The 57671-nt window shown below is 65.0% G+C and carries 49 protein-coding genes and 4 pseudogenes (2 of these 53 cut by a window edge); 15 read left to right on the top strand and 38 right to left on the bottom strand.

Going from position 1 to position 57671, the window contains the following annotated elements; genetic code table 11:
- On the top strand, positions 1–52 hold the end of the coding sequence (locus HDG39_RS25875) for a hypothetical protein (RefSeq protein ID WP_184009777.1). It extends 134 nt beyond the left edge of the window; only the last 52 of its 186 coding nucleotides appear in the window; the start codon falls outside the window, past its left edge; it ends in the stop codon at positions 50–52.
- Positions 53–168: 116 nt separating this feature from the next.
- On the opposite strand, the gene HDG39_RS25880 is transcribed toward HDG39_RS25875, so the two are convergent.
- From HDG39_RS25880 to HDG39_RS25890, 3 genes are all read right to left on the bottom strand, one after another.
- Entirely contained in the window at positions 169–1152 is a 984-nt protein-coding gene (locus HDG39_RS25880) for a 2-dehydropantoate 2-reductase (RefSeq protein ID WP_184009779.1), read from the bottom strand.
- A gap of 71 nt (positions 1153–1223) precedes the next feature.
- Positions 1224–2018 carry a class II aldolase/adducin family protein gene (locus HDG39_RS25885; RefSeq protein ID WP_184009781.1) on the bottom strand — a complete coding sequence of 265 codons (795 nt, stop codon included), beginning with the start codon at positions 2016–2018 and terminating at the stop codon, positions 1224–1226.
- A gap of 99 nt (positions 2019–2117) precedes the next feature.
- Complete coding sequence (locus tag HDG39_RS25890) at positions 2118–3317, bottom strand: amino acid aminotransferase (RefSeq protein ID WP_184009782.1); 1200 nt, start codon at positions 3315–3317, stop codon at positions 2118–2120.
- A 192-nt stretch (positions 3318–3509) separates the two neighbouring features.
- Here HDG39_RS25890 and HDG39_RS25895 point away from each other — a divergent pair, with 192 nt between their 5' ends.
- Positions 3510–4451, top strand: coding sequence for a LysR family transcriptional regulator (locus tag HDG39_RS25895; protein WP_184009784.1), 942 nt, complete (start codon positions 3510–3512; stop codon positions 4449–4451).
- Between the two features lie 58 nt (positions 4452–4509).
- On the opposite strand, the gene HDG39_RS25900 is transcribed toward HDG39_RS25895, so the two are convergent.
- From HDG39_RS25900 to HDG39_RS35915, 5 genes and pseudogenes are all read right to left on the bottom strand, one after another.
- Entirely contained in the window at positions 4510–5334 is an 825-nt protein-coding gene (locus HDG39_RS25900) for a helix-turn-helix transcriptional regulator (RefSeq protein WP_184009786.1), read from the bottom strand.
- Between the two features lie 103 nt (positions 5335–5437).
- Positions 5438–6565, bottom strand: a complete 1128-nt coding sequence (locus HDG39_RS25905; RefSeq protein WP_184009788.1) for a hybrid sensor histidine kinase/response regulator — start codon at positions 6563–6565, stop codon at positions 5438–5440.
- Between the two features lie 9 nt (positions 6566–6574).
- Positions 6575–7219: a chemotaxis protein CheB gene (locus HDG39_RS25910; protein ID WP_184009790.1), complete on the bottom strand. Its 645-nt coding sequence runs from the start codon at positions 7217–7219 to the stop codon at positions 6575–6577.
- A 10-nt stretch (positions 7220–7229) separates the two neighbouring features.
- A pseudogene (locus tag HDG39_RS25915) lies at positions 7230–7948 on the bottom strand (CheR family methyltransferase).
- 34 nt (positions 7949–7982) lie between these two features.
- Positions 7983–9200: pseudogene (locus HDG39_RS35915) on the bottom strand (response regulator); the annotation flags it as partial.
- 67 nt (positions 9201–9267) lie between these two features.
- On the opposite strand from HDG39_RS35915, the gene HDG39_RS35920 reads away from it, so the two are divergent.
- Positions 9268–9465: a hypothetical protein gene (locus HDG39_RS35920; protein WP_409259211.1), complete on the top strand. Its 198-nt coding sequence runs from the start codon at positions 9268–9270 to the stop codon at positions 9463–9465.
- 129 nt (positions 9466–9594) lie between these two features.
- Here HDG39_RS35920 and HDG39_RS35925 read toward each other — a convergent pair.
- The 5 genes and pseudogenes from HDG39_RS35925 to HDG39_RS25940 form a co-directional block, all read right to left on the bottom strand.
- Positions 9595–10305 (bottom strand): annotated as a pseudogene (locus tag HDG39_RS35925) (CHASE3 domain-containing protein); the annotation flags it as partial.
- A gap of 90 nt (positions 10306–10395) precedes the next feature.
- Positions 10396–12516, bottom strand: a complete 2121-nt coding sequence (gene katE / locus HDG39_RS25925) for a catalase HPII (RefSeq protein ID WP_184009792.1) — start codon at positions 12514–12516, stop codon at positions 10396–10398.
- A gap of 117 nt (positions 12517–12633) precedes the next feature.
- Entirely contained in the window at positions 12634–13533 is a 900-nt protein-coding gene (locus tag HDG39_RS25930; RefSeq protein WP_184009794.1) for a MipA/OmpV family protein, read from the bottom strand.
- A 358-nt stretch (positions 13534–13891) separates the two neighbouring features.
- Positions 13892–14650 carry a peptide-methionine (S)-S-oxide reductase MsrA gene (msrA, locus tag HDG39_RS25935; RefSeq protein ID WP_184009796.1) on the bottom strand — a complete coding sequence of 253 codons (759 nt, stop codon included), beginning with the start codon at positions 14648–14650 and terminating at the stop codon, positions 13892–13894.
- A gap of 147 nt (positions 14651–14797) precedes the next feature.
- Positions 14798–15313, bottom strand: a complete 516-nt coding sequence (locus tag HDG39_RS25940) for an Lrp/AsnC family transcriptional regulator (protein ID WP_026226668.1) — start codon at positions 15311–15313, stop codon at positions 14798–14800.
- Between the two features lie 140 nt (positions 15314–15453).
- Here HDG39_RS25940 and HDG39_RS25945 point away from each other — a divergent pair, with 140 nt between their 5' ends.
- On the top strand, positions 15454–16470 hold the full coding sequence (locus HDG39_RS25945; RefSeq protein ID WP_184009798.1) for a 1-aminocyclopropane-1-carboxylate deaminase: 1017 nt from the start codon (positions 15454–15456) through the stop codon (positions 16468–16470).
- Positions 16471–16485: 15 nt separating this feature from the next.
- Here HDG39_RS25945 and HDG39_RS25950 read toward each other — a convergent pair whose 3' ends face one another.
- Positions 16486–17397 carry a LysR family transcriptional regulator gene (locus HDG39_RS25950; protein ID WP_184009800.1) on the bottom strand — a complete coding sequence of 304 codons (912 nt, stop codon included), beginning with the start codon at positions 17395–17397 and terminating at the stop codon, positions 16486–16488.
- 137 nt (positions 17398–17534) lie between these two features.
- On the opposite strand from HDG39_RS25950, the gene HDG39_RS25955 reads away from it, so the two are divergent.
- Both HDG39_RS25955 and HDG39_RS25960 read left to right on the top strand, forming a co-directional pair.
- Positions 17535–18260: a pirin family protein gene (locus HDG39_RS25955; RefSeq protein WP_184009802.1), complete on the top strand. Its 726-nt coding sequence runs from the start codon at positions 17535–17537 to the stop codon at positions 18258–18260.
- Between the two features lie 97 nt (positions 18261–18357).
- Positions 18358–18771 carry a DoxX family protein gene (locus tag HDG39_RS25960; RefSeq protein WP_184009804.1) on the top strand — a complete coding sequence of 138 codons (414 nt, stop codon included), beginning with the start codon at positions 18358–18360 and terminating at the stop codon, positions 18769–18771.
- A 111-nt stretch (positions 18772–18882) separates the two neighbouring features.
- Here the strand turns inward: HDG39_RS25960 and ahpF are convergent, their stop codons facing one another.
- From ahpF to prpR, 3 genes are all read right to left on the bottom strand, one after another.
- Positions 18883–20481 carry an alkyl hydroperoxide reductase subunit F gene (gene ahpF, locus HDG39_RS25965; RefSeq protein WP_184009806.1) on the bottom strand — a complete coding sequence of 533 codons (1599 nt, stop codon included), beginning with the start codon at positions 20479–20481 and terminating at the stop codon, positions 18883–18885.
- A 172-nt stretch (positions 20482–20653) separates the two neighbouring features.
- Positions 20654–21217 (bottom strand): alkyl hydroperoxide reductase subunit C, encoded by a 564-nt coding sequence (gene ahpC / locus HDG39_RS25970; protein ID WP_090809789.1) that lies wholly within the window; start codon positions 21215–21217, stop codon positions 20654–20656.
- 147 nt (positions 21218–21364) lie between these two features.
- Entirely contained in the window at positions 21365–23386 is a 2022-nt protein-coding gene (prpR, locus tag HDG39_RS25975; RefSeq protein ID WP_184009807.1) for a propionate catabolism operon regulatory protein PrpR, read from the bottom strand.
- 198 nt (positions 23387–23584) lie between these two features.
- Here prpR and HDG39_RS25980 point away from each other — a divergent pair, with 198 nt between their 5' ends.
- The 3 genes from HDG39_RS25980 (at position 23585) to HDG39_RS25990 (ending at position 26720) form a co-directional block, all read left to right on the top strand.
- A complete protein-coding gene (locus tag HDG39_RS25980; RefSeq protein WP_184009809.1) occupies positions 23585–24469 on the top strand; it encodes an isocitrate lyase/PEP mutase family protein in 885 nt (294 codons plus the stop codon).
- A 334-nt stretch (positions 24470–24803) separates the two neighbouring features.
- Positions 24804–26243: an MFS transporter gene (locus HDG39_RS25985; RefSeq protein WP_184009811.1), complete on the top strand. Its 1440-nt coding sequence runs from the start codon at positions 24804–24806 to the stop codon at positions 26241–26243.
- 39 nt (positions 26244–26282) lie between these two features.
- Complete coding sequence (locus tag HDG39_RS25990; protein ID WP_184009813.1) at positions 26283–26720, top strand: GNAT family N-acetyltransferase; 438 nt, start codon at positions 26283–26285, stop codon at positions 26718–26720.
- 139 nt (positions 26721–26859) lie between these two features.
- On the opposite strand, the gene HDG39_RS25995 is transcribed toward HDG39_RS25990, so the two are convergent.
- Together HDG39_RS25995 and HDG39_RS26000 are read right to left on the bottom strand one after the other, a co-directional pair.
- Entirely contained in the window at positions 26860–27720 is an 861-nt protein-coding gene (locus HDG39_RS25995; RefSeq protein WP_184009815.1) for a 2OG-Fe(II) oxygenase, read from the bottom strand.
- 88 nt (positions 27721–27808) lie between these two features.
- Positions 27809–28288, bottom strand: coding sequence for a nuclear transport factor 2 family protein (locus tag HDG39_RS26000; protein ID WP_184009817.1), 480 nt, complete (start codon positions 28286–28288; stop codon positions 27809–27811).
- 144 nt (positions 28289–28432) lie between these two features.
- Here HDG39_RS26000 and HDG39_RS35235 point away from each other — a divergent pair.
- Positions 28433–28657: pseudogene (locus HDG39_RS35235) on the top strand (LysR family transcriptional regulator); the annotation flags it as partial.
- Between the two features lie 79 nt (positions 28658–28736).
- On the opposite strand, the gene HDG39_RS26005 reads toward HDG39_RS35235, so the two are convergent.
- The 3 genes from HDG39_RS26005 to HDG39_RS26015 form a co-directional block, all read right to left on the bottom strand.
- On the bottom strand, positions 28737–30176 hold the full coding sequence (locus HDG39_RS26005; protein WP_184009819.1) for a nicotinate phosphoribosyltransferase: 1440 nt from the start codon (positions 30174–30176) through the stop codon (positions 28737–28739).
- A 291-nt stretch (positions 30177–30467) separates the two neighbouring features.
- Entirely contained in the window at positions 30468–31670 is a 1203-nt protein-coding gene (locus tag HDG39_RS26010) for a CpaE/TadZ family protein (RefSeq protein ID WP_184009820.1), read from the bottom strand.
- Between the two features lie 181 nt (positions 31671–31851).
- Positions 31852–32121: a hypothetical protein gene (locus tag HDG39_RS26015; protein WP_184009822.1), complete on the bottom strand. Its 270-nt coding sequence runs from the start codon at positions 32119–32121 to the stop codon at positions 31852–31854.
- Positions 32122–33449: 1328 nt separating this feature from the next.
- Between HDG39_RS26015 and HDG39_RS26020 the strand changes: the two genes are divergently transcribed.
- A complete protein-coding gene (locus tag HDG39_RS26020) occupies positions 33450–34877 on the top strand; it encodes a sigma-54-dependent transcriptional regulator (protein ID WP_184009824.1) in 1428 nt (475 codons plus the stop codon).
- Between the two features lie 415 nt (positions 34878–35292).
- Positions 35293–37950 carry a mechanosensitive ion channel domain-containing protein gene (locus HDG39_RS26025; protein WP_184009826.1) on the top strand — a complete coding sequence of 886 codons (2658 nt, stop codon included), beginning with the start codon at positions 35293–35295 and terminating at the stop codon, positions 37948–37950.
- A gap of 46 nt (positions 37951–37996) precedes the next feature.
- On the opposite strand, the gene HDG39_RS26030 is transcribed toward HDG39_RS26025, so the two are convergent.
- From HDG39_RS26030 to HDG39_RS26060, 7 genes are all read right to left on the bottom strand, one after another.
- Positions 37997–40258 carry an ATP-dependent DNA helicase gene (locus tag HDG39_RS26030; RefSeq protein WP_184009828.1) on the bottom strand — a complete coding sequence of 754 codons (2262 nt, stop codon included), beginning with the start codon at positions 40256–40258 and terminating at the stop codon, positions 37997–37999.
- Entirely contained in the window at positions 40255–42024 is a 1770-nt protein-coding gene (locus HDG39_RS26035; protein ID WP_184009830.1) for a VRR-NUC domain-containing protein, read from the bottom strand. Before HDG39_RS26035 ends, HDG39_RS26030 begins: the two co-directional genes overlap by 4 nt.
- 69 nt (positions 42025–42093) lie before the next feature.
- Positions 42094–42678 carry a LutC/YkgG family protein gene (locus HDG39_RS26040; RefSeq protein ID WP_184009832.1) on the bottom strand — a complete coding sequence of 195 codons (585 nt, stop codon included), beginning with the start codon at positions 42676–42678 and terminating at the stop codon, positions 42094–42096.
- Positions 42665–44068: a lactate utilization protein B gene (locus HDG39_RS26045; protein WP_184009834.1), complete on the bottom strand. Its 1404-nt coding sequence runs from the start codon at positions 44066–44068 to the stop codon at positions 42665–42667. Before HDG39_RS26045 ends, HDG39_RS26040 begins: the two co-directional genes overlap by 14 nt.
- Positions 44065–44808, bottom strand: coding sequence for a (Fe-S)-binding protein (locus tag HDG39_RS26050; RefSeq protein ID WP_184009836.1), 744 nt, complete (start codon positions 44806–44808; stop codon positions 44065–44067). The genes HDG39_RS26045 and HDG39_RS26050 overlap by 4 nt, the downstream gene beginning before the upstream one ends.
- A 145-nt stretch (positions 44809–44953) precedes the next feature.
- On the bottom strand, positions 44954–45700 hold the full coding sequence (locus HDG39_RS26055; RefSeq protein WP_184009838.1) for a FadR/GntR family transcriptional regulator: 747 nt from the start codon (positions 45698–45700) through the stop codon (positions 44954–44956).
- A 93-nt stretch (positions 45701–45793) separates the two neighbouring features.
- Complete coding sequence (locus HDG39_RS26060) at positions 45794–47608, bottom strand: S10 family peptidase (RefSeq protein ID WP_184009840.1); 1815 nt, start codon at positions 47606–47608, stop codon at positions 45794–45796.
- A 215-nt stretch (positions 47609–47823) separates the two neighbouring features.
- On the opposite strand from HDG39_RS26060, the gene HDG39_RS26065 reads away from it, so the two are divergent.
- Positions 47824–48813: a ferritin-like domain-containing protein gene (locus HDG39_RS26065; RefSeq protein ID WP_184009842.1), complete on the top strand. Its 990-nt coding sequence runs from the start codon at positions 47824–47826 to the stop codon at positions 48811–48813.
- Between the two features lie 23 nt (positions 48814–48836).
- Here the strand turns inward: HDG39_RS26065 and HDG39_RS26070 are convergent, their stop codons facing one another.
- Positions 48837–50012, bottom strand: coding sequence for a pyridoxal phosphate-dependent aminotransferase (locus HDG39_RS26070; protein ID WP_184009844.1), 1176 nt, complete (start codon positions 50010–50012; stop codon positions 48837–48839).
- A 217-nt stretch (positions 50013–50229) separates the two neighbouring features.
- Positions 50230–51717, bottom strand: coding sequence for an RNA polymerase factor sigma-54 (locus HDG39_RS26075; protein ID WP_184009846.1), 1488 nt, complete (start codon positions 51715–51717; stop codon positions 50230–50232).
- Positions 51718–52226: 509 nt separating this feature from the next.
- Here HDG39_RS26075 and HDG39_RS26080 point away from each other — a divergent pair.
- The gene (locus HDG39_RS26080; RefSeq protein ID WP_018425284.1) at positions 52227–52565 is read left to right on the top strand and encodes a BON domain-containing protein; all 339 of its coding nucleotides are present in this window, start codon (positions 52227–52229) and stop codon (positions 52563–52565) included.
- 94 nt (positions 52566–52659) lie between these two features.
- Here the strand turns inward: HDG39_RS26080 and HDG39_RS26085 are convergent, their stop codons facing one another.
- From HDG39_RS26085 to HDG39_RS26110, 6 genes are all read right to left on the bottom strand, one after another.
- Positions 52660–53112 carry a PA2169 family four-helix-bundle protein gene (locus HDG39_RS26085; protein ID WP_018425285.1) on the bottom strand — a complete coding sequence of 151 codons (453 nt, stop codon included), beginning with the start codon at positions 53110–53112 and terminating at the stop codon, positions 52660–52662.
- A gap of 262 nt (positions 53113–53374) precedes the next feature.
- Positions 53375–53956, bottom strand: a complete 582-nt coding sequence (locus HDG39_RS26090; protein WP_184009848.1) for a glycine zipper domain-containing protein — start codon at positions 53954–53956, stop codon at positions 53375–53377.
- 97 nt (positions 53957–54053) lie between these two features.
- The gene (locus HDG39_RS26095) at positions 54054–54398 is read right to left on the bottom strand and encodes a DUF1488 family protein (RefSeq protein ID WP_184009849.1); all 345 of its coding nucleotides are present in this window, start codon (positions 54396–54398) and stop codon (positions 54054–54056) included.
- Entirely contained in the window at positions 54395–54967 is a 573-nt protein-coding gene (locus HDG39_RS26100) for a DUF4142 domain-containing protein (protein WP_184009851.1), read from the bottom strand. The genes HDG39_RS26095 and HDG39_RS26100 overlap by 4 nt, the downstream gene beginning before the upstream one ends.
- Positions 54968–55027: 60 nt before the next feature.
- Entirely contained in the window at positions 55028–55579 is a 552-nt protein-coding gene (locus HDG39_RS26105; RefSeq protein ID WP_018425289.1) for a type 1 glutamine amidotransferase domain-containing protein, read from the bottom strand.
- Between the two features lie 202 nt (positions 55580–55781).
- A complete protein-coding gene (locus HDG39_RS26110; RefSeq protein WP_184009853.1) occupies positions 55782–56126 on the bottom strand; it encodes a chemotaxis protein in 345 nt (114 codons plus the stop codon).
- Between the two features lie 172 nt (positions 56127–56298).
- On the opposite strand from HDG39_RS26110, the gene HDG39_RS26115 reads away from it, so the two are divergent.
- Positions 56299–57606, top strand: coding sequence for a DNA topoisomerase IB (locus tag HDG39_RS26115; RefSeq protein WP_184009855.1), 1308 nt, complete (start codon positions 56299–56301; stop codon positions 57604–57606).
- Between the two features lie 27 nt (positions 57607–57633).
- On the opposite strand, the gene HDG39_RS26120 is transcribed toward HDG39_RS26115, so the two are convergent.
- Positions 57634–57671, bottom strand: the 3' portion of a protein-coding gene (locus HDG39_RS26120) for a hypothetical protein (RefSeq protein WP_184009856.1). The gene runs 259 nt beyond the window's last position; the window shows 38 of its 297 coding nt (coding positions 260–297); the start codon falls outside the window, past its right edge; the stop codon is at positions 57634–57636.

Here is a 57671-nt window from a genome sequence, read left to right on the forward strand (position 1 = left end):
CGCGTTGTCGTTGATCGAAGCGGCGAAGCTGCCGGTTGCCGCCACAGCCTAGCGCGGGAAAAAAAAACGCCTCCCTGGAGGCGGTTCGCTAGAGGCGGTAACGGCAATGCCGCAGCAGTGCGAGGGAATTACAGCCATCACAACAAAACGGGCGCTGGCAGACCGACCTCACTGCCTCGGATACAAGCCCAACGTACTCGCATGCAGCCGCGCGAGTCCGAGCAACGCATCGGTATAGGGCGTCGGCACGCGCGTCAGTTGCCCGAGTTCGCGCACCGCGCCGACTAGCGCATCGAGTTCGACCGCCTTGCCGGCCTGCACGTCCTGCAACATCGATGTCTTCATTGCGCCGAGTTTCAGCGTGACCGCGTGACGGTCGTCGGGCGCCTGGTCGATCGGGATGCCGAAGCGCGCGCCGATTTCCTTCGCCTCCAGCATGATGTGCGTGACGAAACCGCGCACCAGTTCGTCACCGAGGATCCGGTCGGTCGTTGCGCCAGTGATCGCGCTGACCGGGTTCATCGTCATGTTGCCCCACAGCTTGAACCACACGTCGCGCTGGATCTGCGCCGAAGCCGTTGCATGGAAGCCCGCCGCCTGCAACAGCGCGGCGAGCAGCTCGATACGCTCGCTCGGCTTGCCCGACGCCTCGCCGACGATCAGTCCGTTGCCCTGGTGATGCCGGATCACGCCGGGCGCGTCGATCAGGCAACTGGCATGCACGACGCAGCCGACCGTCTGCGGAGCCGGGATCGCGGCGGTGATCGCGCCGTCGGGATCGATCGTCTTCAGGCGCTGGCCGGCGAGTTCGCCGCCCAGGCCGTCGCAGAACCACCACGGCACGCCGTTCATCGCCGTCAGCACGATCGTCTCGGGGCCGAGCAGCGGTTTGATATGCGCGGCCACGGTCGCCATCGCCGGGCCCTTCACCGCGATCACGACGAGTTCCTGCACGCCGAGATCGGCCGGCTTGTCGCTCGCCTTCACCTGCTCGGCGTAGATCACGCCGCCTTCGATCAGCCGCAGACCATGCTGGCGCACCGCGTCGAGCGTCGCGCCGCGCGCGACCACGCTGACCCGATGGCCCGCCTGCGCGAGCTTCACTCCCATCCAGCCGCCGATCGAGCCGGCGCCGTAGATCGCTACTTTCATCGCCTGAATCCTTGCCTGTTGCTGTGATTATTGCAGCGTTGATTGTCGCGCTCTTTGACGCGTGGCTTCAATCATTGCCGGAAACTCGCATCGATCCGGTCGACCCGCCGCACCAGCGCATCGAACACGTCCTGCCCGGCGCCGTGGCGCGGATCGAACTGCAGCGCGTCGCGCGAGCAGCGAATCGCGACCTCCTCCGGCACCGGCCGAGCGCGGCCCATCGAGAACGTCGCCACCTGGACTTCGCACGCGCGATTCAGCGTCCACAGAATCGCGAAAGTCTGCGGCAACGTCCGGCCCCACGATAGCAGACCGTGGTTGCGCAGGATTACCGCCTGCCTGTCGCCGATATGCGCGAGCAGCCGCGGCCCCTCTTCCGCATGAATCGTGATGCCTTCAAAGTCGTGATACGCGATCCGGTCGTGCAACTGCGCGCTATAGAAGTTGGTCTGCTGCAGGCCCTCTTCGAGGCAGGCGACCGCGACGCCCGCCGTCGTATGCGTATGCATCACACAGTGCGCGTCGGGCAAGCCCTCGTGAATCGCCGCATGCACCACGAAGCCAGCCGGATTCACGGGATACGGCGAGCCGTCGAGCACGCGCCCCTGCGCGTCGATCTTCACCAGATTGCTCGCGGTCACTTCGCTGTAGTGCAGCCCGAACGGATTGATCAGGAACTGGCGCTCGGCGCCGCTGACGCTTTCGGGCACGCGCAGCGTGATGTGGTTGTAGATCATCTCGGTCCAACCGAGCAGATCGAAAATCCGGTAGCAGGCGGCGAGTTGCACGCGCGCCTGCCATTCGTCCGGATGCATCGCGGCCGATCTTGACGGGCTCGCCGCTGGCGCTTCGAGGGTCGTGGTCATCTCGTCGGTGTCTCCATGATTGTCGTTGTGACGGCGCGCCCATGCGCGCCGCCCATCATATTCACGCGTGCCGCAACAGCGGCCGAGCGCCGGATCGCTTCAGGCGCCCGACACCACCGCCGCGATCGACGACGCGACATAGTCCGCGTTGCGCGCGTTCAGCCCGGCGACGCACATGCGGCCCGAGCGCAGCACGTACACCGCGTATTCGTTGCGCAGACGCTCGACCTGGCTTTCGGACAGGCCCGTATACGTGAACATGCCGCGCTGCGCGACATATCGCGCGCGCATCACTTCATCGACGCGTCCGTCGAGCCCTGCGTGGATCACCTTGCGCATCGCCAGAATGCGCTCGCGCATCGCGCCGAGCTCGGCTTCCCACGACGCGCGCAGCGTCGCATCGGCGAGCACGTTGGCGACGAGGCGCGCGCCGTGCGTCGGCGGATTGCTGTAGTTCGCGCGCACCGCCGACATCAGCTGGCCCGCCACGCGCGCCGCTTCGTCGGCGCTCTTGCAGACCACGCTCAACGCGCCGACGCGCTCGCCGTAAAGCGAGAAATTCTTCGAGAACGAGTTCGCGACGATCAGCGGCACGTTCGCGTCGGCGAGCAGGCGCACCGGCGCGGCGTCTTCTTCGAGGCCCGCGCCGAAACCCTGGTAGGCCATGTCGACGAACGCGATCAGCTTGCGGCGCTGCAAAACCGGCACCAGTTCCGCCCATTGCGACGGGCTCAGATCGACGCCCGTCGGGTTATGGCAGCACGCGTGCAGCAGCACGATGCTCTTTTCCGGCAGCGCGTCGATTGCGGCGAGCATTTCGGCAAAGCGCAGGCCGCCCGTTTGCGCGTCGTAGTACGGATAGGTGTTGACCGTGAGGCCCGCGCCTTCGAACACCACGCGATGGTTTTCCCAGCTCGGATCGCTGATCCACATCTGCGAGCCGGGGAAATAGCGCTTCAGGAAATCGGCGCCGACCTTCAGCGCGCCCGAGCCGCCGAGCGTTTGCAGCGTCGCGATCCGGCCTTCGGCGCGCGCCACGCTGTTGGCGCCGAACACGAGCGCCTGCGCGGTGTCGCGATAGAGCGGCAGACCCGCCATCGGCAGATACGAGCGCGGGCCGATCGCGTCGAGCAGCGCGGTTTCGGCGCGGCGCACCGCGTCGATCACCGGCAGCTTGCCGGCGTCGTCGAAATAGATGCCGATGCTGAGGTTGACCTTGTTCGGCCGGGGGTCCAGCTGAAAGTCTTCGTTCAGGCTCAGAATCGGGTCGCCCGGATAGGCGGGAATATGGTCGAACATGACGGGTCCTTGAAGACGGCCTCTGCAGGCCTGTTGTAGCGGTCGTCCGCGCGCCGCGGGACGACCGGGCAAACCTTGAGTCTAAGCGGGTTTACCGGGCTAAGTCGACCCGCATGAGTGTCGGTCGTCGGCGTGCCGCGCACAATCAATCGATTTTTCATGATTCGTAAGTTTTTCTTTAGAATCGATCATATGCCTCTTACCCGCGTCACGATCCGTCAACTCGAAGCGTTCCTCGCCATCGTCGATCTGCACAGCATCGGCGCGGCGGCGCAGCGGCTCGGGCTGACCTCGTCGGCGGTCAGCCAGCTGCTTGCCGAACTCGAAACGGAGCTCGGCTTCCGGCTGTTCGATCGCACGACGCGGCGCGTCGCGCTGTCCAGCGCGGGGCAGGACTTTCTGGCCTCGGCCGAATCGGTGCTGCGCCACGTGCGCGCAGCCGCCCAATCCGCCGACGATATCCGCAACCGCGCGGCCGGCATCGTGCGGGTCGGCGCGCCGCTCGTCATCGCGTCGACGGCGCTGCCCGCGGCGATCGCCGAATACGCGCGCGACAAGCCGAAGGTGGTAGTGCGCGTCTGCGATACCGTGGTCGAGCAACTGGTGGAGCGCGTCGAGAGCGGCGACATCGATCTCGCGATCGGCCCGGACCGGCAAAGCGGGCCGCGCGTGCGCTCCGAGCCCGCGTTCGCGAGTCCGTGGGTCATGTGGTGCTCGGCCGCGCATCCGCTCGCCGCGCGCCGCCGCGTGCAGTGGCAGCATCTGCGCGACGTGCCGATCGTCGCGACCGGCCGCGACCACGAGCGCGCGGTCGACCAGATGCTCGCCAATCTGCCGGTCGAGGCGCGCATCATTCCCGTCGATGTCGTCGACAACGTGACCACCGCGTTCGGCCTCGCCGCGCAGGGGCTGGCGGTCACGCTCGCGCCAGCCTATGTCGCACCGCTCGCGCGGACCTTCGGACTGGTGATGAAGCGTATCGTCGATCCTGAAACGATTCGTGAGGTATGCGTGTATCGGTCGACCGAGCGTGCGCTGTCGCCATCGGCCGACGGCTTCGCGGATTTCGTGATGCCGTGGTTGAAACGCTGGGATCGGGAGACGCAGGCCGAGGCGCGGGGTAAGCGGAGTTGAAGCGGACTCGAAGCGCGATGCGACGCGCGCTTCGGCGCGAGTTTCGACAGATGTGCAGCTAGGGCTGCATACACAACGCGAACAGTTGCCGCTGATTAGAAATCCCGAGCCGCGCGTACGCGCGCTTCTGGTACGTGACGACGCTTGCTGGCTTCACGCCCATCTGCCCGGCGATCTCGGCCGCGCTCGCGCCATCGAGGGTGCCACGCAACACGTCGAGCTCGCGCGGCGTCAGCGTCGGACATGCGCGCCGCACGCGCGCGAGCATCGCCGCGCCGGTGCCCTGCTGATGTTGCCCGTTCAGCGCGTATTGGCCCTTCGCCGCATGCGCGAACAGCGGCGCGACGCTTTCGATCCGCTCCAGTTCGCCCGGCGCGAATACCCCGTACGCGCGGTCGCGATACAGGTTGATCGACAGCCACACGCTATCCGCCGGCTGCACGAGCAACGACAGCCGGTCCGATACGTTCGGCTGCGCGTAGCAGGCCGCGCGGTACGCTTCGTTTTCGATTTCGTCGCCGCGCTGCTGATGCAGCACCAGCGCATCGCGCGAAGCGGTGCGCCGGCTGTGGTTCGATTGACCGATGATCGCGCGATTGCCGTCGAGCGCATAGAAATGCGCGGCGTAGCGTGCGGCGACGTCGCGCAGAAAATGCCCGCCGCGATGGTCGGCCGCCGACACCGTACGGGGCCGCGCGTCGAACTCATACGCGAAGATCGTGCACTGCGAGACGGGCAGCGACAACGATTCGCCAACCGTCAGCAGAATGCTCGCGGCGAGCGAGTCGGCATCCGGGTGGGAGATCGCCATGACGAGATCGGTGGCGAGCGCGGTGCTGATCTGACCGCTGCGCTGCGGTGATGCGAGGCGCCAGGAACGCATGATGGGGATTCGTGCTTGCGCTGCGTGAATTGGGTTGCGGCAAGCGTAGCACAGCGGGCACGCGGCGCTGGCCCACCGGCGTGATCGCCGGCCTGGCGATGCTTTATCGCCGGGTAAACGACCCCCGCTGCAACGCCACCGTCCTCGGCAATTCGATCGTAAAGGTCGTGCCGGACTCGTCCGTGGATACGACGCTGACGTCGCCGCCATGCATGCGCGCGATCTGCTGCACGATATGCAGACCGAGCCCGAGCCCTTCGCGCGAGCGCGCGCCGTTGCCGTTCGACACGAACGCCTTGAACAGATGCGGAAACACCTCCGCCGGAATCGTGCCGCGATTGGACACCTTCAGGCGCACGCAATCCTCGGCGTCGCCATCGACCTCCACGCCGATATCGCCCTCCGACGCCCCATGATGCAGCGCGTTGCTGACAAGATTCGATACCGCCTGCCACACGAGATCGGTATCCCACGCGCCGGCCGTATTGCCGGTGCAGGTGAACAGGATCTGCTTGCCGCTCTTCTGCGATGCGAATTCGTCGATGACTGAGCGGCACAGCGTCGCGAGTTCGATCGAGCGCGGCTGCAACGGCAGACGTCCGCCTTGCAGGCGCGCGAGGTTCATCAGCTGATCGACCATCCGCGCCATGCGCAGGGAGCTGTTCTTCACGCGCGCGGTGACGGTTGCGGCCTGCTCGTCGGCGGCCGTGCGCATCAGGTATTCCGCCGACGCCAGCACCGCGCCGAGCGGCGTGCGCAGATCGTGGCTGAGCACCGCCATCAGCATCTCGTTCGCTTCGAGCATCTGGCGCGTCGTCACCAGTTGCGCGGCGAGCTGGCGCTTCTGCTGCTCCAACTGCACGAATTCGTCGACCTTCGACTGCAGGATGCGCGGATCGAACGGCTTGTACAGGAAGTCGACCGCGCCCGCCTCATAGCCACGGAACGTGCGCGACGCGTCCTGCGCGGTCGCGCTCAGGAAGATGATCGGCACGTGCGACGTGCGCGGGCTGCCGCGCATCAGCGCGGCCAGCTCGAAGCCGTTCATGCCGGGCATATTGACGTCGAGAATCGCCAGCGCGACTTCGTGCTTGAGCAGCAGATCGAGCGCGGCGGTGCCGCAGCCGGCGACCAGCACCGCGACGTCGGGCCGCGCGAGCAAGGCTTCCAGCGCGGTGATGTTGTGGACGATGTCGTCGACGATCAGGATGTTCACAGGTGAGTTCGTCATGGCACCGGATCAGAGGGAAGTCGGCAACGCGGCAAGGCGCTGCGCCAGGGTTGCGGGATTGTAGATCGCGTCGGCCGCGCCGCGCTCGATCGCCGCGCGCGGCATCTCCGGTGCACCGGCGCTGCCGGGGTCCTGCACCCACGCGGTGCCGCCGAGCGCGCGCACGCGTTCGAGCCCGTGCGCGCCGTCGTCGTTGGCGCCGGACAGCAGGATCGCAAGCAGCCGCTCGGCGTACACCGCGGCGGCCGATTCGAACAGCACGTCGATCGACGGCCGCGAGAAGCGCACCGCCGCGGCGGTCGACAGCGCGACCGTGCGGTCCACTTCGACGAGCAGGTGATAATCGGGCGGCGCGACGTACACGCGGCCCGCCAGGATCGGCTCCCCCGCATCGGGTTCGAGCACCGGCAGCACGCAGCGATGCGCGATCGCCGGCACCAGATAGCTCGGCGAATCGGGCGGCAGATGCGCGACGATCATCACGGCTGCCGCGAAGCGCGCGGGCAGCGCGGCGAGCAGCACGTTGAGCACCTCGATGCCGCCCGCCGACCCGCCAATCACGACCAGTTGATAGCCGCGCCGCGCGTGCGTCCGCGCGGCGGTGCCGGCGTCGGCGGCCTGGGTGGGCGGGGGTTGACTGGTCGAGCGTGGCATCGCGACCTCGCTAACGCTTCTGATAAATGCGTTCGGCCGGGCGAAACTCGTCGAACGCCGGGTAGTGATGTGAAAACCGCAGGGTTTCCTTGCTGCCCAGGCCGAGAAAGCCGCGCCGCACCAGTGCGTTCTCGAACAGCCCCAACGCGCGATCCTGCAAGCCGCGATCGAAATAGATCAGCACGTTGCGGCACGACACCAGATGCGCTTCGAGGAACACTTCGTCGGTAGACAGGCTGTGATCGGCGAACACCACGCGCTCTTTCAGCGAGCCGGCAAAGCGCGCGCCGCCATACGCTGCATGATAGTAGTCCGACAGCGAACGCGTGCCGCCCGCCGCCAGATAGTTCTGCGTGAAGCCCTGGATGCGTTCGAGCGCGTAGATGCCCGCCTCCGCGCGCGCGAGCCCGTCGGGCGCAAACGCGGCAGCACGTGCTCGCGCAGCGCGAGGAAATACGACGGATCGCGAAACATGTCGCTGACCTGCACGGTCAGGTAGCGGAACAGCCGCGAAAACTCGTAGCCGTCGCGCATGATGCGGTCCTGCAATTGCGACAGCGTCTCCACGTTGAATTCATCGAGCGCCTGCGTGAGGCGGCGGCGGAGCGACGACATCGCGTAGTGGCGAAAGTCGTGCTGATACTTCAGATAGATCGCCTCGAGCAGCAGCCGCAGCTCGATGTCGAAATCGCTGATGCGATGCGGTACCTCAGATGCGGACGGTTTCATCGCGTTTCTCGCTTCCGTGCCAACGCTCGCGCCGTCAGCGCTGCCGCAGCCACAAGCGGCACAGCGCGACGAGCTTGTCGACGTCGATCGGTTTCGACACGTAGTCGTCGGCACCCGCTTCGAGGCAGCGCGTGCGATCGTTCGCCATCGCCTTCGCGATCAGCGCGATGATCGGCAGATGCGCGAAGCGCGGATTGCGGCGAATCTCGCCCATCGCGGTCAGGCCGTCCATCTCGGGCATCATGATGTCCATCAGCACCAGATGCACTTCCGGCCCGTTCTCCAGTTCGTCGAGCGCCTCGCGGCCGTTGCGCGCGATCAGCAGTTTCGCGCCGAGCGGCTCCAGCACGTGCGACAGCGCGAAGATGTTGCGCACGTCGTCTTCGGCGAGCAGGATCGTGCGGCCCTCGAACGCATTGTCGCGTTGCCGCACGGTGCGCAGCATGCGCTGCTGCTCCGGCGCGAGCGACGACTCGACGCTATGCAGAAACAGCGTGACTTCATCGAGCAGACGCTCCGGCGATTTCGCGCCCTTGATGATGATCGACTTCGAGTAGCGGCGCAGCCGGTGCTCCTCTTCGTCGGACAGCATGCGGCCCGTGTAGACGATCACCGGCAGCGATGCATGCGCGCTGTTCGCGGCGAGCCGTTCGAGCAGATCGTAGCCGGTGCCGTCCGGCAGCGCGAGATCGGTGACGACGCAGTCGAACGTCAGCGCCGACAGTTGCTCGAACGCCTCGGCGAGCGTCGCGACCGCGACGATCCCGGTGTTCTCGCTTTGCAACAGCGCGCGGATGCTTTCGCGCATCGGCGCGTCGTCCTCGATCACCAGCACGCGCTTCAGGCGCTGTTGCAGCCGCGCTTCGAGGCGGCGGATCGCGGCCTCCATCGTCGAGCGCGCGGTCGGCTTCAGCGTGTAGCCAATCGCGCCGAGATGCAGCGCCTTGTCGGCGTGATCGGTGGCCGACACGATATGGATCGGAATGTGGCGAGTCAGCGGATCGTTCTTCAGCCATTCGAGCACCGTGAGGCCCGAGCGGTCCGGCAGACCGACGTCGAGCAGCACCGCGGCCGGCCGCATGTCGCGCACCAGCGCGAGGCCGCTCGCGGCATCGCTCGCGTGCACGAAGTCGAAGTCGAGTTCGTGCACGAGATCGCGCAGAATCGCGGCGAACGGCGGATCGTCTTCGACCGCGACGATCAGACGGCCCGCGCGGGTGCGATTGTCGCGATCGTCGGCTATCGACGCGGCGGCGGGCTCGGCGGTGCCGGGCAGCAAGGCTTCGCGCGACGCGGTGGGCGGCGCCCGCATCGAGATATTGGGCGAGAAACTCGAGCATCGCGCGGCCGACGAGCGGCGCGCTCGTCTGGCCGACGACCTTGTCCGCGAGCAGGCGCTGGCCCGAGCGCAACCAGACCTGCTGCTCGAGCAGCGCGGTCTGTTCGCCCTGGCGGCGCAGCACGTCGTCGTAGGTCCCGGACAGGTCCAGCAGTTCGCGACGGCCTCGCCACGCTAGCAGGCCGCTGACGACGAGGCTGAACAGCAGGAACACGCCGAGCAGCGTCGCCGTCACGTTGCGCGTCGCTTCGATGCGCTGCTGGCGCAAGCGCAATTCGACGTCGAGAAAATCGCCGAATTCGCGACGCGTTTCGTCGAATTCGAGCTTGCCGCGCCCCGCTGCGATCGCGCTCTCATAGTCCTGGTTGCGGCGGCGCGCGTCGATGATCTGTTCGGCGAAGCGGCTCCAACGCTCCTGCAAGGCCTCGATCTGCTTGAGCCGCTCGATTTGCGGCGGGTTGTCGGCGACCTGCTTTTTCAACGCTTCGAGCTGTGCCTTGAATTTCGGGCCGCCGTTTTCATACGGCGCGAGGAAACTCTCGTTACCGGTGATCAGAAAGCCGCGCATCGACGATTGGCGATCCACCGCGAGCCGCAGCATTTCGTTGGCGTCGCCGATCACCCGCTCGGAGTGCTCGGCCCAGGTCATCGTCGACACGAGATACGCGATCAAGCCGACGAACAGCGCCATCGTGACGAGGCCGACGCCCAAAGGCAGCGCGATATTGCGGCGAAGGATGCGGCGGAAACGGAGTTGATCGACGGCCTGCGATGCGGTCATTTTTTCTGTAAATGGCATGGCGAATCGGGTCGATGCGGAATGTTTTTCGGGTCTGCGCACAGTGTTGAGTGCCGCGATGCGACCGCTGTCATCATACAAGGACGACCCGCATCTCGTAACGGGAGTGCGCTCGTTGAGCCCTGCTGGGCACGGCGCGGCTCCCTTCGCACGATTCGTCGCGCGCGACGCGGAATGCAAAAAGAATCTGGCCGTCAAACACCGGCCAGATTCCTGCATCGACGCGCATCGACGCGCCGCGTTTCAGCTACGCTCAGCACCGTTCAGCGGCTAGCGCGGCAGCGCATCAGCGCAACCGGCTCGGCCCGCTCAGGCCGGCACCGATTCCGCCTGCGCCGCGCGCGACCACACGCGATGCAGTCCGGCGGCCTTGATGAACGCCTTCAACACGTCGGCGGACTGCGAGTCCTCGCCGGTCGCTACGCCGTCCGGCTGCGCGGGCAACTGCGCGGCCGCGAGCAGGTCGCGCCCCGCGCCGAGCGCCGCGATCGCCTTCAGATGCTTGAACGCTTCGAGCACGAAGTGCCGTGCATCGCCCGATTGCGACAGCGCCTTCGCCCCCTTCTGGCCGCCGACGACGATCACCGCGTCGAACATCACAGATGGCAGCCCGGCGATCGTCGCGTCGGGCGCGAGGCCATCGATCTCGGCGAGCGTCGGCGCGATCAGCATCGGCGTCGCGCCTTCGCCCGTGAGCGCCTGCTGCAACTGTTTGATCGCCGCGCTATCGGAGCCGGGTGCGGCGAGCAGCGCGATCTTGCGGGTCTTGATGCCGGGCTTCACGCGATTGAGCAGACTCAACGCCGGCGACGTCTTCGGCCCGACGAGTTTCGCCGTGCCCTGTTTCGGCGCCGGCAAGCCGAGTCCTTCGGCGACCTTCGCGGCGAGATCGGCGTCGAAGTTCGCGAGAATCTCGTTGACCTGGCGCGCGCGAATCTCGGGCTTAGTCACCTTGCCGAGCTCGAACTGATAGGCCGCCGCGATATGGTCTTTTTCCGGCTGCGACATGCTGTTGTAGAACAACGCGGCCTGCGAGAAATGATCGGCGAACGAGTCGCTGCGCACCCGAATCTTCGTGCTCTCGACGCGTTCCTGATAGCTGTCGAAGCCGCCATCCTCAGCGGCCGGATCGGTTTCCTTCGGCCAGCCCTCGTTCAGCGAGTTCGGCTCGTACGACGCCTGGCCGACATGGATCGCCTGCCGATGCATCGCATCGCGCTGATTGTTGACGGATGGACAGACCGGCCGGTTGATCGGAATCTCGTGAAAGTTCGGGCCGCCGAGGCGGCTGATCTGAGTGTCCGTGTACGAGAACAAACGCCCCTGCAGCAACGGATCGTTGGTGAAATCGATGCCCGGCACGATATGCCCCGGATGGAACGCGGCCTGTTCGGTCTCGGCGAAGAAGTTGTCCGGATTGCGATTGAGCGTCATCTTGCCGATGATTTTCACCAGCACCAGCTCTTCCGGGATCAGCTTGGTCGGATCGAGCAGGTCGAAATCGAACTTGTGCTGGTCGGCTTCCTCGACGATCTGCACGCCCAGTTCGTACTCCGGATAATCGCCGCGCTCGATCGCTTCCCATAGGTCGCGCCGGTGAAAATCCGGGTCCTTGCCCGCGAGCTTCTGCGCTTCGTCCCACAGCAGCGAATACGAGCCGAGCATGGGACGCCAGTGGAACTTGACGAAACGAGCTTTGCCCTGCGCATTGACGAAGCGGAACGTATGAACGCCAAAGCCTTCCATCGTCCGGAAGCTGCGCGGAATCGCGCGGTCCGACATCGTCCACAGCACCATGTGCGCCGATTCGGGCACGAGCGAGACGAAGTCCCAGAACGTGTCGTGCGCGGACCCGCCGGTCGGCATTTCGTTCGGTGCTTCCGGTTTCACCGCGTGCACGAAGTCAGGAAACTTGATCGCGTCCTGAATGAAGAACACCGGCATGTTGTTGCCGACCAGATCGAAATTGCCTTCCTGCGTGTAGAACTTCGTCGCGAAGCCGCGCACGTCGCGCACGGTGTCGGCAGAGCCGCGCGGACCTTGCACGGTCGAGAAACGCACATAGACCGGCGTTTCGGCGGCCGGGTCCTGCAAAAACGCGGCCTTGGTGTACTCGCGCATCGATTCGTAGACCTTGAAGACACCATGCGCGGCCGAGCCACGCGCGTGCACGATCCGTTCGGGAATGCGCTCGTGGTCGAAGTGCGTGATCTTTTCACGCATGATGAAATCTTCCAGCAGCGATGGACCGCACGGTCCCGCACGCAACGTGTTCTGGTTGTCGGCGATCTTGACGCCCTGATTGGTCCTCAGGGCCTCGCCTTGCGGCTTCACGCGATTGCATTCGAGATCGTTCGATTTCGCGTCGTTCGACTGCGCTGCCCCGTTTGCCTGGGCCGCGGGCTTCTGGGTATTCGCTTTACCTGCCATGGGATCACTCCTTGTGTTCGGGCGCGCGGCGACGGAGGCGTCGCGGCGCACGGTCAGAGAGTCAGCAAGGGCTATACCCACGAAGTCACGGCGCAGTGGCTGCGACGCGGCGGTGCGTCAGAACCGGTAGTTGATCGACACGTCGGCGACGCCGGTCGCGCGGCTGCGCGTGATCGGACTGTTGCCCGCGCTGCCGACGAGCTGCTCGAACGCGCCGTCGGCGGTCGCGAACCAGTGCTTGCTGAACAGCCAAATCGCGCTGACGCCGAAACCCACCGACTTGAAGCCCGCGCTCGCGTGATACTGCGGATACTGCGAGTGCGCGGCCTGCTCCTGATTGACGCCGAACCAGCTGTTCATGTAATTGGAGTCCGCGAGCACCACGTTCGGGCCGGCGAACCAGAAGAACTGCTTCGTGCTGCCGGGCATCGGCATATAGGCGCCGAGATCGCCGATCCAGCCGTTCGATCCGCCGAAATAGCGGCGGATATCGGCGCGCAGGACGAGCGGAAAATCCTTCGACACGACGTACTCGCCCGACAGCTTCAGACCGGGCGCCGGGTTGATGTTGCCGAGCCCGTTGAGTTCCTGCGGATCGTCCTGGCCGCGTCGCCCGAGGTCGTAGACCGCGGCGAGACTCATGCGCCAGTTCTCGCCCTGCGCGAAATTCACGCCGAAGCCTTCGCCGCTCGACAGAAAGAACAGATCCTTGTAGCGCACGTCGATGCTCGGGCCGGTCACCAGGTGATAGCGGTCCGATCCTTCGAAGCGCGGCTGGAACGATGTGGCCACGCCGAAGCGCAGTTGCCAGTCGGGAATGTTCGGCTGCCACATCTTCTGCAGCGGAATGCCCACCGAATATTGCCATTCGCCGAGCGGCGACGGCGTCTGCGCGAAGACCACACCCGGCAGGCAGGCCATCGCACCCAAGGTCGCGGCGACGAGCGAGCTCGCCGCGATGCCGGTTTGTTTATGGCGAGGCATGGCGCCCCGCTTCTTTCTACGGCTGTTCACCACCGGAAGCCTCCAATTTCGCTCGTCGCGATGAGGTTAGGTTTTCGCCCGGGGTCCAGCGCGGACCCAAAAACGCGGACGGCCGCCGCGCTGTTACTTACGGCGTGTAATTTTTCCAATCGATGAAGCTGGCAGCGCGATGCGCACGAGGCGCGGCGAGCCCGCATGACCCACGCGCTAGCGTGGTGGCCACTGCGCATAGTCCTTGCGCGCCGCGGTGACGCGGACAATGGCCAACGGAGCATTGCTGCGCAAGATATGCGCCAACTCTGTGGAAGATTGATGACGAGCGCGACCCAAGGCGTAAGCCGAAGACGGTCCGGCGCTGCGGCGGCGCCGCTGGCGCCGCCGTTCGGAGGGGTTATTGCCCTGCTTCGACGAGCACCGGCTTGTCGCGATACAGGTTGGGGAACAGGCGTTTCAGGTTGGCGATTTTCGGCATGTCATTGAACACGATGTAGGCCGAATCGGGATGCAAGGTCAGATAGTTCTGGTGATACGACTCGGCCGGATAGAAGCCCTTGTAGGGCTCCGTCTTCGTGACGATCGGCGCGGGGAACACGTGCGACTTGTCGAGCTGCGCAATGTAGCTTTGCGCGACGTGCCGTTGCGCGTCGTTCAGCGGAAAGATCGCGGAGCGATATTGCGTGCCGCTGTCGGGCCCCTGACGATTCAGCTCGGTCGGGTCCTGAACCACCGAGAAATACACCTGCAGCAACTGGCCGTAGGTGACCTTGCCAGGATCGAACGTGACCTGCACCGATTCGGCGTGCCCCGTCTCGCCGCCGCTGACGGTCTCGTACTGCGCGGTGTCGCGTGAGCCGCCCGAGTAGCCGGACACCGCCCGCGTGACACCGCGCACATGCTGGAACACCCCCTGGACGCCCCAGAAGCAGCCACCCGCGAACACCGCGGTTTCCGCGTGCGCGGTGCTGGCCGGGATCGGTTCGTCGAGCGCGGGCGGCGCGATCACGACGGCGCTCTCCGCCGCGAACGCGACGCGCTGCGCGAGCGGCAACGCGAGCGCGGCCGCGCCTAGCAGCAACGACAACACGGCCGCGCACGTGCGTTTCGAGGTGCCGCCGAACGATGTAAGGAATTGCGGTCTGTTGCGAGTCATGATGGTCGCTCCGGAAAAGTGCCGGCGCCCGCCCGCGTTGGCACGGTGCTGCCACGGCCACATGCGGGTGCGCCGAAGCTTCGTCGCGCGGGCGCGGCGTTTATGACAGCATGCGCGCTTTCGCGGCCGGCGGCGCGGCCGCGCGACTCACAGCGGAAATTTCGTGGTCGACAGGATTTCCTTCAGCACCATGAATGAGCGGATCTGCCGTACGCCCGGCAGATACAGCAACTGCTCGGCGTGTAGTCGATTGAAGCTGTCGCTGTCGCGCGTGCGGATCACCATGAAATAGTCGAACTCGCCGGTCACCACGTGGCACTCCATGCAGCCGGCCACTTTCTGCGCGGCCTTCTCGAACTCGGCGAACGACTCGGGCGTCGAGCGATCCAGTACCACGCCGATGATCACGAGCATGCCCGCGCCGGCCGCCTTTGGATCGAGCAGCGCGACCACGCCGCGAATCAGCCCCGATTCCTTCAAGCGTTCGACGCGCCGCAAACACGCCGGCGCGCTCAGCTTCACTTTCGCGGCGAGCGCCACGTTCGAAATCGACGCGTCGGTTTGCAACTGCCGCAGGATCGCGCGATCGATGCGATCGAGCGGGTGGTGAATCGCGCCGATGCCCGAAGGTGGCGCTCCAGCACGAACTTTCGTTGCGCTCATGACCATGTGTACGAAGTTTTGTTAGGAAACGGACATTCTTTGGTTTCGAAAAATACGTCCGCGCGGTTTTTTTCGCAAGCTCATTTCTGGCGGTTTTTCCTAACATGGACTCACGGAAATCACCCCACCACGGAGCCGCGATGAACCTGCAACGATTCCCCCGCTACCCGCTCACCTTCGGACCGACGCCAATTCAACCGCTCAAGCGTCTGAGCGAGCATCTCGGCGGCAAGGTCGAGCTGTATGCCAAGCGCGAGGACTGCAATAGCGGCCTCGCGTTCGGCGGCAACAAGACCCGCAAGCTCGAATATCTGATCCCCGACGCGCTCACGCAGGGCTGCGACACGCTCGTGTCGATCGGCGGCATCCAGTCGAACCAGACGCGCCAGGTCGCGGCGGTTGCCGCGCATCTGGGCCTGAAGTGCGTGCTCGTGCAGGAGAACTGGGTCAACTACTCGGATGCGGTGTACGACCGCGTCGGCAACATCCAGATGTCGCGCATGATGGGTGCCGACGTGCGGCTCGTGCCGGACGGCTTCGACATCGGCTTTCGCAAGAGTTGGGAAGACGCGCTCGACAGCGTGCGCGCGGCCGGCGGCAAGCCGTACGCGATTCCGGCCGGCTGCTCGGATCATCCGCTCGGCGGCCTCGGCTTCGTCGGCTTTGCCGAAGAGGTGCGTCAGCAGGAAGCCGAACTAGGCTTTAAGTTCGACTACATCGTCGTGTGCTCGGTGACGGGCAGCACGCAGGCTGGCATGGTCGTCGGTTTCGCCGCCGACGGTCGCGCCGATCGGGTGATCGGCATCGACGCATCGGCGAAACCGGCGCAGACACGCGAGCAGATCATGCGCATCGCGAAGCGGACAGCCGAGAGCGTCGAGCTGGGCCGCGACATCACCGCGAAGGACATCGTGCTCGACGAGCGCTACGGCGGCCCGGAATACGGTCTGCCGAACGACGGCACGCTCGATGCGATCCGTCTGTGCGCGCGGCTCGAAGGCATGCTGACCGACCCGGTGTACGAGGGAAAGTCGATGCACGGCATGATCGACAAGGTGCGCAACGGCGAATTTCCGGCCGGCTCGCGCGTGCTGTATGCGCACCTGGGCGGCGTGCCGGCGTTGAGCGCGTACAGCTTTATCTTCCGCGACGGTTGATGCGGTTTAGGGGAATTAGCCGAGGGGCGTCCGCGGTTCGGTCGCGAGCTTCTTCCTCAGATGCTTGCGCAGAAACTCGACGAACGCCCGGATCGTGACCGAGCTTTGCCGATGCTGCGGATACACGGCATAGACGCCCGTCGCCGACGGCAGGAACGCTTCGAGCACGGGCACGAGTTGTCCGCTTGCGAGCGCATCGGCGACGATGAAATCCGGTAGCCGAACGATTCCAAGTCCCGCGACGGCCGCATCGCGAATCAGATCGCCATTATTGGCGCGTAACGGCCCGCGCACCTCGATGCTCTTCACCACGCCCTCGACGCTGAAGTCCCAGCTCACCGCGCCGCCATGGCCGTACAGCAGACATTCGTGGTTCGCGAGATCGCCAGGTACGGCCGGGCTGCCACGCCGACGCAGATAACCAGGGCTGCAGCACGCGAGCATCTTCACATCGATCAGCTTTTGCGCGATCAGCGACGAATCCGCCAGCGTGCCGATACGGATCGCCATGTCGAAGCCTTCGCCGACCACATCGACGGCGCGGTCGCTCAGTTCCATATCGAAGCGCACGTCGCGATGCTCGCGCAGAAACGCCGCGACGAGCGGCGACAGATGCATCATGCCGAACGACATCGGCGCGCTCACGCGTAGCAGCCCGCGCGGCCCGGCGCGGCGCAGCGACATGGCCTGCTCGGCGTCCTCGACCTCGCCGAGGATGCGCTTCGCGCGCTCGTAGAACTCCTGACCCAGATCGGTCACCGCCAGCTTGCGCGTGTTGCGGATCAGCAGTTGCACACCGAGCGCTTCCTCGAGCGCCATCACACGGCGGCTCACGAACTGTTTCGACAGCGACAGCCGGTTCGCCGCGGCGGTGAAATTGTGGGCGTCGACGGTCGCGACGAAGATCCGCATGTCATCGAGTTGCATCTTATTGTCCACTTCAATGCGACAGTGTTTCCGGTTTTATCATGATTATAGCCATCCTGATTGACCTACACTGTCGTTCATGGATCGCAGCCAAACATCTGGCCCGGATCGCACGATAAAACTCAAGGAGAAAGAGCATGCTCGAAATCAGACACGCCAACCAACGTGGCCGCGCGGAACACGGCTGGCTCAGCTCGCGTCATACGTTTTCGTTCGCGAACTATCACGATCCGAAGCAGAACGGCTTCTCCGACCTGCTCGTGATCAACGACGACCGTGTGGCGCCGGCGCAGGGCTTCGGCAAGCATCCGCATCGCGACATGGAGATCTTGTCGTACGTGCTCGAAGGCGCGCTCGAACACAAGGACACGATGGGCACGGGCTCGGTGATCGTGCCGGGCGACATCCAGTTGATGAGCGCGGGCACCGGTGTGGCGCACAGCGAATACAACCATTCGAAGAGCGAGCCGGTGCACTTTCTGCAGATCTGGATCGCGCCTGCCCAGCAAGGCACGAAGCCGCGCTATCAGCAACAGCACTTCGGCGCGGCCGACAAGCGCGGTGTGCTGCGGCTCGTGCTGTCGCCGGACGGTGCGAACGGTTCGCTGCAGTTGCAACAGGATGCGCGCGTGTATGCCGGTCTGTTCGACGGCGAGGAAACCGCACGGCTCGAACTCGCGAAGGACCGCTATGCATATGTTCAGGTGGCGCGCGGCAGCGTCACGGTGAATGGCGTCGAGCTTGGCGAGGGTGACGGCGCGCGGGTGCGGGGTGAAGAAGCGCTGACGTTCACGCAGGGCCGCGATGCGGAAGTGCTCGTGTTCGACCTGCGTAATATCGAAACCTCGGCGTTGTGGGCATAAGCGCTCCGCTTGCGCCGCTATTGACTCAAACCTGAACGCGGCTCGCTGAACGACGATTTCCAGCGAGCTTCATCGCTCTACCCTATCGGGAGAAATCATGCGCTACACACTGTTTGAAAACCAGAAAGACGTCGTCGTTCTCGTCGCCCGAATCCTGCTGATGGTGCTGTTCGTGATGTTCGGCTGGTCGAAGCTGACCGGCTTTGCCGGCACCGTCGCTTATATGACGTCGACCGGCGCGCCCGTGCCGGCGTTGTCGGCTGTTATCGCGGTGGTGATGGAGCTTGTCGTGGGCGTCGCGCTGTTAGTGGGATTTTTCACGCGACCGCTGGCGCTGCTGCTTGCGGTGTATACGCTCGCCACCGCGATCATCGGCCATCACTACTGGAACATGACGGGCGCGATGCAGTACGACAATATGATTCATTTCTACAAGAACATCGGCATCATCGGCGGGTTGCTGCTGTTGTGCGTGACCGGTCCCGGCAAGTATTCGTTCGACCGGCGGTGATACCGATTCCCGTGCTTTAACGAACAAGGCCCGCACGAATGCGGGCCTTGTTGCATGCGCAAACTGAAACGGCGGCCCGCGGGCCGCCGTTTGCGTCTCTGATCTACCGAATCAAACCGCTGCTTCGGCTTCCGCTTCCGCTTCGCTGACCGCCGCGACTTCTTCGCTGTTGCGGATCAGGTGATCGAATGCGGACAGCGATGCCTTCGCACCCTCACCCACCGCGATCACGATCTGCTTGAACGGCACCGTGGTCACGTCGCCGGCGGCGAACACGCCCGGCACCGACGTCGCGCCGCGCGCATCGACGACGATCTCGCCATGCTTCGACAGCTCGACCGTGCCCTTCAGCCATTCGGTGTTCGGCACGAGACCGATCTGCACGAACACGCCTTCGAGTTGGACGTTCTTCACTTCGCCCGAAGCGAGGTCCTTGTAGACCAGACCGTTGACCTTTTTGCCGTCGCCGGTGATTTCCGTGGTCTGCGCCTGCGTGACGATCGTCACGTTCGGCAGGCTGCGCAGCTTGCGTTGCAGCACCTCGTCGGCACGCAGCGTCGCACCGAATTCGAGCAGCGTCACTTCGCGCACGAGACCCGCGAGGTCGATCGCGGCCTCGACGCCCGAGTTGCCGCCGCCGATCACCGCGACGCGCTTGCCCTTGAACAAGGGGCCATCGCAGTGCGGGCAGTACGCGACACCATGATTGCGATACTCGCGCTCGCCCGGCACGTTGATTTCGCGCCAGCGCGCACCGGTCGCCAGGATGATCGTCTTCGCCTTCAGCACCGCGCCGTTGGCCAGACGCACTTCGATGATGCGCCCCGGAATCAGCGCTTCGGCGCGCTGCACGTCCATGATGTCGACGTCATAGGCCTTCACGTGCTGTTCGAGCGCGGTCGCGAACTTCGGTCCTTCGGTTTCGGTCACGGAGACGAAGTTTTCGATCGCCAGCGTATCGAGCACCTGGCCACCGAAACGCTCGGCCACGACACCGGTCGCAATGCCCTTGCGCGCCGAGTAGATCGCCGCCGCCGCGCCCGCCGGGCCGCCGCCGACGATCAGCGTGTCGAACACCGGCTTATTCTCCAGTTGCTTCGCGGCGCGCGCACCGGCGTTGGTATCAAGCTTCGCGAGGATTTCCTTCACGCCGCTGCGGCCCTGGCCGAAGGTTTCGCCGTTCAGGAACATGGTCGGTACCGCCATGATCTGGCGCGCGTCGACTTCGTTCTGGAACAGCGCGCCGTCGATCGCGACGTGACGGATGCGCGGATTGATCAACGCCATCACGTTCAGCGCCTGCACGACTTCCGGGCAGTTCTGGCACGACAGCGAAAAATACGTTTCGAATTGATAGTCGCCGTCGAGGCTGCGGATCTGTTCGATCACCGCATCGTCGAGTTTGACCGGATGGCCGCCGACCTGCAGCAGTGCAAGGACGAGCGACGTGAATTCATGCCCCATCGGAATGCCGGCGAAACGGATGCCGGTTTCCTTGCCCGCTTCGCCGATCGAGAACGATGGCTTGCGTTCGTCGTCGCCGCGACGCTCGATCAACGTGACGCGCTCTGACAAGGTCGCGATGTCGTTCAGCAGGGCCAGCAGCTCCTGGGACTTCGCGCTGTCGTCGACCGACGCGACGAGCTCAATAGGCCTGCTAACTTTTTCGAGGTACGACTTCAGTTGAGTCTTGAGATTGGCGTCAAGCATGGCGTTGCGATTCCGTGACGAGGGGTATGGGTGTCCCGGCGCCGCACGCATCCGGATAGGACGTGTTGGGCCCGGGGACGCGCGAAGCGCCGTATCAGGCAATTCGCGCGGTGAAGCGCCGGGAAGATCCCGGCAGATGCAGACTGCGGGTGCAGCGTGAGCTGCGCGAACCTTAGATCTTGCCGATCAGGTCGAGCGACGGGGTCAGCGTTTGCGCGCCCGGCGTCCACTTGGCGGGGCACACTTCGCCCGGGTGCTTTGCGATGTACTGAGCAGCCTGAACCTTGCGCAGCAGTTCGCCAGCGTCACGGCCGATGCCGTTGTCGTGGATTTCGCACAGCTTGATCTCGCCTTCCGGGTTGATCACGAACGTGCCACGCAGCGCGAGGCCCTCTTCTTCGATCAGCACGTCGAAGTTGCGCGAGATAGCGAGCGTCGGATCAGCCAGCATCGGGTACTTGATCTTGCGGATCGTATCCGACGTGTCGTGCCAGGCCTTGTGCGTGAAGTGCGTATCGGTCGACACACTGTAGATTTCCACGCCCAGCTTCTTGAAATCTTCATAACGATCGGCCAGGTCACCGAGTTCGGTCGGGCACACGAATGTGAAGTCGGCCGGGTAGAACACGAAAACCGACCACTTGCCCTTCAGGCTTTCTTCAGTGACGGTCTGGAAATCGCCGTTGTGAAAAGCCTGCGCTTTGAACGGTTTGACTTGACTGTTGATGATCGGCATTTGCTGAATCCTCTCTTTGAGGGGGTTGGAAAGTGGAGTCAGTATGTCAGACTACGCTTAATAGGTAAAGTGGATTGTGTCAATGAGTTCAATAGTCCTGCACTATTAATTTCGTCGGTCGAAACTATCGGACGATTTGCCGGGCTTTCAGCCCTTCAGAAGCCGCCACAGCGTGGTTCTGCCGATGCCCAGCGCGCGGCTCGCGGCGGCGCGATTGCCGCCCGATTGTTCGAGGGCGCGCAGCGCGGCCTCACGGCTGGGGGTAGCGCGGGGCGCCGCACCGCCGGGCGCAGGGCCCGGAGGCGCCTGTGTGATCTGCTCGACCTCGACCGCCCTGATCCGGAAGAACTCGGGAAACACGGCCTGCCGTTCTGGCAAGGCGTCGGCAGTCAAGTTCCCGGACATCTCGCTGGTTGGCTCACCGATATAAATCGCCGCGCGGGCCAGGAGATTTTCCAGTTCACGGACGTTACCGGGCCACGCGTAATCCGCAAAAAGCGGGGCGAGGAACACGAGCACCCGTTCGAGCCCCGCCGCCGACAAGCCGTACTGCAGCGCGCTGCGCTCCAGCAGGTGCCGCGCCAGCGGCGCAATGTCGGCACGGCGTTCGCGCAGCGGCGGCAATTTTATCTGAAGCAGATTTAATCTGAAATACAGGTCCGCGCGAAACGCGCCCTCCTCGACGAGCGCGTGCAGATCGCGGTGCGTCGCGGCGATCACCCTCACGTCGACCGGCGTCGCGCGGCCCGCGCCGAGCTTCATCACCTCGCGCTCCTGCAGCACGCGCAATAGCCGGCTTTGCAGCGCGGCCGGCATTTCGCCGATCTCATCGAGAAAAATAGTGCCGGTGTGCGCGATTTCAAACAACCCCGGCTTGCCGCCGCGCCGCGCGCCCGTGAACGCCCCTTCCTCGTGTCCGAACAGTTCGCTTTCGATCAGCCCCTCGGGCACCGCCGCGCAGTTGAACGCGACGAACGGATTGCCGCGCCGCCGGCTCGCGTTGTGGATGCCCTGTGCGACCAGTTCCTTGCCGGTGCCGCTTTCACCACTCAGGAGCACGGTCGCGTCGTGCGCGGCGCCGGCGCGCGCGAGCCGGCGCACGCGCTCGAGCGCTGCCGAAGCGCCGATCAGATCGTCGAGCCGGTGCCGCGCGACCAGATGCCTCGGCCGCTGGCTGGTGCGCAGGGAACGGTCGATCCGCTGCGCGACGAGTGCGTCCTGCGCCGTCACGACGAAACCTGCGCGCGCACCCTGCTCGACGATCGGCACACAGCCGACGATTAGTGCGCGGCCACCGATCTGTTCGATGCGTTCGTCGACCGGCTGGTCGGCGGCGCGCGTCTCGCGCAGCAGCGGCGCGAGCGCGCGCGCGACTCGTGCGGGGGTGTCCTCGTCGTCGTTTGGAAGCTCCTGCGCGGCGCCTAGACCGAGCAGTTCGAGCATGGCCGGGTTGACGGCTTCGAGCTGGGCGGCTTCGTCGAACGCGGCGACGCCGTCGCGCAGATGCGCGACGATCGTGTTCAGGCGCACCCGCTTCGATTCCTTCTGGCGGCTCACGCGCGCCAGTTCGACCGAGCGCTCGAACGCTTCCTCGACCGCGGCAAGCGAATACAGGAACACGCTTTCCATGCCGGCCTGCTGCGCCAGATCGCAGGCCATGCCAGCGCCGACCACCACGCGGCAGCCCTGCGCGGCGAGTTCATCGACTGCGAGCCGCACTTCGTCGATCGACCGATACGCGCGCTGCCGCAGATCGACGTTCAAGAGCGGGCTCAGGTCGGCCAGTTCCTGGGCGATTGCTTCGTGCAGCACGAGCCCGATGCGCGCCTGCGGCCATGTGGCCGTCGCGCGCGTGATCGCGCTCAACACGTCGAAGCCATTCACCTTGACCATTACCACCGGCACGCTGAGGTTCTCGCGCAGGTACGCGCCGTTTGAGCCGGCGGACAGTACGACGTCGACCGAACCTGCGTCCACGTAAGCCTGCAACGCAGCGACGGCCGCGCCGTAGCCCTCCCGCACCGTGAAGAACTTCGCCCGGCCCGCGTAGCGCGGCGCCACTGCCTCGCAAAGCGACTGCAGTCGGCTGATACTGACGAGTGCGACACCGGGCCGCCCGGCATCGACGGCGGGGCTAGGATTCGCGACAAATGGGGTGAACGTGGACACGCGGCTCTCCTTGATTGAAACGTTCCTCGAAACGTTTCATGAAACGTTTCACCGATTGTGCCACGAACGTCCAGGCCGAGCTGATATCGCGCAAACCCTTGTTCCAGCGGCACGACTCAAGAAACGCTCGCCAATGGCACGCTTCCTGCAGAATGTCGCCGGCGTTGTACTACCGATTTCCCTCATGGAGACCCCATCATGACCACCACTTCCGCCAGCCGCCGCGCCGCCTTCCGCGCCAAGGTCAATCAGCGTCAGGGCCTGCTCGTGCCCGGCGCGTTCAACGCGATGAGCGCGCGCGTGATCGAGGACGCCGGTTTCGAAGCGGTCTACATCACCGGCGCGGGCGTCACCAACATGTCCCTCGGTCTACCCGACCTGGGCTTCATCGGCCTTGCTGAAGTCGCAGAGCACACCGCGCGCATCCGCGACGCGGTCGCGCTGCCGCTGATCGTCGATGCCGACACGGGCTTCGGCAACGCGCTGAACGTGCGCCAGACCGTGCGCGTGCTGGAGCGCAGCGGCGCCGACGTGATCCAGTTCGAAGATCAGGTGATGCCAAAAAAATGCGGCCACTTCTCGGGCAAGGAAGTTGTCGCGGCGAGCGAGATGGTCGGCAAGATCCGCGCGGCTGTCGACGCGCGCGAAGACGCGAACCTGCAGATCATGGCTCGTACCGACGCGGCTGCGGTCCACGGCATCGAGGACGCTATCGAGCGCGGTCATCGCTTCATCGAGGCGGGCGCCGACATCCTGTTCATCGAGGCGACCGAATCGCTCGCCGACATCGAGCGTCTACCGGGGTTGTTCAATGTGCCGCAGCTGATCAACATCGTGATCGGCGGCAAGACGCCGGTGCAGTCACGCGACGCGCTCGCGAAGCTCGGCTACGGCATCGTGCTGTACGCGAATGCGGCGCTGCAGGGCGCGGTGCTCGGCATGCAGCGCGCGCTCGGCACGCTGCAAAGCAACGGCCGCCTCGACGAGGACGCGACGATCGTCGCGCCGTTCAGCGAGCGCCAGCGGCTCGTCAACAAGCCGCTGTATGACCGGCTGGACAACGAGTACGCGGGGAAGGACTGACGCTCGGGCGGCGGCGCGGCGGTGCGACGCGCTGCATGCCTGCGCGATATGGAACCCTTTATTGCGTTAGGATTCAGGGCTGGCAATCAGGGCTGGCAATCAGGGATGACAAGCGGGACTGTCACTCAGTCAAGCTGATGTTCCCGCCAGCCCGCCGCGACAGTTCGCGGCCCCGGCCTCCACCCGTCGGCTCGCTCTCCTGGCTGCCGGCAGAATCACAAAAGCGCAAACGAAAGGTAGTCGCAAGCACCATGAAGTCAAACTATTCACGCGCCCGGCGCCGGCTCGTCAATTGTCTTTCAGCGCGCCCGCGCGCAGCACGGGAGCTCGCCCGATGAGCTGCAGCGGCACCCGCACCGCGCACGTCGGCTGGCTGCCGTACATCGTCGCGGCTACCTTCTTCATGGAGTACCTCGACACCACGGTGATCGCCACCGCGCTGCCGCAGATGGCGCGTTCGTTCGGCGTCGGCCCGAACAGCCTGAGTCTCGGCATGACCGCCTACATGCTCGCGCTCGCGATCTTCATCCCGGCGAGCGGCTGGGTCGCCGACCGCTGCGGCGCACGCACCGTGTTCGTCAGCGCGATCGGCGTGTTCACGGTCGCGTCGGTGCTGTGCGGACTGTCGCAGAACGTGCCCGAGTTCACGGCCGCGCGGCTGCTGCAAGGCATCGGCGGCGCGATGATGGTGCCAGTCGGCCGTCTCATCGTGGTCCGCAGCACCGAGAAAGCTCGCATGATGCAGGCGATCTCGACGATCACATGGCCGGCCATCGCGGCGCCGGTGATCGGCCCGCCGATCGGCGGATTCATCACGACCTACGCGTCGTGGCGCTGGATCTTCCTGTTGAACGTGCCGTTCGGCCTCGCGGCGATTGCGGTCGCGCTCGCCATCGTGCCGAACCTGCGCGGCACCGAGCGCAAGCCGCTCGACGTCGTCGGCCTGCTGCTGAGCGGCGTCGCGCTGACCGCGATTCTGTACGGCGCGGAACTCGCGAGCCAGCCGGCCACCAATCCGTGGCTCGCGGTCTCGATCGTGGCGGGCGGTCTGCTGGTCGGCGCGCTCGCGTTCCAGCATGCGAAGCGTCATCCGTATCCGCTCGTCGACGTGTCGACGCTGAAGGTGCCGACGTTTTCCGTGACGGTCATCACCGGCTCGTTCACGCGCATCGGCATTGGCGCGGTGCCCTATCTGATGCCGCTGCTGTTCCAGGTCGGTTTCGGGCTGTCGGCGTTCCGCTCGGGGCTGCTGCTGCTCGCGAGCGCGCTCGGCAATCTCGGCATGAAGGCGCTGACCACGCGCATCCTGCAGCGCTACGGCTTCCGGATGGTGTCGATCGTCGATGTGGCGGTGGCCGGCATTTTCATCATCGCGTGCGGACTGCTGACGCCGGACGTGCCGCTCGTGTTCGTGCTGATCGTCGTGTTCGTGTACGGCGTCGCGCGCTCGATGCAGTTCTCGACGCTCGCGACGCTCGCCTATGCCGACATCCCGCAGCCGCAGATGAGCGCGGCGAGTACCCTGTGGAGCGCGGCCGCGCAGATGACGATCGGTCTCGGCATCGCATTCGGCGCGGTGTCGCTGCGCGTCGCGGCGCTGATCAACGGCGAGACGACCGGCCACGTGTTCACGCTCGACGATTTCCGCCTCGCGTTCCTGTTCGCGGGCGTGCTGACGCTGCTGTCCGTGCTTGGATACATGGGGCTCGCCCGCAATGCTGGGCAGAGTATCGGTGGGGGTTCGCGCGGCGGTGAAACTCCGGCGAAGAGCTAGGGGACGCGCAAGCGCTGCGCGATCAAAAGGAGACGTGCCGTGCAAGCAGGCGAACTGGCGATTTCCAGCCGCATCGACGATCTCGACCTCGACATCGTCTACACATTCCTGTCGCAGGAAACGCCGTGGGCGCGCGGCATGCCACGCGCGACCTTCGAGCGCGCCGTCGCCGGGTCGCTCTGCTTCGGCGGGTTTGTCGACGGCAAGCAGATGGCGTTCGCGCGCCTCGTCACCGACGAGGCGACCTTCGCCTACCTATGCGACGTGTTCGTGCTGCCCGCGTATCGAGGCCAGGGCTATGCGTCGGCGTTGATGAAACATATCTTTGCGAGCCCTTCGCTCGCCAGTCTGCGTAGAGTCGTGCTGGTCACGACCGACGCGCATCACGTCTATGCGCCGCATGGGTTCACGTCGCTCGAGAACCCCGAGCGGTATATGGAGCTGCATCGACCGGGTGTTTACAAGACGGACGCGTGAACACGTCCGAAGGAGCCTGTCTGAAGTGCCGTGCATCCTGTTTCTTGCGACCGGTCCGCTTTCCCTCCTTAAACAACGTTCTACTGTGGGCATGCCCTCGTCTGCACGCGGAAATGCGCATGGCACAGCAGACCCCGCCTCAGCCGTACGCGCGCTCGCGCATCCACTTCGTCATGATCCACTTATCGCCGGCAAGCACCGGCGCGCCGCCGTGCAGAGTCGACGGATCGAGCTGGCGCTGGCCGTTCATGTAGCGGAAATACACCGCGCCGCCCGCGCGCGCCGCGACCGACAGGCTCGCTGACGGAAACACCGTCTCGCCGCCGTCGGCGACGTCGTTCAGATACATGATCAGCGTCGCGACGCGTTGGCCGCCCTGCGCGGTGTGCACCGCGCTTCCCGGCTGATCGGGTATGAAGAAGTCGAAATGAGGGCTGTATTCGCCGCTCCTGTCGTAATGGAGCACCTGCAGGCCTTCGCCATTTTCGAGCGGCCAGTTCGTCAGGCTCTCGATGCGCCGTTCGATCCGCGCGATCAACGCATCCTCACCGCGCCGATACCAGACGCCTTCGCTGGTGCGGTTGCGGATCACGTCTTCGTGGCCGGTGAGCGGATTGACCGTCGTCGAGCGTTTCAACCGATGCCGCGAGCGTTCGATCAGCTCGGCGCATTCCGCGACCGACAGCACGTCGGCGAACACGACCAGCTGCGGACGCTCACAGCGCAGCAGCACGCGCACATCGCGGTCGTCGGCACGGATCAGGTTGCCGCGGGCGACCGGCGCGGCGTCGTATCGATAAGGCTGGGTGGCTGGATCGGCGACTGTGGCTTGCGCCGCGGGGTCGGTCGCGCGCCGATCGAACGCATGGTGGACCGCGACGCGGGCGTCGCCGCCGGCAAAACCGGCCTGCACCATCGCATCGATCATCGAGCCCGGCGTGCAGCCCCGCGCGACATTGCTGCTCAGCCATTCTTGCCAGGCTGCATCGACGACTCGCATAGCGCTTCCTGTGCAGCGGCCCGGCAAGGAGTGCGGGCACGCGTGCTTCGATCATCGCAGGCGCGATGCGCGCGCCGCCCGCATGCGCCTAGTCGCGCCTCAACTGCCCGCGATAGTGCAGCAGCCCTCGGCGCGCCTGCTGCCTGAGCATCCGTTGCACGAACGGCGACCAGCCGAACAGCGTGCCGCGCACGCCCATCGCCTGGCGCATCCACAGCCACAGATCGAAGCGGTCGCGATGCTCGACGATGAGCCCATCGCGGAACACGAAACTCGCCTCGATCCGGTTCACGACGTCGCGCCCCGTCTGGACGAAACGGTAGCGCGCCACCCACTGCGCGCGGCCGGCATGGTCGTCCGCCTCGATGTTGCTGAAGGTCAGCGTGAAGTCTTGCGCATGCTTGACGAGCATGCGCCACATGTCGCGCGCTTCATCGCCGACCAGCTCGCCGAAAGCGGGGTCGCTGAAGACGACGTCGTCGGCATAACAGGCGACCATGGTCTCGGCGTCGCGTTGCCGGAAGGCCGTGTAGAAACGTTCGATCAGCTCGGTGTTGGGATGGCTCATTGATGTCGTATGGTGTATTGCAGGAGCGCGTCATGCACGTGCAGAGTCGCGCCGCGCTCCGGAAAAACAGCCCGCGCGCGGTAGGCGGCGGGCATGGCGCACACGATATAGGAAAACGGCGTGAATGGGGGGGTGCCCCTATGTCGTTCGTCAAGCGTTCGGGGCGGATATCGGACGAAGCGTTCGGTCGCATTGAGCGCGGCGGGCAGCACCTATCTCGCCGAAGCGCTGGTGGCGCTCGATCATCTCGAGCGTGCCGCGCAGCGCGCGTTGCTCGCCGGACGCGGCGAGGTGGGACGCATCGAGATCGGCTATGTGGCGTCGGCCGCGTTCTCGGGCGTGTTGCAAGCGTCCTGTCGGATATTGCGGAAGGTCTGCCGTTCATGCAGCCTACTGGGCGCTGATGACCCACCCGCTCGTGACCATGCCGATGCGTCAGAAAGCTGGATCAACCTTCGTCCGCATATGCGCGGCCTCGAATCTCGGCCAGCGACGTTTCGACCAGCAAGCGGCCCGCATCGAACACGGTCTCGAGCGCTTCGTCCCACTCGCCCTCCACCGTGCTCCCGTCCCACGCGATCGGCAACGTGACCGTCCGGTACTCGCCGGTGCGGCGATGGCGCAGCAAGGTGAGCCGGCCTTTCATCGAGCGCTTGCCGTGATCCGTTACTGGATCCTTCGACACATCGTGCCACGTGTCGCCTAGCCGGATCGCCGAGCACTTCATCGCGAAGCGCTGCGTATCGCGGTTGATCTGCTGCAACAGCGCACCGCCCATGCCGAACACGATGTTGTCGGTGGCGAAGCCGGCCTCGTCCATCGCGGCGAGGATCGCGACGATCGAATCCGGGTTCACGCCGTCACCCTGAATCACACGCACATGGTCGAGCACGCGCCGCCCCTTGCTGTTGGTGTGCGACCCGAACGAAGCCTCCAGCGAGCGCAGCGTGTGCAGGACGATCGTGCACGGATCGCCGGAGTCCGGGCGAATCACGAGCATGCCGCCGGAATCGAGCACGGCCTGCTTCAGCTCGCCGCCCCATGCGTTGAGCGCGGCGAACAGGTCGTAAGAGTCGGACACCACCGAAACGATCGCGCCCGGCTTGCCGAAGCGGGCGATCATGTTGCGATACGCGTCGACTTCGCGCTCGCGGCCCCACGACGTGATCGTGCTGTGCTCGGCCGCCGGCACCGAGAACGCGGCCATGCGGTCGCGGTAGAAGTGATTCGCCGCAATCACGCCGAGCACCGTATCCGAGCCCATGAAGCTGACGAGATGTGCCGCGCCGCCGATCGCCGCCGACTCCGCGCTCGACACGCCGCGCGCGCCGAAATCATGCAGCTTGAACGGCAGCTGCGAGAGATCGTCGCTGCTTTTCAGCAGATACTCGCGGATCGTCTGGCGCAGATGCCAGCTTTGCGTCGCGACCGTGATCGGATACCACACGCGCATCAGCATCGTCTCCAGATACGACGTGAGCCAGAACACCTGCGGATCGTCGCATTCGACGGTGACGAGCACGTTGTGCGTGGGCACGACCGAGCCTTCGGGCGCCGCGCGAATCCGCACCGGCAGATAGCCGCCGTATCGCTGCACGACGTAGCGCCAGCCCGCCTCGTTGAACGGCTCCCCGTGCGCGCTGAAGAAGGGCCGCGCCTGGTCGATCATCGCGCCGGTAACCGGCCGGCACAGGTACTCCTTCAGCAGCATCTGCAAGCCGAAGAACAGCGTGCGGTCGTAACGTCCGCCGCGCGATTCGATGTACGAGAACATCGCCGTCGCGTCGGGCGGATATTGCAGATAGTGCGATGCCTTGTACGAATCCGTATTCAGAATCGGATTGGACAGGATCGACGCGAGGTCGCTGAAACCCTGCGCGTTTTGCATGGACGGTGCTGCGCTCACGTGATTTTCTCGCTGGAGTGACCGGACGGCGCGAGCCTGCCCGACGCTTTCGAGACTCTGAGGCCGCGGCTCTACGCCTACAGAATATGCCGGGGATGAACCTGTACCTCACCTTACTACGGTATGCGCGATAGCGCTCGTCGTCGGACTGTAGCTTCTCCTGGCGCAGGATGAGTCTGGCCTGCAGCGCCAACTGCAGCCGCAGACGATCATGTTCCCGATCTCGAGGTTCACCAGCAGGAGACCGGGCTCGAGCAGCGAGTAGACGTCGTCCTAGACCCCCGGCTTCAATTGCGGCGGCAGATTCGGCCACGTCGCGAGCAACCTCCCGAGCATGCTCCTGCGGCGCTCCGCACCCGCGGGCCACAGCATGTTCGCGAGCAGCACGATCCCTTGCGCGAGCCCGCTGTCGCGCGCGCAAGCGACGAGCGGCACGCCGCGGCTGAGCGCATCGTTGACGTGCTGATCGTCGCGCGGCAGTTGATGCGCGACCCTCGCGCCGAGCGTGCGTTCGAGCATCGGCAGATTGATCTGTGCGCCCTTGTCGTACTGGTTGACGACGACCCGCACCTTGCTCGACGGATGCCCCAGTTCGCGAAAGATCTCGAGCATGCGGCGCGCGCCGTGCAGGTACAGCGGATTCTGCCGCACCACCATGCAGATCGCGTCGCTATGCGCGAGCGCGCGGATCGTCGACGGATTCAGGCTCGTGCCGACGTCGATCAGCACCGCGTCGTAGCGCTCGCGCGCCAGCGTCAGAATCCGGTCCAACTGACCAGGCAGCAGTTCGGCGGCCTTCAACGGATCGCCGGCGCCGGCGAGCAGATCCAGGTTCGGGCACACGTGCATCGCGCACGCGTCGAACAGCGCCGGGTCGAGTTGCTCGTTGCGCGAGCACAGATCGACGAGCGTCATGGGCGGGGGGCGATTCGCCATCAGCAGGCTCGCGTCGGCGAATTGCTGGGTCAGGTCGATCAGCAGCACGCGCCGCTCACGCCGCGCGGCGAGCGCGCACGCGAGGTTGACCGCGATCAGCGTGGTGCCGCTGCCGCCCTTGCTCGACGCCAGGGTGACCACGCGCGCGTGGCGCCGCTCGGGCTCGCGGCGCCGCGCTTCGATCTGCGCAAGCGCATCGACGACGGCCTGACGATCGAGCGGCCACGACAGCACCTGCCGCACGCCGACGCGCAACGCCGCGCCGATCAGCGCGGTGGACGGCGCCGGCGTTACCAGCATGCAATGGAGCGTCGGCGCGCAGGCGAGCGTTTCCTCGATGCCGTCTAGTCCACGGACGCTCAGATTGGCGTCGTCGACGATCAGCAGGTCGGCGCCGCGGACCACGCGCGCGTGCATCGGCAGTTGCCGGGCCGGACCGAACGCGGTGTGCAGCCGGTAACGCACGCCGCTCTCTTCGAGGCGCACGACGATTCGCTGCGCGTTTTCGATGCTCGCGGCAATCAGGAAGATGTCGATCATGGCAGCTCTGCGGCGCTTGGCGCGTCATGCGCTGGCTTTTATTCCAGTCGTCTGTTCACGATTGACGACGCAGGCTTCGGCGCGAGTTCCTTACCGCGACGCTCCTCCGTGAAAACCATGAGCCGGCAAACGGTGCTATCGAATTCCTGCGCGGTCGCTGCGAGCCGACGAGCGGCAAGCGTCAGACGTCGGTTTCATCGTCGTCGCGCCGATGCGCCGCGCTGCGTTCAGCGCGCACCGGCATGGCGTACAGCGCGTCGCGCAGCAAGTCGCGGCGGATCTCGGCTTGCGCTCGGCGCTCGAGCGCCTCGGCGACGACGAGCGTCAGCAGATCGACCGACGAGCCCGCCGCCTGCGCGAAAAAGCGCGCGCGCGATGTCGCGACATACCGCCGGTAAGTGCTTCTGGTTCCTCCCGAAGCGACCGGCCTGCGAATCAGTTCTGGTTTCATGTCAGCCCCCGATGTCGAGCAGTTTTGCGCCAGGTCACGCCGTCTGGTCTCAGCGCCCCGGCCGTTGGGCCAGGTCGCCGTGCCCGTGCCAACCCACGGACACGGCCCCTGGTTCACCTCGTATATTCGTCTCTCTGTGGAGACTAGGCCTCTCTCCCCGCTTCATCGCGCCGGCCGGTCCTTATCCGGCGCTGCCCCTTCCCTTTGCGGCGCGTCGCTCGCGAACGTTGCCAGCGCGTTGCCTGTCGTTATCGCCACCCTTTTCGCGTCGTGAGGACAAAAAGTCGAAAAGGAAAAACGGCGAAGTCGTTGCCCTTTTTTCGTCCGGTTTTGAATGGCCGCCAAACCGGTCCGCCACTCATCCGTTTTCTAACGTATTTAAGAAGGCCCCGCCGCGCTCCCGCAAACACCTGATGGCTGGCTTCCCCGACCATGTCTGCGAGTGACTTTTTTACCGCCGGTCTTTTTTTAATCCGGTTTTCCCGTACCGTCGACCTGGCGGCAAAACATTTTTCTGTGCAGACCTTATTGCAACGGTTATGCCAACACGCCTTCGAATCGCTAAGGCGCCCGTCAGGGCTTCACGCTGCCGAGAAATCGGTTTTCTTTTGACGCAGTGCGAGCCTGTCCGATTTTTGGCGTGACGCGCATTGATTCGTTTCTGACACGCAAAATCGCTGTGCGCTGGCCGCAAAACGCGCCTCCCGCTCCGTCTCGCCGGCCTGCTGACTGGCCGCGGGGCCGGCCACACGCGGCTTCGCCGCTCCTTCCGGTTGGCAAAGCGCCCCACCCGGCGCGCAAAAGCGCATTCGACTCGCGCTGTCCAATCTGTCGCAAGTGTGAAACATGACTGCTCGCGCCCGTCCGTTTTAGTCGCGCCTTAATCCCACGGCAATTGCTACGCAATGTGCGATTCCGCGCATAACCGGCCTTGACCGCTTATTCATTAGTGATCCGTGTTAATCCGAAAAACCAACACGTATTCTTCATCCATGTTTCTTTTCTGGCGCTTTTAGGCGCTTTCGCTTATCGTTAGGCCATACGCCAATCAGAGCGCTTGTATCAGGTCAACGAGGCAAGCCACGGTTCAAGTGGTTTTCACGGTTCGGGGAAAAAATCGCCGGGCAGTTTCAGCAATGAACGACAAGGTCGCCGCCATTGCATGAATCGGTCCACCATGCAGCGCGTTCCGGTTCGCGCCGCACTTGAAGCGTGTCCCTTGTTCGTGATTGCTGCTGTCGTGAATGCGTCGCAGCCGGAGTGCAGCAACTGGCCGGCCTGAATCTCACAACGTCGCACGGCAGTCCTGAGGATCGAACGGGGGAACCATGACTACGACTTGCACGCCGGCCGACATGGAACGCACGGTTCTGTACGTTGCGAACGCGCCCGACCAGACACTCGTCGAGTTTCTGGCCGCGTCGGGATGGCAAGCCGTGCACGCAAAAAGCACGGCCGTGGCGGAACGCATGATCGAACGCGGCAACATCAAGGTCGGTCTCGTTCAGTTGCCCGAAGATTGCACGTCACAGCAGCTGTCCGCGCTCGCGCTGTGCATGCGCCGCGTCGAAACCAACTGGGTCGCGCAGATCGTGCCGGGCCAGGCCGACAACGAGCTGGTCAGCCGTTTCATCCTCGATTACTGCTTCGACTTCGTCACGCAGCCATGGCTCAACGAGCGGCTCATGTTTGCGCTCGGCCACGCGCATGGGCTGTCGAGCCTGCGTCAGCCTCGCGTCGTGCCGGAGCCGTCGCTCGGCCGCCACGGCATGGTCGGACAATGCGAGCCGATGCAGCAGCTCTACCGGCGCATCGACAAATGCGGCGTGACCGACGCGCCGGTGTTCATCGCGGGCGAATCGGGCACCGGCAAGGAGCTGACCGCTCGTGCTATTCACGACCGCTCGCCGCGCGCGGGCCGCACGTTCGTCGCGATCAATTGCGCGGCGATTCCGCCGAGCCTGTTGCAGGCCGAACTGTTCGGCCACGAGCGCGGCGCTTTTACCGGCGCGGTGCAACGCAAGCTCGGCCGGATCGAGAGCGCGCATGAAGGCACGCTGTTTCTCGACGAGATCGGCGACATGCCGCACGAATGCCAGGCGGTGCTGCTGCGCTTCCTGCAGGAAGGCACGATCGAGCGGCTTGGCGGCAACGGTCCGATCAGCGTCGACGTGCGCGTGATCTCGGCCACCCACGTCGATCTGGAGCGCGCCGTCGAAGACGGGCGTTTCCGTTCCGACCTCTATCACCGGCTGTGCGTGCTGCGCCTCGTCGAGCCGCCCTTGCGCGAGCGCGGCGGCGACATCAAGCTACTCGCCAATTACGCGCTCAGCATGTACAAGCAGGACGGCGCGCGCAAGCTGCGCGGCCTGTCGAGCGACGCGATCGTCGCGATGTCGAACTATCCGTGGCCCGGCAACGTGCGCGAGCTGATCAACTGCGTGCGCCGCGCGGTCGTGATGAGCGAGGGCCGCTTCATCACCGCGATCGACCTCGGCCTACCCGAGGCTGACAATGGCCCGGCGATCACGCTGGCGGAAATCCGCAGCAAGGCCGAAAAGGATGCGATCGGGAACGCGCTGCTGCGGCACGGCTACAAGCTGTCCGATGCGGCGGCCGAACTCGGCATTTCGCGCGCGACGCTGTACCGGCTGATGCACGCGAACCGGCTGCACCAGGAGCCGGCCGGACGCGGCGCGAGCAGCGGCCCCCATGCCGATGACGAAGCAGAGCGCCAGACCTCTTCAGTGGCATAAGCGCAGATTTAAGCGTTTTTTGTAGTGAACGCTTAGCAGCGCACGGTCACGGCGATTGAGCATTCCCAACTTTCCGCGCTCTGCCCGCACCTAGCGTGGTCGTCGAGAACATCCTCGCGCCGCCGCCAGCATTGCCACCCGGCAAGCGGCCTCCTACCTCCTGCGCCGCACTGCCCACGGGGCTTCCGGGCAGGCTTTCTGCTGCCTTCGACAGGCCTGCCGGCCATCATCGGCTATCCTGTCGGGTCAACGCCCCGCCGGACGGGCGCCGCTCTCGCGGCCCTTTCGCCCGTCCGGCGGGCCTCTGCCGCAGGAACTTCAGCGCCCCGCCCCGTGTCGGTCCCGGGTCGCCCCGCTGAAACAGCCCATGTTCCGGCACAATCGTCCGCACTGGCTTCATCCCGCTTTACACCCTATGCAAAAATTTCTGCGTGTCTGTTTTTTCATTTTTCTGCTCGCAGGCGCGGCGCCCGTCTTCGCCGCCGCGCCTGCACCTGCCCATCCCACGCCCGCGACACCCGCTTCCGCCGCCGTCACGCTGACACCTCAGCAGGCCCGCGACGCGCTCGCTGTCCTGAATGACCCCAAACGCCGCGCGCAAGTCGCCGATACGCTGCAAGCGATCGCCGCGGCCGGCGCGTTGAGCGCGCCCCCCGCATCGGCGCCGGCGGCGGCGGCGGCGCCCGCCGCCGCAAGCGGCGCAGCCGCGCTCGTGCCGGACGCGTTCAAATCCAATGGCCTCGCCTCGCAACTCGCGCGCGAGGGCGCGCATTACGCCGGCCATCTCGCGACCGCGCTGCGCGGCTCGATCGCCGCGCTGCTCGACGTCGCGTCGGTGCGCGCATGGTGGAACTGGCAGTTCGCCAATCCGCACGCGCGCGCGGTGCTGTTCAAGGTGCTGTGGTCGCTGCTGGCCGCGCTGATCCCCGCTCTGGTGCTCGAATGGCTGGCGCGGCGGCTGCTGCGGCGCGTCTTTCGGGCGATCGCCGCGCGCCGCGAAGCCGCGCGGCAGGATGACAACGACAACTCATCGCCGCCCGCGCGCGACGCCGGCGCCGCGCCAGCCGGTCATCCGCCGACCAGCACGCCGCCGCTGCCCCCGCTGTCATCGGTGCCGTCAGTGCTCGAAGCGGAGGCGCAAGCCGTCGCGACTGGCCCGGCCGCGCCGTACGCGACGCCATCCGCCAAAGGCCGCGCCATCGAAGCCGAAGGCAAGCGCAACGCGACGCACCACTGGACGCTGCTGCAACGTCTGCCGCGCGCGTTGCTGATCACGCTGGTGCGGCTCGTGCCGATCGCGGTGTTCGTCGGTGCGGCGAGCGCGCTGATGTCGATCTTCACCGGCAACGGCACGCCGCAGGATCGCGCGCTCGATTCGCTGATCGACGTCTATGTGGTGTGCCGCTGCGTCGTGATCGTCGGCGCGTTCTTCCTGCAGCCGAGCGCACCGCGTCTGCGGCTGCTGCGCATGGGCGATGCGTGGGCCGCGTTCGTGCTCGGCTGGATCGTGCGAATCGTCAGCGTAGTCGGCGCCGGCGTCGCGCTAGCCGAAGTCGCGCAGGCGCTTGGCATGAACTACGCCGCGCATCTCGCGCTGCTGAAAGTGGTCGCACTCGCCGGACACGTGATGATCTCGATCCTCGTGCTGCGCTGCGCGAAACCGGTCGCCAACCGGATCCGCAATCGCTTCGCCGCTCACGAGTCGTTGGAGATGTTCGGCAACGCGTTCGCGGACGCGTGGGCCGTGGTGACCGTGGTCATCGTGATGGGCCTGTGGTTCGTCTGGGCCTTCGACGTACGGAACGGCTATCACGCGCTCGTGAATATCGGCGGCATGACGCTCGCGATACTGATCGGCGCACGGCTCGTGTCGATCGTGATCTTCGGCGCGCTCGCGCGCATCTTTCATGTGCAGGACGAAGCGTCACGCTCGCTCGTGCATGAGCACGCCTACCGATACTATCCGGCGCTGCGGCGCGTGATCGGCTGGATCATCGGCAGCGTCACCGCGCTGGTGCTGTTGCAGGCGTGGGGCGTCGACGTCATCGATCTGTTCCGCAGCGGCACGATCGGCCACCGGCTCGCCTCGGCGCTCGCGACGATCGCCGTCGCCGCGATCATCGCGCTGGTGGTGTGGGAGGTCGTCAACGTGTCGGCCGAACGTCGCCTCGATAACTGGACGAGCAACGGCGATCTGGTGCGCGCCGCGCGTCTGCGCACCTTGATGCCGATGCTGCGCACCGCGCTGTTCTGCGTGATCGCGCTCGTCGTCGTGCTGACCGGTCTGAGCCAACTCGGCGTGAACATCGGCCCGCTGCTCGCGGGCGCGAGCATCTTCGGCGTCGCGCTCGGCTTCGGCTCGCAGAAGCTCGTGCAGGACTTCATCACCGGCATCTTTCTGCTGATGGAAAACGCGATGCAGGTCGGCGACTGGGTCACGCTCGCGGGCGTGTCGGGCACCGTCGAATATCTGTCGATTCGCACCGTGCGGCTGCGCGGCGGCGACGGCTCGCTGTTTACGGTGCCGTTCAGCTCGGTGTCGACCGTGAACAACACGAATCGCGGCATCGGCAACGCGGCGGTGCGCGTGAATATCGTGTTCGGCCAGGACGTCGAGCGCGCGATCGACACGCTGAAGGAAATCGGCGCATCGCTGCGCACGGACGACAACTTCAAGGACGGCATCCTGGCGGACTTCTCGTTCTGGGGCGTCGATGCGGTCGACGGTTCGGCGATCACGCTGGCCGGCCAGATGCAATGCCGCGATACGTCGCGCTGGGGCGTGCAACGCGAATTCAACCGACGCATCCTCGAGCGCTTCAGCGAACTCGGCATCGAGATCGCGAATCCGCAGCGTCATCTGCTCACGTGGGACCCGGCGAGCAAGGCCAGGTTCGATACGGCCCTGCCGCGCGAACGCCATGGCGACCGGCCGGACGGCGACGCCGCCGGGGACGGTCACGCTCCGCACAAGGGCGACGCGCCGCTCGACGACCAGATCCCGGTTGATCCGAGCCCGGCCGGCGGCCCCGGTACGCCCGGCAATCCGGGCTCGACCTCGCCGCACGCGTGACGCGTCGCGCGTCGCGCGCGTAAAGGTTCGCTAGCCCGGCGCGGTGCTAGCGAACCTGCCACCAGCGCGGCAACAGACGCCGTACTTCCGGCCTGCCAAAGCGGTCGTCGATCAGATGCACGACGCCGCGGTCCTCTTCGGTACGGATCACGCGCCCCGCCGCCTGCACGACTTTCTGCAAACCCGGATACAGATACACGTAGTCGTAGCCATTGCCGAAGCGCGCATCGAGCGCGCGGCGCATCTGCTCGTTGACGTCGTTGATCTGCGGCAGACCGAGCGTCGCGACGAACGCGCCGATCAGTTGCTGCCCGGTCAGATCGACACCCTCCGAAAACGCGCCGCCGAGCACCGCGAAGCCGATGCCCTGATTCATCGTCCTGAAGCGCGCCAAAAACGCATCGCGCGCGGCTTCGTCCATGCCCGGTTCCTGCGCCCACACCGGCAAGCCGGGATGCCGCTCGCGCAGCAGCGCGACCACGCGTTGCAGATAGTCGAAACTGCTCAGGAACCCGAGATAATTGCCGGGCTGGGTGTCGTACTGCTTCGCGATCAGCTCCACGATCGGCGCGAGCGAGCGTTCGCGGTCACGCCAGCGCGTCGACACATGAGCGGCCACGTGCACCTGCAACTGCTCCGCGCGAAACGGTCCCTCGACGTCGAGCCATTGCGTGTCGTCGGCGAGCCCAAGTATGTCGCGATAGAAATGCTGCGGATTCAGCGTGCCGGAGAACATCACCGTGGTACGCGCGGCCGCATAGCGTGGCGCGAGGAACGGCGCGGGGATCACGTTGCGCACGCAGAGCGTCGCACCGGTTTTGTCGCGCGGCGCGTAGCGGTCGGCGCTCAATGTCACGTCGAACATCGAGTGCTCGCCGAACTGCTCGGCGAGCGCGACGAAGTGCATCGCGTCGAAGAAAACGCGCAGCGCATGTTCGTCGATCGACAACGGCGCGTCGGCGAGCTGATCCGTTACCGCGCCGATCAGATTCTGCGCGGCGGACAGTAGTTTGCCTGGCACTTCCGCATACACCTGATAGCTGGACGTCTGCGTGCGCTTCACCGCATTCCACTCGCGCTGCAAGCGTTCGAGCGGCTTCTTCAACGCCGCCGGCGCGCTCTTGCGCGCGAGCCGGAACGCGCTTTGATCTAGCGACGCGGTATACATGCGCCGCGCGCGTTCGAGCAGGTTGTGCGCTTCGTCGACCAGCACGCCGACGCGCCACTGGTTGATCTGCGTGAGCGCATGCAGCATCGCGCTCCCGTCGTAGTAGTAGTTGTAATCGCCGACGATCACATCGGCCCAGCGCGCGAGCTCCTGCGACAGATAGTACGGACAGATATTGTGCGTGAGCGCAGCCTCGCGCACCGCCGCGCGATCGAGCCGTGGCGTCGCCAACGCGGCGGCGCGCGCCGCATCGAGACGGTCGTAAAAGCCGCGCGCGAGCGGACAGGACTCGCCGTTGCAGGCTTTGTCCGGATGCTCGCAGGCTTTGTCGCGCGCGACGAGTTCGAGCGTTCTGAGCGGCAACGGCGCGCTCTGGTTCAGCGAGTCGATCGCATCGAACGCAAGCGCGCGGCCCGGCGTCTTCGCGGTCAGAAAGAACACGCGATCGAGACGGTCTTCGCCGCAGGCTTTCAGCAACGGAAAAATCGTCGCCAGCGTCTTACCGATACCGGTCGGCGCCTGCGCCATCAACGGCTTGCCGTCGCGTGCCGCGCGATACACGGCCACCGCGAGCTCGCGCTGCCCGCGCCGAAACCGCCCATACGGAAACTGCAACGCGACGAGCGCCGCGTTGCGCGCGACGCAATGCGTGTCTTCCTGCACGGCCCAATCGAGAAATCGTTCACACTGGTCGACGAAGAAGATTTCGAGTTCGCGCGCGCTGTGCTGCTGCGTCAGCACGGTTTCCTTCTGACTGCCGATATCGAAGTACACGAGCGCGATCGTCAGCTCGCCGAGCCCGCGCGCCCGGCACAGCAGATGCCCATACACGAGTGCCTGCGCCCAATGCAGCACGCGATGATTCGCGGGCATACGCGCGAGATCGCCGCGATACGTCTTCACTTCTTCAAGCCGGTTCGCGATTCCGTCGTAGCCGTCCGCGCGGCCACGCACGGTCAGACTGCGATGCGAGCCCGTCAGCGTGAGCTCGGTTTCGTAGCCGCTCGCGCGACGGCCTGCGACCATCTGATGACCCGCGATGCCTTCGAGCGAAGTCGGCGCGGGCGTGAAACGCAGATCGAGATCGCCGCGCCGAGCGGTGAATTCGCACATCGCGCGGACGGCCACCACGTAGCTCATACGACGCGCTCCGCTGCGGCTTGCGTCGCGGCGTCCGCTTCGCTCTGCGCCTCTTGCCCGGCCCAGCGCACGTCGACGACGCGCACCGGCATGCCGTGCTGCGCGCAGTACGCGAGCCAGCGGATCTGGTTGTCCTGCAGACGATCGCCGGGGCCTTTCACCTCGATCAGTTCATAGCGACGCTCGGCCGGCCAGAACCGGATCAGGTCGGGCAAGCCCGAACGATTGCCGCGAATGTCGCGCAGCAAGCGCTCGAAGCACAGCTTCAGATGCGCGGCGGGCAGACAGTCGAGCGCGAGCGCGGTGAGGTCGGGCGTCAGCAGTCCCCAGAACACGAACGGCGACTGCATGCCGGCCTTGTCGCGCAGATGCCGCAGAATCGTGTCGCGATAGACGCCGTTATCGAGCTGCGCGAAGCACGCGGCGAACTGTGTGGCGCGACGCGCGTGAAAGTCCGGCGCGTGCAGATCGGCCGGTCCCCGTTGGAACGGATGAAAAAACGCGCCGGGCAACGCCGCGAACACCGGCTCCCAGCACAGCAGGCCGAACAGCGAATTGATCAGCGCGTTCTCGACGTAGTGCACCGGCGCGGCGTCGCTGCTCAAATGATCGCGCACCACGTACTCGACGGCCATCGGCGTATCAGGCTTCGGCAGCACCAGCGTGCCGCGCTCCACAGGCCTCGCCGCTGGTGCGCGCGGCACCGGCTCGCCGCACTTGCGCCGCAAGCGCGGCAACATCCGGGCAACGCGCTGCGCCTCTGCTTCGCTCTCAGGCGCGACATCGGCCTGCGAGGCCAGCGCCAGCGCTGCGCCGTAACGCTCGCTGCGCTCGAGCACGCGCATGCGTCGAAGACGCGCGCCGGGCCAGGCGCACACGTCGTACACCGCGAGCGCGGTGTCCCATTGCCCGCGCCGCTCGCAATCCTGGCCGATCCGGAACAGTAGTTTCGCGCGACGCATTTCGAGCCACGGATTCGCGGTGCCGATCGAGCGGACGGTCGCGATCAGTTCGTGAAGGGTGCGGGTGTCGGTGTCGACCGGTAGCCATTCGAGCGCTTCGCGGCACGCGTGCAGCGCCAGATAGACGTCGATGTCCGCGCGTTGCTGGAACGCGCGCGACAAAGGCCCGAACGCGACCTTCTCGTACTGGAACACGCCAAGATCGGCGAGCACGAACTCCGACCAGTCCTGATGCAGATTGCCGAAGAACATCAGGCGCAAGCGATCGCACAACGGCGCGACCGCGACATGCAGCACGCGGTCCGTAGAAGCGTCGTGCCAGGCGGCGAGCGGACGTGATGTGCACGCTTGCGCGTCGCCGCTTGCGGTTTCGTAAAACTCGCGCAGCGTTTCGAGCAGATCCGGTTTGCGCAAAGCCTTTGCGCCGGGAATCCGCGCGATCGCGTCCGCGAAGATGTCCAGTAATTGCGCACGCGTGCTGAGCGCAAACAGGTCGTCGAGAGACAGGGCCGGTTCGGTGTCGATCCAGCGATGCACCGTCATCGGCATCGCCGCCTGCAACGGACAGCCGATTTCGTCGTAAGCCAGGCGGCTCGCGCGGAACAGCATGCCTTTGCGCATCAGCATGCGCACCAGCAGCGCACGCGATGCCTGCGGCAACGTCGCGAAAGTTTCCAGAAAAGCGTGCTCTTCGTCGTCGAGCAGATCGTCGTAACGCGCGGCGAGCCACGCAAGCGCGCGCTCGAAATTCAGCAGGTAGTAAGGGGCTTCAGAGCGGATCTCTGAGCGAGCATCGGTTGCCACGGACTTTGTGCGGGACCTGTATGTTTATACAGTGATGATAGCAAAGTCCGGCGCTGCAACCGCCGCACATCAGCCCGCGAGCCACACGACCGTCAGCGAGCGCACGCCTTGCGCGCCGCGAATCAGTACGCCCTCGATATCGGCGGTGGCCGAAGGGCCGGTAACGAGCGCCGCGTAGCGCGCCCTGCGGAAATCGTCGCGACGATAGACGTCTTGCAGTCCATCGAGCAATTGCGCCGGATCGAGCAGCACGACCAGATGCTGGACGATGTAGCCCAATGCATTGACCACATATTCGCGCTCGCTAAACCACACCGAGCCGGTTTCGGCGACGCCAAAGCGCGCCCGAACCAAACCGACGTCGATGTCCTGCAGCGATGCGGGGTCCGTCTCCGCGCCGATCACGCGCGTGCCCGGCACTTCGACGCTCGCCGATGCGATCGATGCCGTCGCGCCAAAACGCTCGCGAATCAGATCGCTGACGTCGCTCGCGCTGGTCGCTTCGACGCAAGTGCCGCCCATCGTTTGCAACGCCGCCGTGAAGCGCGCCCGCAGATCGCCGCCAACCGCATCGAACAGCGGCACGTCGGGACGCGGCCGCGCGGCCGGTTGCGCGGCGCGCACCTTGGCGAGAAAAGCCTCACGCGTTGTCATCGCCGCCTCCGCGATTCTTTTTGTACCAGGCATGAAAGGTCATCTTCGGCGCCTCCGGCAATTCGCGCTGCCGGCCCCAGATATTCAGAGGGTTGTACAGCACGAAATTCGGCAGCCGCCGCAACGCGCTGCCCATCGACGACACCGTCGCGCGATACAAGGTCGGACTCGATAACAGACGTCCCGCCATCTTCAGGACTTCCTGCTTCACGAACGGCACTTCGTGCTGCTCGGCGATCACCGCGCGCCACTTATAGATCTGCTCGTGAATGTTGATCTTCACCGGACACACATTCGTGCAACTGCCATTGAGTGTCGATGCGAACGGCAACGCGCTATAGCGTTTCAGATCGAACGTCGGATTGATGATCGCGCCGATCGGCCCCGAATAGGTGCCGCCATACGACAGGCCGCCGCTGCGACGATAGACCGGACACGTATTCATGCACGCGCCGCAGCGTATGCATTTGAGCGAGTACCAGAAGTCCTCCATCGCGAGCCGTTCGGAGCGGCCATGATCGACGAGGATGAAATGCATCTCGGTGCCCGGCCGCGGCGCACGAAAATGCGACGTGTACTGCGTGATCGGCGAACCCAATGCGCTGCGCGACAGCATGCGCACGAACACGCCGAGATCCGACACCTTCGGTATCAGCTTCTCGATTCCGATCGATGCGATATGCAGCGGCGGCACGTTCGCCGAAAGATCGGCATTGCCTTCGTTCGTGCAGACGACGACCGTGCCCGTTTCCGCCACCGCGAAATTGCAGCCGGTCATGCCAGCGGTTTTCTCGCGCACGAAATACGGCCGCGTATTCATGCGCTGACTCTCGGCCAGATAGTGGATGTCGCTGTTCGTCGGATCGGTGCCGATGGTCCGGCCGAACAGCTCGGCCACGTCCGCGCGCAGCTTGTGCACGGCCGGCACGACCATATGACTCGGGTCCTGGTGATCGAGCTGCTGGATGCGCTCGCCGAGGTCCGTTTCCATCACGGTAATGCCGCGCGGTTCGAGGTACTCGCGCATCCGGCATTCGTCGGTCAGCATCGACTTGCTCTTCACGAGCGTCGTCATGCCGCGCTCGGACATCAGCGTGTGGACAATCGCGTTGTGCTCTTCCGCGCTCGCTGCCCAATGCACGACCACGCCATTGGCCTCGGCCGCCGCCGCGAACTGCTCCAGGTAGTCGGCCAGATGCGACAGCGTGTGTTCCTTGATGCCCGACGCCAGCGAGCGCAACGTTTCCCATTCGGCAATGCCGTGCGCCTGCGCGTCGCGCTTCTCGCGCAGGTCCCACAGACGCTTGTCGTGAAACGCGACATGCTCGGTCTTGCTGATGAAAGAACCCGCGGCTTTGGCGTGATCGATGCGGTGATGGTCGCCGCTCATGCGCGTGCTCCATTGAGAACCTGCGCGATATGAATGAAGCGCGCGTCGGCTTTCATGCGTTCCGCGCAACCCTGCTGGTGCATCAGGCACGACATGTCGCCCGAAACGATGTACTCGGCGCCCGCATCCAGATGGTCGCGCACCTTGTCCTGCCCCATGCGCACCGACACCGCCTCTTCGGTGACCGAGAACGTGCCGCCAAAACCGCAACATTCGTCGGGCCTCGTCGGCTTGACGAACTCGATGCCCTTCACGCCTTCGAGCAACGCGCGCGGCTTCGAAAACGGCGTGCCGGCGATTTCCGACGCCGACGCCTGCTTCAGATGACGCAGTGCGCTGCAACTTGTGTGCAGACCGACACGATGCGGAAATTCGGCCCAAGGAAATTCGCGCGCGCCGATCACGTCGTGCAGAAACTCGACCAGTTCGTAAGCGCCTGCGCGTACTTTCTTCACTTCATCGGTCTGCTCGAGCGCGGTCAGATGTTCGCGCACGTGGTGAATGCAACTCGCGGACGGCCCGACGATGTAGTCGTAACCCGCGAAGTTGCGCGCGAATAGTCGCTCGGTGGCGGCGGCGTCCGCATGCGCGCCGCTATTGGCCATCGGCTGGCCGCAGCAAGTTTGCTGCTGCGGATAGTCGACCTCGATGCCGAAACGTTCGAGCAGTTCGAGCGTCGCGATACCGACCTCGGGATAGAACGCGTCGATAAAGCACGGGATAAACAGCGCGACTTTCATAGGCTCTTCAGGAAAAGCGGCGGGAACGATGTCTGTTGACCGGTGTGGCCCGTCTGGGCGGTTTGGTCATGTTGGTCTGACCAAGACTATAAAAAAGTCCGTTGGCGGTGTCAATTCGGACGGCGCGGGCCTCGAAATCAGGGAATCAGGAAATCACCGCGGCCGACGGCCTCGTCGCATCGTCCTTGTAAATCTCCCGCACGAACGCCAGATGCCGCTCGGCGGCCTTGCGTGCCTTGGGCGCATCGCGTGCGACGACGGCGTCGTAAATTGCCTGGTGCTGGCTCATCAACTGCTTTTCCATCGCGTCGTCGTAATCGATCAACCGATGATACTGGCGCATGCCCTCGCGAATCAGCGTATGAATGCCGTGCATCACATGCGCCAGCGCGACATTGTGCGTGGAGTCGGCGATCGCGAGATGAAACGCGGCATCGCGTTCGGCGAGATTCGCGCGATCGCGCGACAGCGACGCGGCCTTCAACGCCTCGAACGCCGCGCGGATTTTCTTCAGATCGGTGGCGGTTGCGCGCTGCGCGGCATAGACCGTCGAAATCGCTTCGAGCCCTTGGCGCAACTCCAGAATGTCGGCACTGGTGCGCGGATTCTGCAGCAACAGTTCGGCAAGCGGCTTCGAGATGACGGGCGCGGTCACGTCGACCACCGTGAAACCGCCGCGCCCCGACGTTTCGATGTAACCGTCCGCCTCCAGCCGGATCAGCGCCTCGCGCAGCGATGGTCGCGACACGCCGAGCTGCGCCGCGAGATCGCGCTCGGCCGGCAGACGGTCGCCGGGCATCAGCGTGCCCTCCGAGATCAGTTGCTTGATCTGGTCGGACACCACGTCTGAAATGCGCTTGCGCGCGAAGGACGGAATCGGGGTGAATGGCATAAGCGGCGAACGATAAGCCGGTTGACAGAGCGCGCGGCTACTCCACGGTGCGGGGAATTATACCGTTCGACACTATGCGACGATTCGCCGATCTCAACGCGGCTGCTCCGTATAAAAGCTCACGAGGTCACGCTTCATCGCGTGCAGCGCGGCATCGTCGAGATACACCATATGGCCGGTCGGATAGTAGGCGATGCGCACGTTCTCGCGCAACGACCGATCGAGGCCGAGATGCGCGAGCGCATATTCGGTCGCATAGAACGGCGTGGCGAGATCGAAGTAGCCGTTCAGCGATAACACCCGCAACCGCGGATTCTGCCGCATCGATTCGGCCAGATCGCCGCCCGCGTAGGGCAGCTCCAGCCGTTCGCCCCACCATTCGCGATGCTTCCAGTCCCATTGCTTCAACGCGTCGTCGCTGAACACCAGGTAACGGTCGGTTGGCGTGTAGTGCAGGTCGTCCGACAGATGCTGATGAAGCGCCGCATTGAACGCATTCGACACGCTGCTCACCGACGCATCGAAGTCCGGATCCTCCGATGCATCGTCGTAGTTCAGGCCTTCGAAACGCGCATCGTAGCGGCCCACGCTGCGCGACTCGTTGCGTAGCAACTCGTTTCGAAAGCGCGACGGATATAGACGCAGACGGTTACGCTTCACGAAAGCCACGTCCAATCCGGTGAAGTACGCGATGCGCGCGGCGACCGCGTCGCGCTGATCGTCGGGCAGCGCATCGCCCTGTTCGAGCGCCTGCGCATAGGGTCCGCGAGCGAACGCGCGCGCTTCATCGAGAAAGGCCGGCAGGCTCGCGGGCTTCGGCGTGACCTTGTCGTGATACCACGCGATCGCCGCGAAACTCGGCAGATAACTCTCGCTCTTGAAATCGGTGCCTGGCGCAAACGCCGCGGAATTGAGCACCGACGACAGCAGGATCACGCCGTTCAGCGCGATATTGTTCTGCCCCAACTGATAAGCGAGCATCGCGGCGCGCGCGGTGCCATACGATTCGCCGAGCAGGTACTTCGGCGAATTCCAGCGCTGATTCACCGTCAGATAACGGTCGATGAATTGCGCAAACGCACGGACGTCCTGATCGACGCCCCAGAAGTCCTTGCCCGTGCCATGCCCGACCGGTTTCGACAGGCCCGCGCCGACCGCGTCGATGAACACGAGGTCGCTGGTGTCGAGGAGGCTATCGGGGTTGTCGTCGAGCGTGTACGGCGCGGGCGGCGTGCTCGCGGGGCTCGCGGTGCGCACGCGTTTCGGGCCGACCGAGCCCATCATCAGGAATACGCTGCCGGCGCCTGGGCCGCCGTTGAACAGAAAGGTGATCGGACGCGTCGCAGGCGTCCTGGTCGGCACCGTGTATGCGACATAGAACACGCTCGCGTTGGGCGCGCCGGTCTTGTCGTGCAGCAACAGATTGCCCGCGCTCGCCGTGTAGTCGAGCTTGCGACCGTTCAGGCGAAGCGAATGCGTGGTGACGCTGGTGGTTTCTGGCGGCACGGGAATCGCGGGCGTCAAAGCCCTGTCGTCGCGAGGCCTCGCCGTCGCGTCGGCCGAGTCCGGTGCATTCGATGCAGCCTGCGTGTCGCCACGCGCAGCCGTCCGCTTGCGCGGCTCGCCGTTCGGGCGCGCCGTCATCGCGTGCGGCTCGCTCGATTCGCCGACCGGCGATGCGTTCGCCTCCGGTCCCTGGCGTGGTGCGATCGGCGCGGATGCGGCGGCGTCCGTGCTTCCCTCCGTTGTCGTGCTTTCCGAGGTGCTCGACGAATCGGCCTGTTCGGCTGCCATGCACTGTTCGCCGAACGGCACCACACCGGCGACAGAAAGCGTCACCGTCAGCGCGGCGGCCGGTAATCCGGCTGTCAGCAAGCGGCGCAATGAAGAAGAGAAGCGATGGATCATGAAGTCTTCCGCGACGAGTCGAAACGCGCTGGAATCGGGCTAGCCGGGTTCGGGAGCACACCCGGCGCTCGATTCTTGACGCAAGTGTGCGCGGCGTCAACCGTCTGCGTCACCGCACGCCGAACATTACAAAGCGCTTTTTGCTCGACGTGGCGCACACCTGCGCAGTCATGGCAGAATCGACAGCGCCTTCGTCGCCTTGTCGAGAATACCCAATGGACCAACTGGTACTGGATGCATTCGACGCTGCCGCGCTGATCCCCGGCTTTCGCGCGCCGCAACTGCCGCACGAGCAGCCCGCCCCCTCGACCCTCGACGCCGCCGACCACGCGATGCGGCACTGGACTAGCACCGTCAGCGGCCCGCTGCCGCCCGGCTCCGACGTGCACCGGCAGGAAATGTGCCGCATGTTTCGCGAGACCTTCAATCCGTATCGCCCGGCAGTGCTCGCATGGCCCCTGCTCGAAGCCGCGACGCTCAAGCGTATCGTCGATCTGCCGATCTGGGACATCGCCGTGCAAACGGAAGGCAGGGCGCGCCTGCGCATGGCCGCCTACGCGGCCACGCTCGACACCCCGGACCTGCGCGACGCACTCGCGCTGAACGCGTGGGAAGAGAACCGCCATAAGGAAGTACTGTCGCGCATGGTGCATGCGTATGGCATCGCGCTAGCGACCGAGCCGTCGTACGTCTATCCGAAAGACACGGAACGGGCTTACCTCGTGACCGGCTATAGCGAATGTATCGACAGCTTCTTCGCGTTCGGCCTGTTCGAGGTGGCGCGGCGCTCGGGCCTGTTCCCGCCGGCACTGACCGAGACATTCGAGCCGGTGATGCAGGAAGAGTGCCGCCATATTCTGCTGTTCGCGAACTGGCTCGCCTGGCATCGCGCGCGGCTTTCATGGTGGCAGCGTATCCGCTTCGAGCTCAAGGTGGCGGGCGTGTGGGCTTTTCTGGTGTGGGAGCGCATTGGGCTCGCACGTGCGATGGATGCTGAGGGCAACGTCCACGAGCACGATAACAACTTCACGGTAAACGGCGCGCAGTCGGTAACGGATGTCGATATCAGCGTGCCCGAATTGATGCAGCTGTGTCTTCAGGAGAATGAGCGGCGATTTGCTGGGTATGACTCACGGTTGTTGCGGCCCGAAACGATGCCGCGGCTGGTGCGCTTCGGCTTGAAATTCGTGCGCAGGAAGAAGTAAGCCGCGCCGAACGCACCGCCCTCTCAGCCCCGCCCCCCTTCCACGAACCGCGCGATCCTCTCGCACGCCTCGATCAATCGATCCTCGCCCACCACCAGCCCCAACCTCACGAAGCCGTTCGCCGTCTCCCCGAACGCACTCGCGTCGAGCACGGCCACGCCTTGTGCGCGAAACAGCTGCCATGTGAACTCGGTCGTATCGAGCCCGGTCCCGCTGACGTCGACCATCATGAACATGCCCGCTTCGGGCAACAGGCACCGCAAGCCCGGCACACGATGCAAGCGCTCGAACACGACGTCGCGCCGCCGCCGGTAGATCTCGCGAATATCGGCGACGATCTCCGCCCTGTTCTCCAGAGCCGTCAACGCGGCCTGCTGGATGAAACCCGGCAGGCCGTACAGCATCGCGAGCGCGAGCCGCGCCATGTGCTCGATCAGCGTCGCGGGCCCGATTGTCCAGCCGACACGCCACCCCGCCATCGCATGCGACTTCGACAGACTGCCGAGCGTGACCGTGCGCTCCGCCATGCCGGACAGCGACGCAATGCTCACGTGATCGCGTTCGGACGTGAGTTCCGCATAGACCTCGTCGGACAGCACCCACAGGTCGTGCTCGCACGCGAGCCGCGCGATGCGCTCGAGATCGGCGCGCTGCATCACCACGCCGGTCGGGTTGCACGGCGTCGCGAAGAAGATCGCCTTCGTGCGCGGCGTGATCGCCGCTTCGAGCGCGTCGCAGTCGACGTGAAACGCGCGCGCCGGATCGACCGGCACCGCGACGAGCGTCGCGCCCGCCGCGCGCACGCAGGCCTCGTAGGTCAGATACATCGGCTCGGGAACGATCACTTCGTCGCCCGCTTCGAGCAGGCACAGGGACACCGCGAACACGCCGTTTTGCGCGCCGGCGGTCAGTACCACGTTGGCGGCGCTCACGTCGCAGCGCGTCGTGCGCGCGTGCTCGGCGGCGATCGCGGCGCGCAGCGGCTCGCGACCGGCCATCGCCGTATAGTGCGTATCGCCGGCCCGCAACGCATCGATGGCGCGCTCGACGATCGGCGCGGGCGTCGAGAACTCGGGATCGCCAACGCTCAGCACGATCACGTCTTCGCCCCTGGCAGCCGCCTGCTGCGCGACCCGATGAATTTCCCACGCCGACGTGCGCCGCCCTTGCAGTCGCTCGACCAGATTCGAATACTTCATTGCGCTCACCCGTTGTTGTGCGGTCCGTTCCGCCGATCTCTTTCCAATTGACCCGCCAATGTAAAGGCACGCCGGCGAAACGTCCAGATACGAAAAAGGGTCATGCGAGTGGATATCCTCGCATGACCCTGTGCGCAATGTACTGCTGTTTGAATGACTGCTTTGCTTCAAACCCCGGCCAAGTTTTTTTTCAAACCCCCGTTAAAACTTCGGCGCGTCAAAGCTGCCGGCGCAGTTCAGCCGGCGGCACCTTCATCAGATGCCGATATTTCGCCACCGTGCGTCGCGCGACCAGCACGCCCTGGTCCGCGAGCATCTTCGCGAGCGTTACGTCCGACAGTGGATCGTGCGTATTTTCCGCGGCGATCATCTCCTTGAGCAACGCGCGCACCGCGGCAGCCGAGCAGGTTCCGCCGCTTTCGGTGCCGAGCTCGCGCGGGAAGAAATGCTTGAACTCGAAGATGCCGCGCGGCGTCGCCATATATTTGTTGCCCGTCGCGCGCGAGATCGTCGATTCGTGCAGGCCCAGCTCGTCAGCCACGTCACGCAGCACCATCGGCTTCAGCGCAATCTCGCCGTACAGGAAGAATGCCTTCTGATGCGCGACGATGCATTCGGCAACCCGCTGAATCGTATCGAAGCGCTGTTGCGCGTTGCGGATCAGCCAGCGCGCCTCCTGTAGCTGCTGCGCAAGCGGCGAACGGCTCGCGCCGGCCGACTGCGCGAACAGCTGCGCATACATGCGATGGATTCGCGCCCGCGGCTGCACCGCCGGATTGATCGACACGACCCACTTGTTGCGCACCTGACGCACGATCACGTCGGGCACGACATAGTTATCCTCGGTGCGGCCGTAGCAATTACCCGGCTTCGGATCGAGCTTGCGCACCAACGCGCAAGCCACACGCAATTCCTCCGCGCTGCAGCCGATCTGTTTTTGCAACTCGGCCTGCTCGCGGCGCGCGAGCCTTTCCAGATGATGCTCGGCGATCTGCCGCGCGACTTCGCGTCCCGGCGTATTGGCGGGTAGCGCATTGATCTGCAGCGCGAGGCATTCCGATAGCGAACGCGCGCCGAGCCCCGGACGATCGAGCGCCTGCACGAGGCGCAACGCCACCAGCAGTTCTTCCTCGGTCAGCGTGGGTTCCAGATCGACGCTATCGGCCAGGTCGGCCAGCGACTGCCGCAGATAGCCGTCGTCGTCGAGCGCCTCGATGATGAAACGGGCCACGGCGCGATCGCGGTCGTCTAGCCGGTACAGCCGCAACGCGTCGTGCAACTGCTCGCGCAGCGTGGGTTGAGAGCGAGCCCAATCGGCCGGGTCGCTGCCGTCTCCGTCGCCGTTCTGGCGCGTCGAGTTGCGCGAACCGTAGTCGCCGTAAAAATCGGCGGGCACGTCGTCCTGGCCCGCGCTTTCGGGCGTATCGCTACCGGCGCTTTCCGCCGGCAGTCCGTCCGGCTCGGCGGCGGCAAGCGTATCGGCGGCGGGCGGCGCGTTGGCGTCTTCGCCTTCGCCTGGCGTCGTGCCGGCGAGCGCGACGTCCTCCGCTTCGGATGAGTCGTATTCGAGGAACGGATTGGTATCGAGCGCCGTGCGCAATTCCTGCTGGAACTCGAGAGCCGACAATTGCAAGAGCCGCACCGACTGCTGAAGACGAGGCGTCAGTGCGAGAGACTGCCTTGTGCGTAGTTCGATTGAAGGCATTGGAGTGATCCCGTTCGTTAGTAGCCTCAGACTCAATGAGCCAGGTTCACTGATCAATGCAACGTCTGTACCAGCTCGCACAAGACGCTGTTTTGATTGCGCTTTGTTTTATTCAGGAGGATGAATTGCCCCGACCGGCGCGCCGGTTTTTACAAACGGCAGGCAATTTTCGGTCCCCTTTCTTCACATCTCCGGCAGGCTCGCGCATGGGCGCGCCGCAGCCCTATTCATCAGTCGAAACTCCCCGGTGCATGCGGCTTTCGCGAGCGGTATGGATTGGCTCGCAGACGGCAGGCACGATGGTTGCGGAGCAACGGTGTGTGGACGGACGCCGCCCTTCGCAAACGCCTCGATCGAGCGCGGATGCGAGTACAGCGTCCGGTGTCGAGAAACGGGCCCCTGACGGTACCGTAGCGGCGACGATCCCACGTGCGTCATCGGCGGCTTCGGCCGCGATCGGCCACCGGCAACAAGACCGCCATTTTCATTACCACCTGAAGGAGAGAACCATGAAGACGATCCAGCTTCTGAAGACCGCAGGCAGCATCGCCGTCGTCGCGTTCGCGCTGAACGCGAACGCCCAGACCAGCGCTTCGGCCCCGCCCGCGGCGTCAGAAAGCGTCGGCCAGCATATCGACGATGGCACCATCACGACCAAGGTCAAGGCTGATCTGCTTGCCGCGAAGAACGTCAAATCGACGCATATCCACGTGAAGACCCGCAAGGGCGTCGTGTGGCTCACGGGTTCGGTGCCTTCGGCCGACGACAAGTCCGCCGCCGAAGATGTCGTGCAAAGCGTGAAGGGCGTGACCAGCGTGAAGAACCATCTGAAGGTCGCGGCCGACTGATATCCGCGCGATCGGTTCGCACCGCTTCGACTGAACAGAACCTAAAAGAGCCGGCTGGCAGAGCCGGCTCTTCCTTATTGCACTGACGCGTCGATCAATGCTTCATCGCCGCATACTGGTCGCGCAGATCGCGCACCCGGTCATGCGTTTGCAGCACGCCCTGGTACTGCCGCTCGACGATTGCCCGCACGTCCGCCGGCAAATCCTTTTCCAGCGCGTCGTGATAGCGTTTCTTCGCGACGTCCTCGCCTTTTTCGCACTCGGCGAGAATCGCATGGTCGCTGCGATTCGATACCGCCGATTTCACGTCGACCCAGCCGCGATGCAGCGCACCGCTCATGCTGCCGCCCGTTTCGGGCTTGCCGCCCAGTGTCTGAACGGCATCCTGCAACTCACGCGCGCCGCGCGAGCAGTCCTCGGCACTCGAGCGGAACAGCGTCTTCAGCTGTTCGTCGTGCGCATCCTCGGCTGCCTTCATAAAGCCCTTTTCGCCATCCTTCGACGTTTCGACCAGATCATTCAATACGGAAACAACGTTGGTAGCCATTCAATACCTCCAAGGGTTTCGTTCATCGCGGAATCCGCCGCGCGGGGCTTTTTATGTGCCTCGCGATGAATCGGTTCGACGCGCGGCGGGCTGCATTTGATAGCCCGCATCACGCGTGCCCGGCACTGCATCGCCCGACGCTGCAGCCGCGCGATCCACGGCAACCGTGGGTGTAGCGCGACGTCGAAACAGCGCGGTAAACGGAAAACGGCCCGATGATCGTCATCGGGCCGTTTTTTGCTGGTATGCCGCATCGCTCAAATCACGCGCGCTTTTCCGCGAATTCCTTGATCGGCTCGGGCGTCTTCAGCGGATCGAAATCGGCCCAGCGTCCCTGCTGCCAGCGGCCAGTCGCCTTCTCGATCGACACCCCGCCCGCTTCACGTAGCACGCGCGCGGCATCGAGCTGATTGTCGGGCGACACGTGCACGGCGACGAGCACGCCCGAACGGCGCGCCTCCTCGTGATACGGCACGCGATGGTCCGATTTGCCGCGCTCCTTGGTGCGCGACATCGCGCCGACCAGCGAACCGACATACGCGCCGACGCCGGCCGCGATCAGCGACACCAACAGCGGCGCGGAAACCGCCGCGAAGATCGCCACGCCAACCACCGCGCCAATCACCGCGCCGATCGTCACGCCCATGCCCGCGCCTTTAGGCGCCTCGCGCGCGCCGGGGTCGGTATCGGTGTCGCCGCCGATCGGGAAACGAGCATGCTGGCCGCGCGGATTGACGAAAAACAGCGTAACGTCCTCTTCCACGAAACCCGCATCGAACAGTTTTTGCGCCCCGCTTTCCGCAGCGGGAAAAGTCGTGAAGCGTGCTGCGACGATGAGTGACATACGGCCTCCTTATCGTTAACTACGGTTCGCGGACCATCTTGTGGCCGGTGGCGCGAGTCGGAAGCAGCGCGCCCAGGCAATGCGACACGCAGCGGCGCTACGGCGCGGCGCCGCGATCCGGTTCCATGCCTTCCACTCTGAACAGTCCGCTATGCAACACTACGCCTTCTCCGTTGTTCTGGTCGAGCGCTTCCGCGCAGACCGAGCGGATGCGCTGACGGCCTCTGTCGAAAGCGGACATCAACGCCGCTTCAAGCGCGGACTCCGCGCCGAAATGATCTTCCAGAGCCTCGGCGGTGATCGCGCAAACCACTGGCTCGCCATCGACGCGCGCAAGAAAGCGCACGGTCAGATTGGCGCCGTCGAAGGCCGCTTCGTCATCGGGGAAAGTGATGTGCATCAGAGAGTCCTCATAAGCAGGCCGCGGCAGGATCGCGTTCATGACGAGCCCTTCAATTTGCCGGCCAGTTGCTGCGCCATCTCGAGGTGATGCTTGATGGTTGGCAGCGCCTGCGCGGCCGCGGCCTTGAGTTGCGAGTCGGTGCCGCTCGCGCTTTGCTGCTGGAACAGGTCGACCGCGCGCTGATGCGCTTCCACGCCGACCTGCTCGACATAGGCCTGATCGAACGCGGTGCCCTTCAACGTCTGCAGTTTGCCGACCAGCGCGGAATCCGCGGACGGCGTCGGCTTGAAGCCCTTCTTCGCGACCAGCCCGGCCATTGCGTGCGACAGCTTCGTGTGGTCGGCGATCATCTGTTGAGCGAACGCCCTGACATGCGGATCGTTGGAGTTCTTCAGCGCGATCTTGCTAGCGGCGATTTCAGTGGCGTCCGACTTCGACGCTTCGAGCACGAACTGCTGATCCGCGGGTGACAGCGTCGTGCTGCCGGTCGGCGCTGCGCTCGCGGGCGCATCGCTCGCCTGCGCGCAGGCCGTGTCGATCGATGCCGCGCTCACGCCCAACACGGCCAGCGCGGCAGTCAACACTTGTAGGGAATACCGGAATTTCATGCATTTTCTCCCTGTCGAATCACCGATGCGCAGGCTCCGAAGCCAACGCGCCGCCTGCGATCAAGCCGCCTTGCGCTTCGTCAGTTGCCCGATCAGCGTCTTGTTGAACGCGGGAAGGTCGTCGGGTTTGCGGCTCGAAATAAGATTGCCGTCCTCGACCACCTCCTGATCGACCCACGTGCCGCCCGCGTTGCGAATATCGTCCTGCAGGCTAGGCCAGCTCGTCACCGTGCGCCCCTTGATGATCCCCGCCGATACCGGCAGCCACGTGCCGTGACAGATCACCGCGATCGGCTTCTTCGCGTTGTCGACCGCTTTGACGAACGCCTGCGCCTGCGGCAGTAGTCGCAGCGCGTCGCCGTTCACGACGCCGCCCGGCAACACCAGCCCGTCATAGTCGTCGGGATTGGCCTTGTCGAAGGTCGCATCGACGTCCACGGTATCGCCCTTGTCGACGTGTTTGAAGCCCTGGATCTTGCCCGGCTTCGCCGAGATCACATGGACCGTCGCGCCCGCCTCGGTGAGCGCGCGTTTCGGCTCCACGAGTTCTGCCTGCTCGAAGCCATCTACGGCGAGTACCGCTACCTTGTAGCCATTCAGTGCATCAGTCATGTGTGCTCTCCGTCATGCGGCGCCGCGCTCATGCACTTGCCCGTGGTGCATGTGCATAGGTCTGCGCCTTCGTTAAGCGTGGTTCAGCAAAACACGTGCCAGGTTGTGACAGTGTTCAGCGGGCTGACATTACGTTGGCGGTGCACCGACGCTGCGGTTGCGCCGTTCAGCTGGAGCCGCCGCGTGTGCAAAAGCGCCGTGGTCAGACGTCGGTTTCGTCTTCGTCGGAGCGTTCCGCGCCCGGCGGCACTTGCGGATCGACGACGTGGTCGGTGTCGATATCGCGGTCCATCTCCAACGTCGAATCGCCATCGGCCGACGCGCGCTCGCCCGTACCTGAGCGATCGGTATCGCTGCCGAGTTCGGCGTCGCCGGCTTCGAGCGCGTGATTGTCGAGCTCCGTATCGACGTCGAAATCGTGACGCTTCGCGCCCGCCACATCGCTGCCGCTATCGGACGAGTCGCTGGGACCCAGCGCGCCCGTCGTGCCGGACGTTTGCTTGACGGTCTGCTGCTGCTCTTCATCGGGGTTGAGTGTGCTGCTCATGAAAGCTCCTTTTCCAGTTGGTCACGTCGACTTTTCCGCAAGGACCGTTCCGCCTCAGCGCGCTGGTCACTTGTCGATGGCATCGCCCTTGCTTCCCGCCGATCACACGGCACACATCGCACCTACTCGGCGAACCCGGTTCGACCCGGGCTTGAAACTTCTACTTGCAACAATGTCTACCGCCACTCATTCCACGACCACATCACGCAGCCCGACCACCGCGAACGGCAACACCGCATTCCAACCGATGCCGCCGGGACTGCGCCACGCCGACGACACGAGGCCCGGTTACACACGCAAGCGCGAGCGGAACGGCTTCATCTATTTCGACCTCAACGGCAAGCGCATCGTCGATGAGGACGAGATTCAACGCATCAATTCGCTCGCGATTCCACCCGCGTACGAAAACGTGTGGATCTGCCCCGATCCGCGCGGTCATCTGCAGGCGACCGGCCGCGACGCGCGCGGCCGCAAGCAGTACCGCTATCACCCCCGCTGGCGCGAAACGCGCGACGCCGACAAGTACGAACGGATGGCTGAGTTCGGCCGCGCATTGCCCAAAATCCGCGCGCGCGTGGCGCGTGATCTGAAGCTGCCCGGCATGCCGCTCGACAAGGTCGTCGCGGCCATCGTGCAGTTGCTCGATACGACGCTGATCCGCGTCGGCAGCGCAGAATACGCGCGCGATAACCAGTCGTACGGATTGACGACGCTGCGCAAGAAGCACGTGAAGATAAGGGCCGGTCAATTGCGCTTCCAGTTTCGCGGCAAGGGCGGCATCGAGCACGACGTGACAGTGGACAATCCGAACATCAAGCGCATCGTGCGACGTTGCGCGGAACTGCCCGGTCACGACCTGTTCCAGTATCTCGACGAAGACGGCACGCGCCACAGCGTCGGCTCGACGGATATCAACGAGTACCTGCGCCGCGTAAGCGGCGCGGACTTCACCGCCAAGGACTACCGCACGTGGGCCGGCAGCGTGTACGCGCTCGCGGCATTGCGCCGCTTGATGTGCAGCAGCGCGGCCGAAGCGCGTCGTCGTATCGTCGCGACCGTGAAAGAAGTGGCGACGCTGCTACGCAATACGCCCGCCGTCTGCCGGCGCTGCTATATCCACCCAGCGATCATCAGCGCGTTCGAGGCCGACGAGTTGCAGAGCCTCGCGCCCGGCCGATCGCGCCGCGGACTCAAGGTAGACGAAGTGGCTTTTGCGGTGCTGCTCGCGCAGGCGGAAAAGCGTGCGGCGAAACTCGCGCGTGCATCCGGTGCCAAAGGACGCAAGACGCGGGAGTCGTCGGTCGACGACAGTATCAACGCTTCGCTGACGAGTCTCCTAAAAAAGTCGCGGGTGGTGCGCAAGAAAACCACCGCCACGAAAGCGAAAAGCGCAGGGGCGCATTTGCGAGCCACGGCACGCGTGCGTACGCGGCGCGCTGCGCGGGAAATCGCATCCGAACCGAAACCGCCGGCACAGTGACGGGCTCAGCGCTGAATCGACCCCGGCTCAAACATCTTCCTCGAACGCCGCCATCACGAGCCAAA

The organism is Paraburkholderia lebeckiae (assembly GCF_014201005.1).
GTDB lineage: Bacteria > Pseudomonadota > Gammaproteobacteria > Burkholderiales > Burkholderiaceae > Paraburkholderia > Paraburkholderia tuberum.

Coding starts and splice junctions, on each gene's coding strand:
- HDG39_RS26010 (WP_184009820.1), bottom strand. CDS start 31,670: ATGATCGACATCTTCCTGATTGCCGCGAGCATCGAAAACGCGCAGCGA.
- HDG39_RS26110 (WP_184009853.1), bottom strand. CDS start 56,126: ATGAGCAGCACACTCAACCCCGATGAAGAGCAGCAGCAGACCGTCAAG.
- HDG39_RS25900 (WP_184009786.1), bottom strand. CDS start 5,334: ATGCGTTCCTGGCGCCTCGCATCACCGCAGCGCAGCGGTCAGATCAGC.
- HDG39_RS25980 (WP_184009809.1), top strand. CDS start 23,585: ATGACCACCACTTCCGCCAGCCGCCGCGCCGCCTTCCGCGCCAAGGTC.
- HDG39_RS25885 (WP_184009781.1), bottom strand. CDS start 2,018: ATGACCACGACCCTCGAAGCGCCAGCGGCGAGCCCGTCAAGATCGGCC.
- HDG39_RS26055 (WP_184009838.1), bottom strand. CDS start 45,700: ATGCCATTCACCCCGATTCCGTCCTTCGCGCGCAAGCGCATTTCAGAC.
- HDG39_RS25940 (WP_026226668.1), bottom strand. CDS start 15,313: ATGAGCGCAACGAAAGTTCGTGCTGGAGCGCCACCTTCGGGCATCGGC.
- HDG39_RS26050 (WP_184009836.1), bottom strand. CDS start 44,808: ATGAAAGTCGCGCTGTTTATCCCGTGCTTTATCGACGCGTTCTATCCC.
- katE (WP_184009792.1), bottom strand. CDS start 12,516: ATGGCAGGTAAAGCGAATACCCAGAAGCCCGCGGCCCAGGCAAACGGG.
- HDG39_RS26060 (WP_184009840.1), bottom strand. CDS start 47,608: ATGATCCATCGCTTCTCTTCTTCATTGCGCCGCTTGCTGACAGCCGGA.
- HDG39_RS26030 (WP_184009828.1), bottom strand. CDS start 40,258: ATGAGCTACGTGGTGGCCGTCCGCGCGATGTGCGAATTCACCGCTCGG.
- HDG39_RS25945 (WP_184009798.1), top strand. CDS start 15,454: ATGAACCTGCAACGATTCCCCCGCTACCCGCTCACCTTCGGACCGACG.
- HDG39_RS25955 (WP_184009802.1), top strand. CDS start 17,535: ATGCTCGAAATCAGACACGCCAACCAACGTGGCCGCGCGGAACACGGC.
- ahpF (WP_184009806.1), bottom strand. CDS start 20,481: ATGCTTGACGCCAATCTCAAGACTCAACTGAAGTCGTACCTCGAAAAA.
- HDG39_RS25950 (WP_184009800.1), bottom strand. CDS start 17,397: ATGCAACTCGATGACATGCGGATCTTCGTCGCGACCGTCGACGCCCAC.
- HDG39_RS26015 (WP_184009822.1), bottom strand. CDS start 32,121: ATGAAACCAGAACTGATTCGCAGGCCGGTCGCTTCGGGAGGAACCAGA.
- HDG39_RS26090 (WP_184009848.1), bottom strand. CDS start 53,956: ATGTCACTCATCGTCGCAGCACGCTTCACGACTTTTCCCGCTGCGGAA.
- HDG39_RS26105 (WP_018425289.1), bottom strand. CDS start 55,579: ATGACTGATGCACTGAATGGCTACAAGGTAGCGGTACTCGCCGTAGAT.
- ahpC (WP_090809789.1), bottom strand. CDS start 21,217: ATGCCGATCATCAACAGTCAAGTCAAACCGTTCAAAGCGCAGGCTTTT.
- HDG39_RS26070 (WP_184009844.1), bottom strand. CDS start 50,012: ATGAAGTATTCGAATCTGGTCGAGCGACTGCAAGGGCGGCGCACGTCG.
- HDG39_RS25995 (WP_184009815.1), bottom strand. CDS start 27,720: ATGCGAGTCGTCGATGCAGCCTGGCAAGAATGGCTGAGCAGCAATGTC.
- HDG39_RS26025 (WP_184009826.1), top strand. CDS start 35,293: ATGCAAAAATTTCTGCGTGTCTGTTTTTTCATTTTTCTGCTCGCAGGC.
- HDG39_RS26085 (WP_018425285.1), bottom strand. CDS start 53,112: ATGGCTACCAACGTTGTTTCCGTATTGAATGATCTGGTCGAAACGTCG.
- HDG39_RS26080 (WP_018425284.1), top strand. CDS start 52,227: ATGAAGACGATCCAGCTTCTGAAGACCGCAGGCAGCATCGCCGTCGTC.
- msrA (WP_184009796.1), bottom strand. CDS start 14,650: ATGACTCGCAACAGACCGCAATTCCTTACATCGTTCGGCGGCACCTCG.
- HDG39_RS26100 (WP_184009851.1), bottom strand. CDS start 54,967: ATGAAATTCCGGTATTCCCTACAAGTGTTGACTGCCGCGCTGGCCGTG.
- HDG39_RS26020 (WP_184009824.1), top strand. CDS start 33,450: ATGACTACGACTTGCACGCCGGCCGACATGGAACGCACGGTTCTGTAC.
- HDG39_RS25985 (WP_184009811.1), top strand. CDS start 24,804: ATGAGCTGCAGCGGCACCCGCACCGCGCACGTCGGCTGGCTGCCGTAC.
- HDG39_RS25905 (WP_184009788.1), bottom strand. CDS start 6,565: ATGACGAACTCACCTGTGAACATCCTGATCGTCGACGACATCGTCCAC.
- HDG39_RS26075 (WP_184009846.1), bottom strand. CDS start 51,717: ATGCCTTCAATCGAACTACGCACAAGGCAGTCTCTCGCACTGACGCCT.
- HDG39_RS25880 (WP_184009779.1), bottom strand. CDS start 1,152: ATGAAAGTAGCGATCTACGGCGCCGGCTCGATCGGCGGCTGGATGGGA.
- HDG39_RS25960 (WP_184009804.1), top strand. CDS start 18,358: ATGCGCTACACACTGTTTGAAAACCAGAAAGACGTCGTCGTTCTCGTC.
- HDG39_RS26095 (WP_184009849.1), bottom strand. CDS start 54,398: ATGAACGCGATCCTGCCGCGGCCTGCTTATGAGGACTCTCTGATGCAC.
- HDG39_RS26000 (WP_184009817.1), bottom strand. CDS start 28,288: ATGAGCCATCCCAACACCGAGCTGATCGAACGTTTCTACACGGCCTTC.
- HDG39_RS26045 (WP_184009834.1), bottom strand. CDS start 44,068: ATGAGCGGCGACCATCACCGCATCGATCACGCCAAAGCCGCGGGTTCT.
- HDG39_RS26005 (WP_184009819.1), bottom strand. CDS start 30,176: ATGCAAAACGCGCAGGGTTTCAGCGACCTCGCGTCGATCCTGTCCAAT.
- HDG39_RS25890 (WP_184009782.1), bottom strand. CDS start 3,317: ATGTTCGACCATATTCCCGCCTATCCGGGCGACCCGATTCTGAGCCTG.
- HDG39_RS26115 (WP_184009855.1), top strand. CDS start 56,299: ATGTCTACCGCCACTCATTCCACGACCACATCACGCAGCCCGACCACC.
- HDG39_RS25910 (WP_184009790.1), bottom strand. CDS start 7,219: ATGCCACGCTCGACCAGTCAACCCCCGCCCACCCAGGCCGCCGACGCC.
- HDG39_RS26065 (WP_184009842.1), top strand. CDS start 47,824: ATGGACCAACTGGTACTGGATGCATTCGACGCTGCCGCGCTGATCCCC.
- HDG39_RS25895 (WP_184009784.1), top strand. CDS start 3,510: ATGCCTCTTACCCGCGTCACGATCCGTCAACTCGAAGCGTTCCTCGCC.
- HDG39_RS26040 (WP_184009832.1), bottom strand. CDS start 42,678: ATGACAACGCGTGAGGCTTTTCTCGCCAAGGTGCGCGCCGCGCAACCG.